This is a genomic window from Streptomyces sp. 3N207 (assembly GCF_052246355.1).
In the GTDB taxonomy this organism is placed as follows: domain Bacteria; phylum Actinomycetota; class Actinomycetes; order Streptomycetales; family Streptomycetaceae; genus Streptomyces.
Genome location: NZ_JBQQBV010000018.1, coordinates 113,940 through 169,425, shown reverse-complemented (window position 1 = coordinate 169,425; position 55,486 = coordinate 113,940). Strand labels below are relative to the sequence as shown.

Genomic DNA, 55,486 nt, shown 5'->3' with positions numbered 1-55,486 from the left:
CTGCGTACCACGGCATACCGCGAGGGCGACGACGACGCCGGCACGGCCCGCATGGCCGGTGCCGAGCGGATCGAGGCCGCGGTCAAGGCCGGGGAACTTCAGGCACTACGCGTCGCGGCCGACGACGGGCCGGCGGCCACCACCACCCGGACCTCGAAGACCGAGGCCAAGCACCACACTCTGTTCCAGCGCTTGGAGCGCCCACGGGCCGGAACCGCCTATCCCGCCCTTATAGGATGGCCCGGTGCCGCAGTTCGAGATCGTGACAGCCGTCGCCGCACCCCCGGACCAGGTGTTCGAGGCATGCCTCGACGTGGAGATGCACACGCGGTCGATGGCCGGTTCGTCGGAGCGGGCGGTCGACGGCAGGACCCGAGGCGGCCTCTCACTCGGCGACACGGTGACCTTCCAGGCTCGCCACTTCGGCCTGACCTGGCACCTCACCGCGCGTATTACGGCGCATGACCCGCCCCGGTGCTTCGTGGACGAGCAGGATGCCGGGCCCTTCAAGCGGTGGCATCACAGTCATCATTTCGAGCCGGACGGCACCGGCGGCACCGTGATGAGGGATGTCATCGACTTTGCCTCGCCGTTCGGGCTTCTCGGACGCGTCGCCGACCGCACCGTTCTGAGCTGGTACATGCCCCGCCTCATCAGAATCCGCAACGCCTACCTGGCCAGTACCTTGCGGTGAGACCATATTGACGATCATCACGCCTTCGACGGCGGCGCACCTATCCGGTTGCGTCGGAGGAATCTCGGCCCGATACGCCCGGCGACCACCCACGGTGGCCCGGGACCGACCTCACCGATGAATACGCGACACCTCAACGTGCGATCCCACCAGTCCCGAGAGGGGCGGACCGATGGTCAACGATCCGCAGAGGCGGGACCGGTTGCCTCTCGCGCGGCAGCGGCCGGCGTCGAGCCATGTCCGAGCACGGGTACGTGAGGAACGCCCCGAGCCGCAGCCCGAGGCCGGGTCTTCCTGGGTACGAAGGGCTTGAACGAGGCCGACCCGTGCGCGGGCAGGAGCCGGTAAGGGCATTCCGTTCGTGCGGGCGGCCACCGGTTCACGAGGCGGCTGTGGTCGTCGAGGCAGTCATGGCAGGAGGGGAAGCGGGCGTTCATCCCGCACCCCCTGCCCCTGCGATAGACGGAGGGTAAGGAACGCGCCGGCCCCAACCCACGAGTGCCTCCCAACCCCGCACGGCGTCTTGTCCGCGCCCGCTGCCACCATGAGGCGCATGAGCCACATCATCACGATGACCACAGCCAACCAGAGCCACGTCGTGTCCTACCTCCAAGGTGGCGAACTCGCCGCGATTCAGCAGGAAATGCTCCGCGATCACATACGCAAGGACGCCCACGCCGACCAGCTCAGCCTCGAACGCCAAGGCATCGATCTGGGCCTCACGATCCCCGAGGCACTCGACCACCTCCTCGCGGGCCACGCCAACGCGGACGGTGCATACGTGGGCCACGCGTATTACAAGGCGCTCCAGCACATCATCGACTGGAGCGGGTCCGACCCCATGGATTTCGGCGTGTACTCCAAGCCCTCCACGTTCTTCGGGCGCATGGGCGACGAGTTGCGACGCCTCGGCGTCCCCGCCGATCTGCTGCCGCTCGACTTCCTGTTCGCCGGGCCGCCCGACGAGATCCCCTTCCACGTTCCGTCGCCCATGGACGGGTACCCGGCCATCGGCCGTCTACCGCTGGCCAAGACCAAGCCACTCGCCGACGCCTACGCCGCGGTCCTGGACCGCATGGACACCGCCTTCACCCATGAGGCCAAGAGACTCATCGACATGATGCGGGTCGAGCACGACGAATGGCAGAGCGCTCTCAAGCACGGACACACCATGGACACGCTGTTCTTCTCCATTCAGGGCTGACCGGCTCCCCCACGCTGCTACGCGGCCCCAGGCCGTCATGGTGTGGTCCACAACGCCATCTCGGATCCGGACGGATGAACTGGCGCTCCCAGCGGCAAGCAGCGCAGAGTGATCTCCCAGCCTCGTCGGCGGCGCATGCGCGACACCTCAACATGCGCGCCTGCCAGTCCCGACGCCGAAACTCCAGCCGCAGCCCCAACCGCAGCCGCAGCCGCAGCCGCAGAGACCCAGCCCCATACCGCAGGCGCTCGGCGTGGATTGGGGCGGCGCCGTCGTGTGCGGCCTGCTCAGCGACGGCGCGTTCTCCTGATCCGTCGGGACGATGGTGCAATGGGCGTGTGACGGGTGAGCTGTTGCTGGAGCTGAACTGCCGGACCGGCCGGGCGGAGGACTTCGCCAGGTCGGCCGGCGCCTGGCTGACCGAGGCCAGGGCTGAGTTCTTCCCCGAGTACGAGGCGGGCCTGGCCGCGGAGCCCGCCGCCCGGGGCCCGGACGAGGAGAACCCCGACGCACCCTGGGGCCCGTCGCACGGGGTGTGCGCGCAATTGCTGCTGCAACGCTCCGCACACGGACCGAGCATGAGGCAGTCGCGGTACTCGCGGCGGACCTGGCGGCGGCTCCTGTCCGCTCTCGGGTCCTCCCCGCCGTACGCGTGCGTGCTCCTCATGCACCGGCTGGACGCACGCGGACACCCGGAGGACCACGAGCACGCGGTGTCCGTGGAGTTCGAGCGCCTGCCCGACCACCCCGAATGGACCCGCTTCGCCGCCTCGGCCCCTCCCGCGCTGGTGCCCTGGCGGGAATCCGAGGAGGTCCAGCAGCGGTGGCTGGACCTCCTCGCCACCTGGGCGGTCCGGCTGGACGCCGCATACGGGCATCTCACCGACGACGCGGACCCGGCGTTCGGCACGGCCCTGGAGCGCATGCTGAATCTCTTTCCCGAGGACACGGTGCCGGACAGCGACCGGACGCTGCGCGGTTATGCGTGGGGCACCGTGTGCTCGCCGGACGTGGCGGCCCGGGTCGGCGGACCGCAGGTGCTGCGCTCCTCGGGCGCCTTCCACGAGGTCGCCGAACTCCCCGGCCGTCGTCTACTGCTCCGGGCGACGCCCCGGTTGGAGCAGTACGCCGGTGACGCCCCGGCCCGCGTCCTGCGCGCCCTCGCGCCCGCTCTGCCGCCCGGCAGGACGTGCCTTGAGTACCTCCAACCCTGGATGCGCCTGGCCCCGGACGGCGATGCCGCCGACTACCCCTGACCGTCGGCCGTTGTCCTGACACCGCGTCAGCTTCCCGGGGCTTGAGGCGTGTTCGCCGGGGGCGAGCGCCAGGGACATCACCTGTGCCGTCCTGTGCCTGCCTTCCTGCCTTCCTGCCTTCCTGCCTTCCGCAGCGGTGCGCTGATGATCCTGCCGGTTCCCCGCGACCGGCCGACCAGCCGGCCGACGGCGACCGCCATCCGGGTATCGGCCGCGGGTGGGGACCAGGGGTGCCGTCCACCGGTCTTCCAACGGCAGGCTCCAATGGTCGTCCCGTGCGGACCGGGTCCGCGCCATCGCGCCGTAACGCACTGATCGGCTTGCCGAACTCCCGCGAGTCAGCCCGGTAAACGGGGCTATACGGTGAAGAACTGGCACGGCGCGGCTGCGCGCGGTGCCGCATGTGCGTCCCGCCCGGGTCCACGCCAGGCGGGACACTCGTCGATGCACCACAGCAACACGGCTTGATGAAACGCGGCAACCGAAGCCAGCGCCCGGACTGGGTGAAATTGAATGCTGCCCGAGTCAGCACATAGTCACTCGTCGCACTTCCTATATCACAGTGAGTGCGGAAAGTGGCCGCCCACCGGCGGCGGGGCTCGGTTCAAGAGGGAGTACGTGCTCTGACCAGGCGCGACCGCGCGAGGACTCGTCACCCGCCATCAGGCAGCACGATCACTAGTGATCACCGGACAAAGCTCTGGCCACGGGCGCCATGACCTGGGCTTTTTCGGTCTTATCTTCCCTGGACCGAACCTCTTGACTACGGCGATATATGGAGCAAACTGGGAAATAGGCCAGATAGTCGGAGAGCCACACCGCTGACGGAGACGTCTGTTAGCAGGAGACCCTTAACGTGGCTCTGGCTCAGGCCCCCGGGAGCGCGCCGACCCGGAACCTCGGTGACGGCCGAGGCGGATGGGTTGGGGTCGACTGCCGGGGACTGTTTTTTGCCTGGGGCGGGCGATCTGTCACGGGGCCTGGCCTCTGCCGGACACGGGCACGCGAGGCGCTGGTCAGCCAAATCGACAGCAGCCGAATCGGCAGCAGCCCGCAACGAGCGGCCCGAGTTGCGGTATGGCCTTGCTGGACGTGCTCCAGCCCCGCGACCGCGCCGGTTCGCTTCTCTGCTCCTGGTGGCGGCGCCCTCTTCGAGGGCTTGGGGTCAGTGCTGGTAGGGCGTATGCCGACCGCATCGGATGCGTCGGGTGGGCGTTGTGAGCTGGTGGTGGGTAGCGGGTGTGGCCGGCCCGAATTCTGTGGCCGTTCTGAGTGAATGTCCGCGGTTGTCTGGCGCGCCGTGGGCGTGGACGGGGGATCCAACGGGTGACGATTCGGGTCGTATGCGCCGTTCCGGCGGTGCGAAGCGAGCGCGCAGAGGGGTTCCGGTGTCCACCGAGGAGAACAAGAGGCTGGTTCGCCGCTTCTATCAGGAGATCGACGCGGGCAACCTCGATGCCATGGACGAGCTTGTGGCCGAGAACTACAAGGACCACTCGCCGCCGCCGTTTCCAGGCTTCGCACCTGGCCGGGAGGGACTCAAACAGGTGTTCCGCCTGTTCTGGGACGCCACGCCTGGCACCCACGAGATCGAAGACCAGATCGCGGAGGGCGACAAGGTCGTGACTCGGCTGACGGCCCGTGGAGTGCATGAGAGGGACCTTCCCGGAATTCCCGCTACCGGTGAGCCGATCACGATGACCGCGACAGTGATTCATCGTCTTGAGAATGGCAAGCTCGCCGAAAAGTGGTCGGACAAGGACCTCCTTGGCTTCCTTCAGCAGCTCGGTGTGATCCCGGCGTCCGGCGAAGCAGCGGAATAGCTCGGAGCGGCCGGTCCGGCAGGAAGATACGCGTCCTGTGAGGCAGGCTCCGCAGCCGCCGCAGGTGTGACCTGACACGACAACGAGCTCCCGGCCGCGGGATTGCGGTCGGCAGCTTTCATCAACCACCCGACTCGACTCCAGGATCTGAACGTTGGCTGCCACGTCACCGCAGCCGACAGCTTCCTCGTCTGGGCTCAACAGCGAAGTGCTCGCTCTGGGGAACCTGCACCCAGCAGTACCTGGAACCGTTGGATGGCCCGACGCCACGGTCAGCTACCGCGCCGCTGTCCCCGGGCTGTTCCAGGGCGGCCACCCAGGGCGCCCTCTCGCCGACAGCCAGATCCAAGCGCCTCACAAAAGCAGCCGGATATCGAGGTCCGCGGATGAGGCTCGACGACAGCTCACAGGGACGGCCCGAGGCCCCCTACATCCATCTGTCCGGCTCACCGTGCGGCCAGCCTCTCTGCAACGACTGGATCTCCGTCAGCTGACTCCGCAACCACAACCACGCGTCATACACCACGGCCAGGCGCGGTCCGCCGCTGCCCGACATGACCCGGTCGCGGTACACGTGTAACTCCGAATCGGGCATCCTGGCCACCCAGCCGACGTACTCGAACAACGTCATGCCCCGGTCACGAGCCTCCTCGCTGAGGATGCTCTTGATGTGGTCTTCGAGCAGGTCGACGCGCTCTGGGTGGACTTTCGTACGGATGAGGGAGCCGTCGGGCAACTCCTCTATGCTCCAACCTGCGTTGTCATCGTCGGCGGAGCTACCGCCTTTGCGTCGCCTGGCCATGCCCCCGATTGTCGCGCCGACACCCGACAGGCCACCACCCCGCCGACCCGGTTCAGCCCCCCCCGCCAGCTCCAGCTGGGACAGCTTCCTGCCGGTCGCCAAGCCGACGCCCTGCCGGCACCTTCCGCGCCGTAGAGGACGAGCCGGCCGGCCACGAACCAGGCCCGGCGGAGGTGGTCACCGACCGGCAGATCGAGCTGCTGCGGAAGCAGAAGGCGTCGGTGCTGCACTCCCAGGCCGGTAACCCGGTCGATGCGGCTCATGGAAGCGGTCCCAGGGATGTGGCCGTTATGAGGCCGTGCCGCCTTCACCGGCCAGTTGTGCCCACCAAGTCTCGATGGCTTCGCTGAACTCCGCTGGTGCGTCGGATTGCAGGAAGTGTCCGACTCCGTGGAGCACCGTCGTTGTGTGGTTGGGGAAGGTCGCTTCGCAGCGCTCACGGTACTTGTCGGTGAAGATCGGATCCCCGTCAGCCCACAGGACCAGCGTAGGCAACTTCTCGACTGCGCTGAGTTGGTCCGTGAGATCGGTGAAGAACTCGCGAGCGCCGATGAGTTCGCCTGGAAGAGCGGCACAAGCGTCGCGACGCTCTGGCGTGGACGTTGCCTCGCGATAGTGCGCAATTTCGGCTTCGGACAGCTTCCGGCGCTTGTGTGCTGAGGGGATGAAGTACTTGACGAGCAGGTTGAACCGCTTGATCAGCGCGCGTCCGACCGGTCCTCCCATGCTGCGGGAGAACACTTCGCTGGTCAGGTCGCCGTTCAACGGCCATGCCCAGGTGTTGGTCAGGATGAGGCGTTCGAACTTGTCCGGACGTTGCTGGGCGGCGTACAGGCCGAAGGGGCCGCCCCAGTTGTGGCCGATCAGGGTCAGTTGCGCGAGGTCCAGGCGGTCGAGGAAGGACACGAGCAGCGCGGCGTGGTCCTGGGCCAGGTACCGATAGCCGGGGGCGCCGGTGGACAGGCCGAACCCCGGAAAGTCCAGGGCGATGCATCGGAACCGGTCCCGCAGGGCGGCGATCACTTCGCGGTACACGAAGGACCAGACCGGATTGCCGTGCAGCATCAGCAGGATCGGCCCCGAGCCCTCGTCGACGTAGTGCACGACGTTCCCGTCCAGCTCCACGAAGCGGCTTTCGAAGGGGAACAACTCGTCGTCCACCCACGCCGGACGTTCGCCTACAGGTTGCGCAGCCACCATGTCCCGATCCTCCTCGGCCCTAGTTATACTCAAGGGTCCAATTGCTTCGCAAGTCTACAAGTAAAAATCAAGCAGCAGCCGGGAGCGGCTACATGAACGAACTGGTCGACGAAGTCCTCACCGCACACGGCGGCGCTGAACGCTGGCAGTCCGTTTCAGCGATCACAGCGCGGGGGCGCTTGGCCGGCCTGCTGCCTCGACGCTTTCCCGGCAACAAGCTGGCGAACTTCACCGTTCAGGTCCAAGTCACCGAGCAGTGCACCGTCCTCCATGACTTCCCGCAGGCCGGCAAGCGCGCCGTGTTCGACCGGGGCGACGTGCGGATCGAAACCCATGACGGCGAACAACTCGACACCCGAACCGACCCACGTTCGGCCTTCTTCGGGTTGAGCGGACTCCGCCGCAACGTCAACTGGGACCCACTCGACACCGCTTACTTCGCCGGATACGCCTTCTGGAACTACCTGACCGCACCACTACTGCTCACCCGCGGCGACGTCACCGTCATCGAAGGCGAACCCTGGCAGGAATCCGGACAGCAATGGCGTCGACTCCAGGCAGCGTTCCCCGCGCAGATCGACACCCACTCCCGGCAACAGACCTTCTACGTCGACACCGACGGCCTGATCCGCCGCCACGACTTCGTCGCCGAACCAGTAGGCAACTGGGCCAAAGCCGCCCTCTACTGCGATCAGCACCGCGAGTTCGACGGACTCATCATCCCCACCCGACGGCGCGTGTTCCCGCGGGGACCCGGCAGCCGGGTTCTCTCCCGGCCGACCTTCCTGGCGCTCGAATTCGACGAGATCGAGATCGAGCGCTGAGGCGAACGCAACCTCATGCGGCCGAATCCTTGCGATACTCAAGTCTGCAAGCAAACGCCAAGCTGGCAAACGTCAAGCGTGATGGGAGACGAGGAGGAGAGAGTGGTGGCCAAAAGGTCCTATGGCCAGTACTGCGGCTTGGCGCGGGCGCTCGATGTCGTTGGCGATCGGTGGAGCCTGCTCATCGTGCGCGAGCTGCTCGGTGGCCCGGCCCGTTACGGGCAACTCCAGGCCGGCCTGCCCGGGATCTCCACCAACCTGCTGGCCGAGCGCCTACGCGAGCTGGAAGAAGTCGGCGTGGTCGGGCGCCAACTCGACACCGAAAGCAATGGCGTCGCCTACGCGCTCACGCCTTGGGGAAGCGAACTTCGCGGTCCGATCGCTGCGTTGGTGAACTGGAGCACGCCGCTCATGGTTTCCGGCCCGCGTGGCGATAGCTTCAAAGCTCATTGGTTGGTGGTGGCGCTCGAGTCACTGTTGGACGGCAAGCGAGCCGAGGTTCCGGCGACCGTCGGCGTGGACGTCGACGGCACGACCCTCACGGTGCGCGTCGACGAAACGGGTACCCACGTCACGCTCGACGTCGATGGACAACCCGAAACCGTGCTTCGCGCAGAACCCTCGGCGGTGCTGGGCCTGGCATCAGGCATGCTGACGGTCGAGGAGGCGATCTCCGCGGGCGATCTCCGTGGCGACAAGCAGGATCTCGCCGCGGTATTCGGCCCAGGCTGAGGGGTCCCGGGGTCGGCACGGTCATGGCGTCACCTCAAAGAACGACGTCCTTGGACATCACAGCCAGCGATCCCAATGAGGGGTGCCAGATGCCCCTGAGCAGCAGAACGAGCTGACGACTTGCCCAGACCTTCGTGTCCGATGGCGCCTGTTCACATAGCTGCGCCACCCCGTTACTGAACCGCCGCCCGCGTCGGGTCGAACAGCCCGGATGCGGGCGGCGGCGAGTCAGGACCTGGCGGCGAGGGCCTCGACCTCGAACAGCACGTCAGGCGCAGCCAGGCTCGCGACACCGATGAGGGTTTGCGTGGGCGGTTTCGTACCCCAGACCTCCTGCACGGCCCCGGCGATCGGCCCGAGCTTGCTGACGTCATGGTTCACCACATACGTCCTGAGCTGGACGACGTGGCTGAGGTCGAGCCCATGGGCGGCAAGAGCGACGCCGATATTGTGGAACGTCTGCTTCACCTGCTGGGTGAAGTCGGTCGAGACAACCGCGCCGTCCGGGCCCGAACCGTACTGACCCGCGATAAGCACCAGTTCCGTACCTGCGGGGACGGTGGCGGTGTGGCTGTAGCCGAACGGGACCGGGTCGTGCAAACCGTCCGGATTGACAATGGCGTGTGCCATGTGGATCACCTGTCGTGTGCGATGGGTCGTTGTCAGGCTGGTAAGCCTCCCAACGAATCACGACATCGGGTGTCGCGTTTTCCTTTAGGGTTCTCGTATGCGTGCCGACCGGTTGGTCTCCCTGGTTCTGCTGCTGCGCCAGCGCGGTCGGCTGTCCGCGCCCGCGTTGGCCCGCGAGCTGGAGGTATCCACCCGCACCGTGCTGCGTGACATCGAGGCGCTGTCCGCAGCCGGCGTCCCGGTCTACGCCCAACGCGGTCGGCACGGCGGTTTCGCGTTGCTGCCCGGTTTCCGGACCGAGCTCACCGGACTGAACCACGACGAGGCACTTGCCCTGCTGGTCGCCGGATCGAGGCGGGGCGCGCAGGCTTTCGGCCTCGGCTCGGCGCTCGCTTCGGCCATGCTCAAGGTGGTCGACGCGCTGCCCGAAAGCCATCGGGACACCGCGGCCGGCGTGGCCGAGCGATTGCTCATCGACCCGGAGACCGACCTCCTCTCGCGTCGACTGGTCGCTGAGGAGGTACCTGCCTCGACAGCCGCCGAGGTCCGGCGCGCGGTGTTCGCCGGACACAAGCTGCGCATCCGCTACGCGGCTGTGGATCAGACCCCGAAATGGCGCACGGTGGACCCGATCGGCCTGGTCACCGTACGCGACCACGGCTACTTGCTGGCCACGAGGTCCGGCGCGGACCGCACCTACCGGCTGTCCCGCATCCTGGCCGCCGAGGAACTCGCCGAACCGGCACAGCGACCGGACCGGGTCGATCTGGACCGGGCCTGGCAGGAACGCAGCACGCGGTTCCGGACCGGCGGCGACCAAGTCACCGTGCTGGTACGGGTGGACCCCGCGCGGCGGGAGGACCTGGTGGGCACCGCACTGGCCGTCCTCGCCGAAGAAACCGACGCAGACGGCCGGCTGCGGCTGGAGGTGACCTTCCAAGATCCGAGGCACGCCGAATGGGCACTGTGGCAGCTGGCCACGAACGCGGAAGCCCTGGCCCCGCAGTGGCTGCGCACCGCCCTGCGCAACCGCGCCGCCGCGATCGCCACCTGCTACGGAGTGTCCTCCTGAGGAGCGAAGGCCGTTTTTCGGGAGCTGTGAGAACCGAGAGCTTGTGAGAACGAAGATCAACGGCAAACCGGACACGCTCCGGCGGGAGCCCATGGCTGCTCAGAGCTACTCATCTCCGCGGATATGAAGCGTCGTCTGTCGGGGCGCGACGCCGCCCTGGATGGTCTACGACCCTCAATGGGGTTGCAGTGGGTCATGCCAAAGATCAATGTCTATGTGCCTGATGATCTGGCCGGGGCGGTCAAGAAGGCCGGGATCCCGGTGTCGGCGATGTGCAAGCGGGCCCTGGAGCAGGCCGTGCGCCGGGTGACCGCCATCCGCGCTCAGCGGATTGCGGTGCGCGCGTGGCGGGGCGGGCAGCGGCGGGACCGCAGGCTCAGCCCTCGGCCTCGCCGGCGCTCTCCCACTGGGAGCGCAGACGGCCGAGGTGGGTCCGCATCCGCCGCTCGGCTCCCTCCGCGTCCCGGGCCAGCACCAGGTCGAGCAGCACCTCGTGTTCCTCGGCCGACTCCATGAGCTGGCCGCTCTTCGCGAGCCCGGCCAGCCCGTAGAGCCGGGCGTGGCCGCGCAGTTCGCCGACGACCTCCACCAGGCGGCGGTTTCCCGCGAGTTCGAGCAGCGCGAGGTGGAAGCGGCGGTCCGCCTCCAGGAAGCCGATGAGGTCGCCCGCGCGAGCGGCGGCGACTATCTCGCGGGTGACAGGGCGGAGCTCCTCCAGCCGCGCCGGGTCGCCGGACCGGGCCACCCGCCCCACCGTCGGCACCTCGATCAGCTCGCGGATCGCGACGTACTCGGCGAGGTCGCGCTCGGAGAGTTCGGTGACGCGGAAGCCCTTGTTCCGTACGGGCTCCACCATGCCCTCGCGCGTGAGGTCGAGCATCGCTTCTCGTACGGGCGTGGCCGAGACACCGAACTGCGCGGCGAGTTGGGGTGCGGAGTACACGGCTCCGGGGCGCAGTTCTCCCGCGATCAGCGCGGCGCGCAGGGCGTGCGCGACGTGGTCGCGGATGCTGAGCCGGTTCGGCACAGCGGGCAGCTTCAGCGGGCGTTCTGCGGTCATGCGCGCGCGGCTCCTCGGGTGTGATCCAGTCCGAGTGTATGCCGGTGCTCCCGCCAACTGCTCCCGGATTCCCGTGCCTTCACGACCCTTCCGCATGACATGTGATGTGTGAAATTGTACTGGGCGCATGAGCACACCCCCACACAACTGGAGAACCGGATGAGCCGGAACGATCGAAGAAGCTCGTTACGCGCACGTCTCACCCGCGCTCTGTGCGCCGGAGTCCTGGCGGTCTCGCTGGGCGTCGGCGCGGGCCAGTTCGGCGACGGCGAAGCAGCCCAGGCGGCGGCGCCGCGCGACCGCGACACGGTGTCGGGCCCTCGGGCCTCGGACGCCGCTGCGGAGGCAGAGCACATACGCGGCAAGCGCCTCAAGGTCGAGGACCGCGCGCCGACTCCCGCCTCCAAGGACGCGCTCAAGCAGGGCCACAACGATTCGGCGACCCCGCCGTCCCACAAGCGGCCCTCCATGAAGGGCGTGGCGCAGGGCACGGCGAAGGCCGCCTGCTCGCCCGGCGACTTCGCGCAGACGGGCGACGCGCTCGTCAAGCAGATCACCTCGTCCACGACCGAGTGCATCAACACGCTCTTCAGCCTCACCGGCCAGGACGCGCACGGCGCATTCCGCGAGGAGCAGATGATCACTGTCGCCAACGCGCTGCGCGAGGACTCCGCCGCCTACCCCGGCGACGGCAGCACCGGCATGCCGCAGATCGTTCTGTTCCTGCGGGCCGGTTACTACGTGCAGTTCAACCACGAGCAGGACGTGGGCGAGTACGGGCCCGAGCTGAAGTCCGCGATCCAGGGCGGCCTGGACGCGTTCTTCGACTCCGAGCACTCGCACGACGTGACCGACGCCAACGGCGAGACCCTGTCCGAGGCCATCACCCTCATCGACAGTTCCGGGGAGAACGCCCGCTACCTCGGCGTCGTCAAGCGGATGCTGGAGGGCTACGACAGCTCGTACAACGACAAGTGGTGGATGGTCAACGCGGTCAACAACGTCTATACGGTGCTGTGGCGCGGGCATCAGCTACCGGACTTCGTCGAGGCGGTGGTGGCCGATCCGAGCGTCCTTGACACCCTGCACACCTTCGCGAAGGACCACCTCGACCTGCTCGGCGGGGAGCAGTCCTACCTCACCGCCAACGCCGGCCGCGAGATGGGCCGTTTCGTGCAGCACGACAAGCTGCGCGAGAAGGTGCGCCCGCAGATGAAGGACCTGCTCGGCGTCAGCGAAATGATCGGCAAGACAGCCCCGCTGTGGGTCGGAGTCGCGGAGATGGCCGACGAGTACGACAAGGACAACTGCGACTACTACGACGTCTGCGGCCTCAAAGATCGGCTGAAGGAGGCCGTCCTCAAGGACAAGGAGTCGTGCAGCGACAGCATCTCGATGGTCGCCCAGGGCATGGACGCCGGCAACTTCGACAACGCCTGCACCAGCCTCAACGGCCAGGACGCGTTCTTCCACAAGGTCGCCGAGGACGACGGTCCGGTGAAGGACGACAAGAACACGAAGGTCGAGGTCGTGGTCTTCGACTCCGACGTCAACTACCAGACGTACGCCGGAGTGATCTACGGCATCGACACCAACAACGGCGGCATGTACCTGGAGGGCGACCCGTCGGCCGACGGCAACCTCCCCCGCTTCATCGCCTTCGAGCGGCCGGACGGCGACAAGTTCCGGATCTGGAACCTCAACCACGAGTACACCCACTACCTCGACGGCCGCTTCAACATGTACGGCGACTTCGAGGCCGGGGTGTCGACCCCGACGGTGTGGTGGATCGAGGGCTTCGCGGAGTACATCTCGTACTCGTACCGCGAGCTCCCCTACGACGAGGCGATCAAGGAGGCGGGTAAGAAGACGTATCCGCTGAGCGAGCTGTTCAACACGACGTACGAGAACACCAACACGACCCGCACCTATCAATGGGGCTACCTCGCCGCCCGGTACATGCTGGAGAAGCACCCGGACGACGTGGCCACCGTGCTCGCTTCCTACCGCACCGGCGACTGGGACGCGGCGCGCAAGCACCTGACGGAGAACATCGGCACGCGCTACGACCAGGACTGGAACGCCTGGCTCGACGCCTGCGCGAACGGCGCCTGCTGACCGTCCCCCCACCCGTGGTCCCCGGCGAGCCCGCCGGGGACCACGGCCGCTACCCCGCGCAAGCCTCGACGGCGGGCGAGGGGCGGTCGCGCTGGAGCGGCGTCAGAGCCGGCGGCCGCATTGCGCAGTACGCGGGTGGAGGTCCGGGTTTCGGAGTCCCAACCGGGGCTTTCGGCCCGCCGGGCTTCCGAGGTGAACTTCCGGGCCGGGTCACGCAGGCTGATCACGGTGGCGCCCTCGGCCTTGGTGTTGCGGATGCTCAATGATCTGCGGCATCACGGCAGTGTGCGCCGAGCTTCACAACCTCACCAGCCCCCGTCGTCGAACTGGTCCAGCAGCGCGTCGGCCGGCAGCTCCTCGGCGGAGCGGGCTGAGGCGCCGCCACGCAGGTGCTGTTCGGTCCAGATGACCTTGCCGCCCGGGGTGTAGCGGGTGCCCCAGTGCTGTGCGAACTGGGCGACGAGGAAGAGGCCGCGCCCGCCCTCGTCCATGGTGGATGCGCGGCGTAGGTGCGGTGAGGTTCCGCTGCCGTCCGCGACCTCGCAGATGAGGCTGTCGTCGTCGTGCAGGAGCCGGACGTGGATCGGCGGCCTGCCGTAGCGGATGGCGTTGGTGATCAGCTCACTGAGAATCAGTTCGGTGGTGTGGCCGATCTCCTCCAGGCCCCACTCGCGCAGCCGCGCGGCGCATTCCGCGCGTACCGGCGCCACGGCCGCGGGGTTCGGCTCCACTTGCCACTCGGCGATCTGGGCCGGGTCGAGGCGTCGGGTGCGGGCCACCAACAGCGCGACGTCGTCGGACGGGTGTTCGGGCATGACGGAGTCCGCGACCGCGCGAGCAGTTTCATCCGGGCTGCTGCCCGCGGTTTCCTCCAGCACCGCGCGGAGGATTTCCAGACCGGTGTCGATGTCGCGGTCCCGGCTCTCGACCAGGCCGTCGGTGTACAGGACGAGGTGGGCACCCTCGGGCAGCTCCACTTCCGTGGTCTCGAAGGGGTGGCCGCCCAGACCGAGCGGCGGGGACGCGGGTACGTCCGCATAGCTGACGGTGCCGTCCGGGTACACGACGGCGGGGCAGTGGTGTCCGGCGCGAGCCAGTGTGCAGGAGCCGGTGACCGGGTCGTAGATGGCGTACAAACACGTCGCCCCGGCCACCTCTTCGGACGGCCGCCCGCCCGCGAGGCCGGCACGGCTGTCCTCGTCGTCGATGCGGACGACGAGCTCGTCCAGGCGGGCGAGCACCTCGTCGGGCTGCAGGTCGAGGACGGAGAAGTTGTGTACGGCGGTGCGCAGGCGGCCCATCGTCGCAGCCGCGTGCAGTCCGTGCCCGACCACGTCGCCGACGACGAGGGCGACACGTGTACCGGAGAGGGGGATGACATCGAACCAGTCGCCGCCCACGCCCGCCTCGGCCGGCACATAGCGCCAGGCCGCCTCCAGCGCGGCCTGCTCGGGCAGCCCGCGGGGCAGCAGGCTGCGCTGCAGGGTTACCGCCATGGCGTGCTCGCGGGTGTAGCGGCGCGCGTTGTCGATGGCCACCGCGGCCCGTGCGGCCAGCTCCTCGGAGAAGGACACATCGTCCTCGTCGAAGGCCGGTGAGTCGCCGCTGCGCCAGAAGTGCGCGATGCCCAGGATCACCCCCCTCGCCCGCAGCGGAACGGTGATCAGCGAGTGCACGCCGTACTCCAGGGTCCGCCGCGCGCGGTCCGGGTCGTGGAGCACCCACTCCTCCGCGCGGTGCAGGTCCGGCTCCAGCACCGCCTGCTCCGCACCGAGGGCCTGCGCCTGCGGCGAACCGGGCCGGAACGTGATCGCCTCGCCGACCTCGTACAACGGCAGGCCCGCGGGCTTGTCGCTGACCGCCGCCCGCCGCACCCGGCGCTGGGTCTGCGGAGCCGGCTCCTGGCCGCGTACGACCTCGTCCAGCAGATCGACCGCTGCCACGTCGGCGAATCCGGGCACCGCCACGTCGGCCAGCTCTGCCGCCGTACGCGCCACGTCCAGCGTCGTGCCGATCCGCACCCCCGACTCGTACAGCAACTTCAGCCGTTCCCGCGCCACCTGCGCGCGGCCCGAGACGGCCGACAGCTCGGTGGTGTCGCGGAGCGTCACCACGCTGCCCGGCTCCTCGCCGTGCGGGGCGGTGGGGCGGATGTTCACCGCCAGCAGCCGGTCCCCGGACAGCAGCACCTCGTCGGTGGCGGCCTCCCCTCTCACCAGCAGCTGTGCCATACGCTCGTCCAGACCCAACTCGCTCACGTGCCGGCGCTCGGTGCCGACGGGCAGATCCAGCAGGCGGCGCGCCTCGTCGTTGGCCAGTACCAGACGCCCGTCGGAGCCGAGGATGAGCACGCCCTCTCGCACCGCGTGCAGGACCGCGTCGTGGTGCTCGTACATCCGCGTCATCTCCGCCGGCCCGAGGCCGTGCGTCTGACGCAGCAGCCGTCTGGAGACCAGGGCCGTCCCGCCGGTGGCGGCCACGAGCGCGGCGGCGCCGGCGCCGAGGATGATGGGAAGCTGCTGGTTGATCATGCCGGTGACGTTGCGGATGGCGAGTCCCGCCGAAGCCATGCCGATGATCGTGCCGTCGGAGTCCCGCACGGGCACCACGGCCTGGACGACATCGGTATCCCCGCCCGTGAGGGGGCCGGTGACCGTCTCCACGGTGGTGCGGCCGCGAAGCGAGGGCTCGATCGTGCCGACGAATTTCTTCCCGATCAGTGACGGGTCGGGCTGCGAGTACCGGATCCCCTTCCGGTTCATGAGCACGATGAAGTCGACGCCGGCGTCCTTACGGGCCGCCTCGGCACGCGGCTGAAGCACCTTCGCCGGATTCGGACCCTGCATCGCCTCCGCCACGCCCGGGGCATGCGCGAACGCCTGGGCCACCGCGACCGACTTCTCCCGGGCCCGGCCGGTGCCGTCCCGCTGCGCCTGCACCACCTGGGCGATCACCGCGGCCGCGACCAGCAGCAGCACCAGCACCACCTGCAGCACGAACACCTGACCGGCCGCACTGCGCAGGCGCAGCTGCCAACGCCCTTTCTCTCCGGGGTTGGCGGACGAGCGCTCCGGCTGATTCCGGGGGCGGCGGAAAGGCAGCTTCATGACTTATTACTAACACCTCGCTCCCCCACTTCCCCCAGGCCGAGCCAACATCGCTTCCCAGGCAGCGGGCAGCGGGTCGGGGGCAGCAGGCCGGGCGGGCGGTTCGGCCGGCTTCCCGCGCCGGTACAGGGAAAGCCGCACGCTCGTACGGCATTGCGTGCGGGGCTGTCGCACACATATCGGCCGTTCAGCTCCGGTGCGGTGGTGGCGGTCACTGCCGGGCGACCCAAATCTGTACATTTACCCGGCAGGACGTACCGGGCTGCCCAGCGCGCCGCATGGTCGCGCTCGTGCTCATGAACCTCGCGGGCGAGGATTAAATGTTCGATTCGAGTGTGCCGATCGTGGCCGCCTTCCTCGTGTATGCGATCGCCATGATCGGAGTAGGTGTCTGGGCATACACCCGCACTCACACCTTCGCCGACTTCGCCCTCGGGGGGCGCAGGCTCAGCCCGTTGGTCGCGGCTCTGTCGGCAGGGGCCAGCGACATGTCCGGCTGGCTGTTCCTCGCGCTTCCCGGTGCGGTGTACGCGGCCGGTATCGGCGCCGCCTGGATTGCAGTCGGTCTGGCGGTCGGCACCTACCTCAACTGGCTGTTCGTCGCGCCGAGGCTGCGCACCTACACGGAGCGCGCCGAGAACGCCGTGAGCCTGCCGGCCTACCTGGAGGAGCGGTTCGAGGACCGTACCCGGATACTCAGACTGGTCTCGGCGGCGGTCACTCTGGTGTTCTTCACCGTCTACGTCGCCAGTGGTCTGGTAGCCGGCGGGCTGCTGTTCGAGCAAGTCTTCGACATCCGGTTCGGGCTCGGGGTGACCCTGACGGCCCTGATGGTGGTCATCTACTCGTGCCTGGGCGGCTTTCTCGCCGTGAGCCTGACGCATGTGATGCAGGGGACGCTGATGTTCCTCGCCCTGCTCGTGGTCCCCCTGACCGGTATCGCGGCCCTCGGAGGCTTCCCGGCGCTGGGCGCTGCCCTCGACGACAAGGCGCCCGATCTGCTGGACATGGGGGCCGCTGTCGACTACGCGGACGGGCAGTGGTCGGCAGGCGGGTCGCTCGGCGCCGTCGCGATCGTTTCCCTTCTCGCCTGGGGCCTCGGCTACTTCGGCCAGCCGCACATCCTGGCCCGCTTCATGGGCATCCGCAGCATCCGTGCCATCCCCGCGGCCCGTCGTATCGGAACGGGTTGGGTCGTCGTCGTACTCGCCGGCGCCACACTCGTCGGCCTCGCGGGAATCGGGCGGCTCGACACGCCGCTCACCGACCCCGACACGGTGTACATCGTCCTGAGCCGGATCCTGTTCGATCCCTGGATCGCCGGGGTGATGCTGATCGCCGTACTGGCCGCGATCATGTCGACCGCGGACAGCCAGCTTCTCGTGTCGTCGGTCGCGCTCACGGAGGACTTCTACCGCGCGTTCCTCAACAGGCGGGCCCCGGACAGGGCGCTGGTGTGGGTCGGTCGCGGCGCCGTCGTCGTGGTGATCCTGGTGGCCTTCCTGATCGCGCTCAAGGCCGGCGGGCTGCTGAGCATCGTCGCCTATGCCTGGGCGGGCTTCGGGGCCGCCTTCGGGCCCGTCGTTCTGCTCTCGCTGTACTGGCCCCGTATGACCTGGGCGGGGGCCATGGCCGGGATCGTGTCGGGCGCGACCACGGTGCTTCTCTGGCAGGAGATCAACCTGCTGCTCGGGCCACTTGAGTCGGGCGTCTACGAAATGGTCCCGGGCGTACTGGTCGCCACGGTCGCCGCACTGGTCTTCGGCAGGTTCGTCGGCCGGCCGCCGAAACGGGCCTTCTGGCGGATGCCGGGAGGCGGGGTGAGCCAGCTGATGCTCACTCCGTTCCTCACCCACGCACCGGTCGGTATGGCCGTCCTGGACACGGATCTGCGCTACGTGTGGGTGAACAAATCACTGGACCGTCTGGTCCCCCTCGAGCAACGGCTGGGGCGGCAGGTGAGGGAGGTGCTGCCGAGGCCGGAGGCGGAAGCTTTCGAGGAGCAGTTGCGCACGGTTCTCGAGACCGGGGCCCCGGTGCTGGACTACGAGTTCCGCGACCCCGGCTACACCAGCCCCGACCGAACGCGCGCGTTCTCCGCCTCATTCTTCGGCATGAAGGACCGCCAGGGCCGGTACGTAGGCGTCGGGTACGTGATCATCGACGTCACCGAGCGCTGGCAGGCGCAGGAACGCCTGGCCCTGCTGAACGCTGCCAGCGCCCATATCGGCAGCACGCTGGATGTGACGCGGACCGCGCAGGAACTGGCTGACGATGCCGTGCCGTCCCTCGCCGATTTCGTCGCCGTCGACCTGCTGGACCTGGTCATCAGCGGTGAGGAACCGGCCCCCGGGCCGGTCGGCATGACGCCCGTCATCCGCCGGGCGGGGCAGCAGTCGGTGCGCGAGGGCTGTCCGGAGGCAAGCCTGGCCGTGGGTGAAACCGTGCGGCGCGCTCCCTCGTCGCCCGTGACCCGCTGCCTGCTGGAAAGCAGGACTCTCGTGGAGCGGGTCATGGACCCCTCCAGCGCCTGGGTGACCGAGGACGAGTCACTGGGCGCCTCCATCCGCGAGTTCGACTTCCGCTCGCTGCTGGTGGTCCCGCTGCGGGCGCGCGGTGTCACGCTCGGCGTGGCGACGTTCGCCCGGTCCAGCCGCCTGGGCCCCTTCGAGGAGGACGACGTGCGTCTCGCCGAGGAGATCGTCTCCCGCGCGGCGGTGTGCGTCGACAACGCGCGCCGTTTCACCCGTGAGCGCACCGCGGCCCGCTCCATGCAGCGTTTCCTGCTCCCGCAGGAACTGGCGGGAGGGTCCGCTCTGGAGGTCGCGTCGTGGTATCTCCCGGCCGATGCCCCCAGTGGTGTGGGCGGCGACTGGTTCGACGTGATTCCGCTCTCCGGAGCCCGGGTCGCACTGGTTGTGGGAGACGTGGTCGGACACGGCATCAACGCAGCGGCAACCATGGGGCGCCTGCGCACCGCCGTGCGCACGCTCGCCAACCTGGACCTGGCCCCGGACGAACTGCTGGCTCATCTGGACGACCTGGTCATCGGCCTCATGGGGGCGCACAGCAGCGAGGAGCCGGTCGCGGCCGAGGGCGAGACCGCGAGCTCCGCATTCATGGGGGCAACCTGCCTGTACGCCGTGTACGACCCGGTCAGCAGGCGGTGCACGCTGGCCCGTGCCGGTCACCTCCCGCCCGTGATCGTCGGCCCCGAGGGCACCGCCGACATCCTCGATCTGCCCGCCGGACCACCGCTCGGCCTCGGGTACCTCCCCTTCGAGTCCGTCGAACTGGTGCTGGCCGAAGGCAGCCTCATCGCCCTCTACACCGACGGCCTCATCGAGACCTTCGACCGGGATATCGACGTCGGGCTCTCCCGACTGGGCGATGCCCTCGTGGAGCCCAGGCCGACGCTGGAGGGGATCGGCCAGGGCGCGGTCGACGCCCTGCTGACAGGTCCGCCGTCCGACGATGTGGCGCTGCTCCTTGCCCGGACCCGTGTCCTTGCTCCGGACCGGGTCGTCTCGTGGGACCTGCCCAGCGATCCGGCGGCCGTGGCGGACGCCCGCACCCTCGCGGGCCGGCAGTTGGCGGACTGGGGCATGGACGACCTGACGTTCACCGCGGAGCTCATCGTCAGCGAATTGGTCACCAACGCCATCCGCCATGCGGCCGGACCGATCGGTCTGCGCCTGATCCGGGACCGGGGACTGATCTGCGAGGTCTCCGACGCCAGCAGCACCTCGCCGCGCCTGCGCCATGCCCGGACCACTGACGAGGAAGGACGGGGCCTGCTGATCGTGGCCCAGCTCGCCCGCAGATGGGGCACCCGGTACACGGCGACCGGCAAGATCATCTGGACGGAACAGGAAATTCCCGCCGAGCTGGCCGCCCAGTGGTGAGCGTCGCCCACGGAGCAGGACGAGACGGCAACCCGGACCCCGCGGGCCCGCGTCGCGCAGGATCCGCGCTGTGGCATCCAGGCCGGGGTGCGGGCCTGGCCGTCACGGAGAGTCCGGCCCGGTGCGCGGCGCCGCGGCATCGGTACGGACCTGTTGTCCGCGCTGCCAGCCGAGGCAACCGCCCAGGGCCGTAGCAAGTCTGATCGCCGGAGTGCCCGCGGCCACTCCCGCCGACGCGTTCTGCCTGCGTAACGGCTTCAGCCGCGTCCTGACACCGCAGCATCTGCTGCTATCACCCAGCGAAGTGCAGAACGGTTGTCTCGCCGTACTGACCGCCGCCCCGCTACCCCGCCACCCCGGCTACCGCGCCGTTGAGCGGCAGCACACCGTGCCGGACGGGCTCGTCGGATCAAGCCCGCCCACCGCGGCCACGGCCTCGGCGTCCGACTCAAGGCACAGATGCTGCGCCGCTGCACGACGAACATCCGCAGGTCACCGAGGGGGTGATGGACAATGCCGCCGACAACACCCGCGTACTGGCGTTCGACAAGGAGCTCGGCTTCCGCCACGAACGCACCACCTACCAGTACCAACTCGCCCTTACCGCCAGAAACTTACGACACAGACGAGAGGAACCCGTATGGCCGCACCCTCCCACCCCGCGCCTTCCCATTCCGCCGCCTCCATGCCCGACCCCTTCGATCCCGCGGCGGAGTTCGACCGGCAGGTCCACACCCTCGTCGAACGCGGATACCCGGAGGCGTCCGGCCTCGGCGACAAGAAGTTCGCCGCCCTGCTCGCCCCACTGCGGGACACCGCCGTGACGATGAAGGACACCGCGCACGCTCCCGACACCGGCCGTGTGGGGTTCGTCCTTGTCGTGACCCGCGAAGTCCTCCCCGTCCAGGAGACGATGCCCCGCACCACCCTGGACGGCGGGAGACTGCCCGGATTCGTCGACCGCTCCTTCGAGCCGGGAGCCCTGGAACGCTTCGTCGCCACCGAGGAGACCGAACTCCCCGACCCCAAGGCGTATCTGCTCGTCGGTGCCGAACGCGGTGAGGAGTTCTGCGGCGCCGTGCCGAGTGACGCCATGGCCACCGTCACGGAGCGCGGCCGTACCCTGCTCACCATCGAGGAGGGGATCGCACTGATAACCCACTTCCCCCAGGTCCTCGTGAAGAACAAGTGCTTCTCGCTCGGCGGTTCCCGGAGCGGAGACCGCCGTGTGCCCGCCCTCTGGATCAGCCAGAAGGCGCCGAAGCTCGGATGGTGCTGGCAGGGCAACCCCCACACCTGGCTCGGCATGGCCTCCGCCTCCGGACGACGCGCGGCGCCTGCCCGCTCCTGAAGTCCGGAGCGTCCGCACCGAGGCGCTCGACCAACCCCGGCACCACCGTCACGACCGATCGACGAAGGAAACCACCACATGCGCAAGCTCGTGTACTACATCGCCTCCACGCTCGACGGCTTCATCGCCGGGCCGGACGGCGGCGACCCCACGGGCCCGGAGGGCTTCTGGGCCCCCGCCGAGGACTATGTCCAGCACCTCGTCACCGAGTACCCCGAAACCCTTCAGGGGCCGGCCCGGGAAGCGCTCGGTGTCACGGCCCAGGGCACCTGCTTCGACACCGTCGTCGAGGGTCGTAAGAGCTACGAAGTCGGTCTCGCGGCCGGCGTCTCCAACGCCTACCCGCACCTACGCCACCTGGTCTTCTCCCGGACCCTCACCCAGAGCCCGGACCCCGACGTCGAGATCGTCGCCGACGATCCCGCGTCCACCGCGCGGAAGCTCAAGCAGGACGGCAGCGGAAAGGACATCTGGCTCGTCGGCGGCGCCGAACTGGCCGGCGCCCTCTACTCCGAGATCGACCGCCTGATCGTCAAGCTCAGCCCGCTCACCATCGGCACCGGTATCCCCCTCTTCGGCCACAACGCCGCCTTCTCCCCGAGCGCCTGGAACCTCACCGACCACACCGTCCTCCCCAGCGGAGCGGCCTTCCTCACCTACGACCGCCAACCCCGGTGACGCGAGCACGCCTGCGATACGCGCACCCGCGTTACGTGCTCCCGCGGTACGCGGCTGCCCGAACAGAGCGCAAGGACCCGGACGAGCCGCCGCCCAGCCGATACGGGACCCCCGCATCGCGCCCGCAAGGTCACCGCAGGCGTCCTCAATCACCCCTCAGACCCGCGTCATCCCTTCGCACAGCAGCCGACTGAACGGTCCGAGGGAGCACGCGGGATCTGCACGCGCCCGGCGCCCGCGTGCTAGGAAGAACCCATGCCCGTACACGAGCGATACGACGCCGTCATCGTCGGCGGCGGCCACAACGGTCTGGTCGCCGCCGCCTACCTCGCCCGGGCGGGCCGCACCGTGCTGGTGCTGGAACGGCTGGGCACCACGGGCGGCGCCGCCGTCTCCACGCGTCCCTTCGCCGGGGTGGACGCCCGCCTGTCCCGCTACTCGTACCTCGTGAGCCTGCTCCCGCAGAAGATCGTCCGGGAGCTGGGGCTGAACTTCACCCTCCGCAAGCGCACGGTGTCCTCGTACACCCCGGCCCACCGCGATGGCCGCCCGACGGGCCTGCTCGTAGGCGGCGGCCCCGACCGTACGAGGGAGTCGTTCGAACGGCTCACCGGCGGCACCGCCGAGTACACCGCGTGGGAGGACTTCTACGGCATGACCCGGCGCGTGGCCGAGCGGGTGTTCCCGACCCTGACGGAGCCGCTGCCCAGCCGGGACGAACTGCGCCGCCGCGTCGGCGACGACGCGGCCTGGCGCATGCTCTTCGAAGAACCCGTCGGCGCCGCGATCGAGGCGCACTTCAGCGACGACCTGGTCCGCGGCGTCGCCCTCACGGACGCCCTCATCGGCACCTTTGCGGATGCCCACGACCCGTCCCTCAGACAGAACCGGTGCTTCCTCTACCACGTGATCGGCAACGGCACGGGCGACTGGGACGTGCCCGTCGGCGGCATGGGGGCGTTCACGGACGCGCTGGCCGCCGCCGCCCGCTCGGCGGGTGCAGAGATCGTCACGGGCCACCAGGTGACCCGCGTCGAGACAGACGGACGGCAGCACGCCGACGTGACATACCGGACGCCGGAAGCCGAAGGCACAGTCGCCGCCCGCCACGTTCTCGTGGGCGCCTCGCCCCGGGAGCTCGCCGCGCTGCTGGGCGAGGAGCCGCCGGCTCCCGTCGAGGGAGCCCAGCTCAAGGTCAACATGCTGTTGAAGCGGCTGCCAAGGCTCCGCGACCCTGCCGTCGACCCGGAACTGGCGTTCGGGGGCACCTTCCACATCGCCGAGGGCTACGGCCAGTTGGCCGCCGCGTACGCCGATGCCGCCGCCGGCCGGCTGCCCGCCGCCCCACCCGCCGAGATCTACTGCCACTCGCTCACGGACCCCAGCATCCTCGGACCGGAACTCGCCGAACGGGGCTGCCACACCCTCACCCTCTTCGGCCTTCACACCCCGGCCCATCTGTTCACCCGCGACAACGACGCCGTACGCGACGCGTTGCTGAAGTCGACCGTGGCCCAGCTCGACGCCCACCTCGCCGAGCCGCTGGCGGACTGTCTGGCCATCGACGCCGACGGCAGGCCCTGCATCGAGGCGAAGACCCCACTCGACCTGGACCGCGACCTCGGACTCCCCGGCGGCAACATCTTCCACCGCGACCTCGCCTTCCCCCACGCCCAGGACGGCACAGGACGCTGGGGCGTGGAAACCCGGCACGCCAACGTCCTGCTCTGCGGGGCAGGCGCCGTGCGCGGCGGCGGCGTCAGCGGCATTCCCGGCCACAACGCAGCGATGGCCGTGCTGGGACGCTGACCGCCACGGAGGAGCGGATCCATGCGGAGAGCGCAAACAAGTACTGACACACCGACGCACGTTCTGCCGCGTCCTGGTCTTCTCTGGTGCGGCGGAATTCGTGGTCGTGGGGCTCGGGTCGTACTGCGACCCAGAAGGCGTCCCCGTTCACTCACTCAGAAGGCGCGGAATTCCTCGAAGGGCGGCTCGAACGAGGGGTCGGGCAAGCGGATGGCCTTGAACCGAGTCACTGGTTCGGTCCGAGGACCGGAAGCAACCGTGCTCGGAGATCCGTTGGGAAAGGCGTCGGAAACGACTGTCCATCCCAGGTTCCGCTCGTAGTAGCGCACGGCGGTTTGCACTGACGACGCCCAGGCGTCGTCGATGACGATCAGTCCGCCAGGGCGGACGAGCTTGCGCAGAAAATAGCAGTCGACGAAGATCTCGTGGAACCGATGACTGCCATCGACAAATGCCGCGTCGGCGACGAAACCTTCTGTGAGGAGTTGCGGAAGCGCGATCGACGAAGGAGCGAGCGTGAGCGAGGCGATCGAGTCCAGACCCGCAGAGCGCAGAAGGTCCCAGCCGACGTTCGACCAGTCACCTTCTTGAAACGGGTCGATGATGACGTGCCGAGGCCGCGGAGCGTCGATGGTGACCAGCGCCTCACCGATCGCGAGCGCGGAACTGGCGTAGGCGAGACCGATCTCGACAACCGTCTGTGCGCCCTCGCTGATCAGCAAGTCGCGGAGATGGTCACAATCGCGTTCGGGGACCGTGATCCTCTCGAAGTCGCCCTCAGGGCCTCGTGTTCGCGGAGGCCCCTCCCGCGCGAGCCGACGGCGTACCTCGCGGACCCGCGCCTTACGTTCATCCGCATTCATCACCCGGGACCACTCCTACTCGCCGAGAGAGCAATCTGCCCAACGAGGAGGGACGGAAACAAGTCGGTCGGCGGCGGGGGGTTGGAAAAGCTGATTGTGCAGAATCGACAAGGGCTGCTGAGCACACTTCACTGAAGCGGGGAGGCACTTCGGGAGAGAGAGGTACCTGATCTGCCTTCCCATCTGAACTCTCGTGGGCGCATTACGAGCGCACCCTTGGAGGCCGCGAGGTACAGCGGTGGACTCTCCCACCGTGGGAGAGTCCACCATGATGGCGTGCAAGACGAACTTCTCACCATCGGGCGCTTCGCCCGCCTATGCCGGGTCAGCTTCCGGCGGCTGCGGCACTGCGGCGAAATGGGGCTGTTGACTCCAGCCAGCGTGGACGAGCGCCCATGCTCGGCAAAGCGGGAATCGCATGGGAGCCGCAAGCGTCTACAACGCCCTCTTCGCCGCCACCTACGAGCAGGGGTTGCGCCCGCAAGCGTCCGTACGCGAGAGCTGCCTTGCCTCATCCGGCCGACAGAGGCACCGCCGAAAGAACTGATGACCCAGCTGATCAGTCCCGTTCAGGAGAGCATGGCATGACGACGGTGAAAGACATCGATGCCCGCGGTACGCAGCACTGCGAGACGACAGCTGTGGGGGTGCTGCTGCGGCACCAAGGACTCGATCTGTCCGAGCCCATGCTCTTCGGCCTCGGCTCCGGTCTGTCCTTCATCTACTGGGACAGCAAGAACATGGGGTTCCCCTTCCTCGGGGGACGGATCAAACCGTTCGATCTCTCCAGAAACCTGGCCAACAGGCTTGGGCTGGAGCTCCTGGTCCAGGAGACCACCTCCCCCCGCAGGGCATGGGACAACGTGGCAGCCCTCATCGACGCCGGCCACCCCGTCGGGCTGCAGCTGGACAGCTACTACCTGGACTACTTCACCTCGAAGGTGCACTTCGGCGGCCATGTCGTCGCCATGTACGGCTACGACGACCACCATGCCTACCTCGTGGACACCGACCAGCAAGGCGGAGCGGTATCCACCAGCCTGGCCGGCCTCGCTCAGGCGAGGGCCGCGCGCGGGCCGATGACCGCCAAGCACCGGTCCTTCACTCTCACCGCTCCGAGGAACCTGCCCTCCCCACAGGGCCAGATCGTTCCCGCCATCACCGCCTGCGCCCACGCCTTCCTCAACCCGCCCATCGCCAATCTGGGTCACCGTGGCATCGAGAAGGCCGGCAAGCTGGTACGCACATGGCTCCAGAGGACCGACAACCCACAGCGGGACCTGCCACAGGCAGCGCGCTTGATGGAGAAAGCCGGCACCGGCGGCGCCCTGTTCCGTAATCTCTACCGTGACTTCCTCGCCGAATGCGCCCAACTGCTCGACAGCAGCCACCTGCGCACCGGCCTCGGGCTGTACGCCGAGGCAGCCACCCTGTGGACGGAAGCCGCGGCACTGATCGCTGAAGCCGGTGAATCAGGCGATGCACAGTACCTGGAACAGGCAGGCACCGTCCTCCGCGATCTTTCACGCATGGAGCGCGAGGCCATGCAGGCGCTGAGCTGCCTGCAGGAGTGAGGCACGTCCTCGTCGCCCTCGCCGAGTTCATCCGCGCGCTCATCGCCCGCACCAACGAGGGCCTGGCCCCTTCCTCCCGCTGGAAATGTCACGGTGCCGTCACACGGAGATCCAGTCGTGAACTTACCTAGCTGCGCGGCCATCTGACGTCGCGACAACAACAGAAGGGAAGCTCTCCGATGCTTCGCACACGCTCACGTTGGATCGCCGTGCCGCTCGCGGCAGCCGCCCTGACCCTGACCTACGCCGGCTACGCCGGGGCGGCCGGATCTTCGGCCCCGGGCGGCACGACCTCCGGCCACGCCGCCGACGCGCAGGCGGCGTGCCTCGTCGACGCGGCCACACTGGTCGGTGACCTGGACGGCGACGGCACCCCGGACAAGATCACCAACCCTGGGCACTCCGGCACCAAGATGACGATCCAGTGGGGCACCCAGGACGGCTCGTTCGGCGAGAAGGTCTCCGTCAGGGACCTTCTCGGCGCGAAGAAGGGAGAGATAGCGACCGCGGCGGTCGCCGATTTCCAGAACGACGGCACCCTGGACATGGTCGTCAACATCGTCGAACCGTCCGGCGGAGACGACCCCTCCACAGCACGCCTCGCGGAATACCGCCCTGGCCCCCTCGACCGCACAAACCTGCACTCCGCCGACTCGGTGCACTCCGACATCGGAGACCACGGCGAGGCCCAGCAGCTGAGCATCGCCCGCTACAACGACGACGCATACCCCGACCTGGCCATCCTCAACAACGCCGGTGACGGGCAGCTGGACCGGGACGTGCGCCTCTCCGAGCAGGGCGGTGGCCTGGGGAACTACGACTACGAGGCGAAGCAGAAGTACGGCGAGTTCGGGACGTGGCCCGAACCGCCGGCCATGCCCAGCGACGGCTGGCAGCAGTTCTACAAGCCCTGCTCCTGACCACAACCGGGCGCCGTCGGCCCGTCCTCCAGGACACCCACGGCGCCCGGCGCCCCCGTATGCCGTGCCGAAAATCGACCCGGCGCTGCGGTGCGGGCGTGTGCAGCCACCTCCGGGTGAGCTGCACCGACCAGGTCGACTACGTGGGGGAAGCCACAGGTCCAACGCCCACCTCAGCTCAAGTGAGGCGGGACGACCTCGTCGCCGCAGAACGCCAACGCGCTGGTGCGCACCTTGATACGGACGAACGGGGACAGGGCGGCGTGCGTGTTCGTCGTTCTCCGCAGTATTCCGGCTGCGTCAGCAATGTCAGTGGTCTGGTGCACGATCAAGGTGCCACATCGTTCGCCGAGCAAGGGCGGGGAGCCACATGCCCATCAGCAATCAGCAAGTGACCGCACACTCCTTTCTGCGGGGGCTGTACGAGGACGACTTCTACCCCCATCACGTGGTCGACCAGGGAAAGGTGATCCTGGTCCGGCTGTGCGAGCGCATCGAGGCGGACCCGCCCGCCGACCTGGCCGCGCTCTACGCTCTGACTCAGGCCGCCACCGAGGAGTTCAACGCCCTGGAGGCCGAGTTCGAGGCCGCCGGCAGCGAGATCGAGACCGTGGCCCGCGAGGAGATAGCCGAAGACTTCTGGTTCGTCGCCCACGCCTACGGCTTCCCGGACGCGGACGCGGAAGAGCTGATCGCTACGCGGGAGTGGTGAGTCAGCCCGGTCCTCGCCACCGACAGCGACCTCGATGGAAGACGAGAGCCGACCTGGCGCGTTGGGACCGCTGCCGCTGGCGCAGCGTGGTGCGGGGCCGATCCCTGACCCGTACCCGTGCGTATGTGTCTTCCTCCCCCAAGAAAGCGGCCCGCTCCTGCTGGGGAACGGGCCGCTCGGACACCCACCGTTGGAGCTTCCCGAATTGCCCGCGTGCGGGCTCGGCGTGGCCGCTCGCGCAGTTCCCCGCGCCCCTACGGGGCGCCTTCCCGTGTACGAGGACTCGCCGCTCAGGGTCAGCCGCAGTCGTTGTGGTTGATGCGCAGGGAGCGGGTCTGGTCGTTGAGGTTGTAGCCGCGCAGGTCGTGGATGGAGCCGCCGCTCTTGGTCACGCACACCCAGCGTCCGGCGAAGTCGCGCTTCTCGTAGACGCGGACGGTGCGGTCACTGTTGTTGCGGATCGAGCTGCCGCGGTTGCGGATGGCGGTCGGCAGGTCTTTCACACTGCCGTCGACAGCGCGCTTGATCCACGGCTGGCCGCCGAAGTTGATCTCAGGGAAGATGCACACGTAGCCGTTGGGGCAGTCGATCACTGCCGCCTTGGCGGAAGCCGGTGCGGCAGCAGGTGCCGCGGCGGTCACGAGGGGCACGGCGAGGGCAGCGGCCATCAGGCCGCGGGAGAGGGTGTTCACGCCGGAATTCAAGCGGCAGGACATTCCCGGCACGGCGACCGGAAGGTCAAACCACACGATCAGGGGCACGAGCGGGCTGCCCGGGACCGGTCCAGCTGGCATCGCGGAAGCCTTGGGCGCCCATCAGGGAGAGGGACGTGTCGACGGGGGCATTACGGGACGCGGAACGCCCGCCGGTAGGCGCCGGGCGTCGTGCCCACCTGGTCGCGGAAGCGGCGGCGCAGATTGACCGCCGAAGTGAGACCGACACGGGTCGCGATCGCCTCGACCGGCAAGTCCGTCTCCTCCAGCAGGGTGCGTGCCGCGGCCACCCGGCGGGAGAGCAACCACGCGCCCGGGCTCGTGCCGAGCCGGTCGGCGAAGCGCCGGGCCAGTGTGCGGGGCGAGACGCCGAGGTGCGCGGCCAAGTCGTCCACCGACAACGGCGTCCCGAGGCGCTCGCCGGCCCATTCGAGCAGGCCGTCGAGCGCGTCGCCGGGCGGTTGGGTCGGCGCGTACTGCACCTGGCCGCCCTCCCGGTGCGGCGGCAGGACCATGTGGCGCGCGATGAGGGCGGCGTGCGCGGCGCCATGGTCCTGTCGGACCAGGTGCAGACACAGGTCGATCCCCGCGCCCGCGCCACCGCTGGTGGCGACGTCGCCGTGATCGACGTAGAGCCGGTCCGACTCCACGCGCACCTGAGGGAACTCCCGCCTCAGCTGCTCGGCGCGCGCCCAGTGCGTGGTGGCCGAGCGGCCGTCCAACAGCCCCGTTCGGGCCAGCGCGAACACCCCGGAGCAGATCGTGACCAGCCGCGCCCCACGCGTGTGTGCCGTCAGCAACGCGCGGCGCACGCGATCGGAGAGTGGCACCTCAACCGGCAACCAGCCCGGGATGATCACGGTGTCCGCGGACTCGAGCGCCGACAGGCCCTGCGACACGTACATCGCGTACCCGCCCGAGGTGGGCACCTGGCCGGGCGTCTCCGTGCACACCTCGAACTCGTAGTGATGCGGCACTCCGGCCCGCTGTGTGCCGAAGACCTCGACGGCGCAGCCGAGCTCGAACGTCGACTGCACCGGCCGCACCAGGGCCACCACGCGATGCATGGCAGGAAAGTACCCCATGGTGTCTGCGCAGACTCTGCCCGCCCCGGCCCGCGCACGGCACCGTAAGAGGCATGCACCCTGAGATCCTCGCCCAGGAGGGCTACACCTCCGTCTGCGTCGACGAATCCCCGGTCCGCGAGCTGTTCCCCGGGATCCGGCTACGCCCGTTGTGGAAGGGACCGACCGGCGCGCACGCCAACGTCCTGGAGATGGACCCGGGCACCTCCTGGCCGCGCCGCGACGTCCACGAGCCCGGGCCGGAGGAGGTCTACGTCGTCGCGGGCACCTTCAACGACGGAGCACGCGACTACCCGGCAGGGACCTTCCTGCACGCCCCGGCCGGATCGTGGCACGTACCCGCGACCACCACCGGCTGCACGCTGTTTCTCTTCTACCCAGCGGGTTAGGACGGTCTTCGGTTCACGCGACGAGGAACCGGGCCCGATGCGCCGGTTCCCCGCCCAGTTGTTGAGCATGCACGTGCCTGCGTAGTCGGCAGGGCCGGTAGGGTGCGCGGGGTGAATGATGCTGCCTCCCTTCGCCGTCCCTTCCGCCTGCTTGTCACGGGGGGAGGCACTGGCGGCCACACCTATCCCGCCCTGACGGCCGTGCGCACGTTGCAGGCCCGGCTGGTGGAAGCTGGCAGCATGCTCGACGTCCTGTGGATCGGCACCCCTGACGGGCTGGAAGCCCGCGTCGCGCCCGCAGAGGGCATCCCCTTCACGACAGTCGCAACCGGCAAGATCCGGCGTTCCTCGAATCCGCTCAAGATGCTCAGCCCGGCGAACATACGGGACATGGCGCGGGTGCCGCTGGGCGTCGTACAGGCCCGTAAAGCTGTGTCGCGCTTCGGGCCGGACGTCGTTCTCGCCACGGGCGGGTATGTCGCGGTGCCTGCCGGACTCGCTGCGCGAATGTGCAAGCGCCCGCTGGTGCTGCACGAGCAGACCGTGCGGCTCGGGCTGGCGAATCGCAAGCTTGCCGGGTCCGCGACCCGGATCGCGGTCTCCTCGGAGTCGACACTGCCGCTCCTCCCGCACGCTGTACGGGGCTCTGCGGTCGTCACGGGGAACCCGGTCCGGCCCGAGGTGCTGACGGGGCAGGCGGACAGGGCGGTTGCCTCGTTGGGGCTGCACAGCTTCGACCGGCGGCTGCCGACCCTCTACGTCACCGGCGGCGCGCAGGGCGCTCAGCAGATCAACGAAGTGATTCGCGAGGCCCTGCCATGGCTGCTGGAGCGCGCGAACATCGTGCACCAGTGCGGCCCGGCGAACGTCGAGGTCCTGCAGCAGCACGCGGCGGGCCTGCCTGCGGAGCTCGCGGGCCGCTACCACCTCGCGGGGTTCGTCGGGCCGGAGCTGCCCGATGTTCTGGCGCTCGCCGATGTCGTGGTCTCCCGCAGTGGTGCCGGCACCCTTGCCGAGCTGACCGCTCTCGGCAAGCCTGCGGTGTTCGTACCGCTCGCCTCCTCGGCGGGGAACGAGCAGGCCCACAACGCCCGGCACTTGGAGGAGGCGGGCGCGGCCGTCGCTCTCCTCGGTGACGTGACCGAGGGCCGGCTGCGGGACGCGGTGGGGCCGCTGCTGACGGATCCGGCGCGGCGTGCGGGGATGGCGGACGCGGCCCGGGCACACGGCCGGCCGGACGCGGCGGACAGGCTGGTGGACGTGCTCTTGTCCGCCGCCTCCGGCTGACCGGCCCAGCAGGGGCTTGCTACGGGAGGTGCCGGCGGCGCCGGTCCTCGAAGGGTGCGGTGCAGCGGTCCCCGTAACGGTGCCGACCACGCCGTTCTGCGTCATGCCGCGCACGTCGGTTCGACCCGGTGTCCTTGAGGAGTAGTCCAGCTGGCACTACCTCTTCGCCCAGGTCCGCCGCGTGTTCACGTGGCAGGAACGGTGCGCGGCCCACCGGGCTATCGCGCGCTGGACATCGGCCCCGGCCTCGTCGATCGCGTGCACGAGGGCGACGTCGAGATCCCACCCTTCGCCGCCCCATTCGATCAGTTGCGTGACGTCCGATGCCGTACGGAACGACGTCTCCACGATGTCTTCCCAGCCGTCGACGTCCGAAGAAGGCTCCGCCTCGTGCAGTTCGACCGTGAAGGGGACGGAGCCGGTGTGCAAGCCCGTCAGCAGGAACAGGTGTCCGGGAAAGGCCGCCCCGCACAGTCCCGCTTGCTGAGCCATGAAGCACTCATGGAGACCGGCTTCCGGTCCCTCGTCGGGATCAGTGCGGCTATCGATGTACATCTGGCCGTAGGCCACGCTGAATTCGCCGCTGAAGAGTGTTCGCATGACCACCAGCCTGCCGTCGAGATCTGACAACACCGATGGCAAGGGATCGTTCGTCAGCGGCAGCCTGTGAGGACATCCGTCGTGCAGAGGCGGAATTGGTGGCGAGGTTGGCGCCCGGAGGAGTTGTGGGTGCTCCGACGTCGAGGTCGGCCAGCAGCTCGTAACGGGTGGGGCCGAGCTTGCCTGCCGGCGACCGGTCCGCTCTGCCGGTCGGGGCCGAGGCAGTGCTGGGGGTTGTGGGGTATACGAGAAAGCCACCGGCGTCACCATGTACCTCACCGAAGAAGCCACCGCGGCCCACCCTGCGCCAGATCGCCGGACTCGCCCGGCTCGACGCTCGCCATGACCTTCCTGCTGACGACCGACCTTGTCGACGAGGCCGATCGACCTGTCGGGTGCATCGCTCGCCCAGCGCTACTTCGCCGATCGTACCGACGGCCTCCGCCCGTCGAGCGGAGAAGACCTGCTGCTGGCCACCACCTGACCCCTCGTCAACGCCCTCTACGACAAGAAGTCGAAGTCAGCAACAGGATTCCGGGCTTCAAGCCAGGCGGCCGCGGCGGACTCCCATGCCATAGGGTCACGCGCATGCTGGACGGAATCGACGAGGTCGAGTGGGCGGCGCTGGAGCACGCGTACGGTTCGGCGGACGATGTGCCGGACCTGCTGCGGGCGGCCGGCTCGGTGGACGCACAGGTGCGCGAGGAGGCGCTGGACGGGCTGGTCTCGTCGCTCTGCCACCAGGGGTCGATCTATTCGGCAACGGCGGCGGCCGTGCCGTTCGTCGCGCGGCTTGTTCTGGAGGGGCCTGGCGACCGGCTGGCGCTGCTGTGGCTGCTGCATGGGGCGGCCGACGGTACGGGCCCCGAGTACCGGAAGGTACGCCGAGCGGTGGCCGCCGCGTTGCCCGCCCTGCTGCACCTGGCGGTGGACGAGGAGCCGTCCGTCCGGCGCACGATGGTGTGGATCGTCGCCGCCTGTGAGGAGGCTTCGCTGCCGCTGCTCCCGCTGTTGCGGGCCCGGCTGGACGAGGAGGAGGACGCAGAGATACGGGCCAATCTCGTCACGGCGCTCGGCCTGCTCGACGTCTCACCGGACAACAGCAGCACACGCAACCGTGCGCTGCTGTCCGCGCCGGAACCGCTGGTACGCAAGGCGGCGGCGACGGACCTGTTGCGGACGGCGCCGCTGCCACTGCCGACCGCACTGGTGGAATCCGCCCTCGCCGCACACAACGCAGCACCTGCCGCCGAGGAGACGGACCATCCGTGGCCCGGCTCCTACCGGCCGCTCACCGACCGCCTGATGGACGACCCTGACGCGGCGCTCCTGGCGGTGGAGCACGGGCTGCCGCTGGCCTGGGAGCTCACCGAGGTGTGGCGCGACCGCGAGCAGGACGTCCTGCCGTGGCTCGCGGCGTCAGCCGAGGACGCGTGGGATCTGTGCGGCGTGGCGCGGGTGGGCGCCGCGCTGGAGGGTCGCGAGCCGGCGCCGTGGCTGGAGCCTCATCTCCGGTCCGAAGACCCTGCCGTACGGGTGGCGGCGACACTCGCCGCGGTGCGGCTGCGCGTGCCCGGGGCGATCAGCCTCGTCCTGCGTCTGATGGACGAACTGCCGGAGGAATCCGCGACGTTGCAGGTGACTCCCCTCACCGCGCCCGGCGCGGTTGTGCCCGCGGCGGTCGAGGCATTCGGCACGGCGGCGGAACCGGTGGCGCGGCGCATCGCCTCCCAGCCGCGTGCCGAGTGGCTGGACGCGCTGCTGCGCTTCCCCTCGCTTGCCGTCACCTGCGTCGACGACCTGGTACGTCTGCTGCCCGCCTCGGCCGGAGTGCTGGCCGCGCTCGGCCGTGAGGCGGGCCCCGCAGCGGCGGAGGCTCTGCGCGCACGGTCCGAGGACGGCGACCTGCCGGCAGCAATAGCGCTGGCCAGGATCACGGGCGATACGGGCCCGGCGACAGACACGGTGCGGTCGCTGCCGGACGCCGTCGAGCGACGGAGGGCAGCCGTCACGGTTGCTGGCGAACTCGGCCCTCCCGTAGCGGCGTTGCTGCCGCTGGTGGAGGAACGTCTGAAGGCGCCGGCCCGGGAGAGCCGCGCGGACGCGGCCGCCGCGATCTGGCGCGTCACGGGCCGTACGCACGACACGGCACCGGTGATCGCGGACCAGCTCGCCCGCCACGGCGCGCTGCACGAGCCGCACCTCGGCGCCCTGCGCGCACTGCTCGCGATGCGCGAGCTCCCCGCGGCGGCCCGCCCCGCGGTGGAGCACATCGCCGCCTCCCCACGCCGCGTCGTCTCCGGCTTCCCCTGCGACGGAACGCCTCACCCGGACCTGACGGCGAGAAAGCTGGCACGCCGCCTGCTGGCGCCGGCCGACTGACACTGCCGGTCGTCCTGACCGGCTGCGCCTGCCCATGGCCGTCGGCAGCCGGCTGGGTCCACGCCGCCCTGTCCTTGGGAACCGCCGTACCCGGCAAACCACACGGCCCATTCCTTCTCGGTGCGACGTGCGCTTTCCCAACGGACCGCAGCGACTTGCCGCCACAGCGGTGAAGGCGAGGGTGCAGGGGCTCGTCGGACGCGAGCCACCCCGCGACGCCGGATCTTCGCATATCACCCCGAAACCAGCGTTCGGCTGGAGTCCCTCTTGGCGTGGTGACCGCACGGTAGTTTGTCAGCCATGCTGACTGACGATCTTCCCGACGAGGTCCGCCGGACAGTGGAGATGTTCCTCGCCACTGTCGATGAGCTGGCACCGGGGTTGGTCACCGGCTTCTACCTGGTCGGCTCGGTGGCGTTGAACGACTTCCACACTGGTGGCCGTGGTCGAGGTCGGCTCAGTACGGCGAGCGACATCGACTTCGTCGCGGTGACCGACCGGCGACTCCACCGGGAGTCCCAGGAGGTGGCGGCACTTGCGGAGGCACACGTCCGCACCGTCGCCCGGTTTGCCCGGCCGCACCTCGACGGCGCGTTCCTCACCTGGAGCGACCTGACGGCCGGGCCGGACGGCTGCCCGGACGTTCCCTGCGCGCAGGAGAGCCGGTTCGTGCCCGCTGCTCGATTCGGCATCAACCCGGTGACCTTTTGCGAACTGGCCTGGCACGGCATCGCGGTGCGCGGGCCACAGCCGGCCGAAGCGGACGTATGGGCCGAGCAGGCTGCCCTGCGGGCCTTCACCGCCGACAATCTCACTTCCTACTGGCGGCCGTGGTGGCAGCGGAAACGACAGCCGCGCCCCTTGCCGCTCGCCATCGGTCTCAGCGGGTGGTTCCCGGTGTGGGCGGTGCTCGGCGTGAGCCGGCTCCATTACACGCTCGCCACCGGAGGCATGACCTCCAAGTGCGGCGCCGGCCGGTACGCACACAAAGCGTTCGACCCCCGCTGGCACCCCATCATCGAGGAGAGCCTGTACCTGCGCACCGGCGGCGCAGAGGGCCGCCGCCACTACCGCAACCCCTTGGCCCGCCGCCGCGACGCCCTCGCTTTTCTGGACGCCGCCATCGACTCCGCGCCGGCTGCTGGACGCTGAACCCTGCCGGGAGGTTCTGTCAGCCATCCGCCGTCTCTCCCGGGGAATCGACCGAGTGGAGCGGGTAGCGGCGGTCACGGGCTCCGGCGTAGAGCACGGTGACCGTGTATCGGCTGGGCACCTGCCCGGCGTTGCGGTAGGCGTGCGGCCGGTCGGCGCGAAAGTCCAGGGCGTCCGGAGCCGCGACGGCGAAGGTGGCGGAGCCGACCTCCAGGGTGAGGACACCTTCGGTGACATGGATCAGCTCCCTGGTTCCGGCAGGGTGGCCGGTGTCACGGATTTCGTCACCCGGCTGTAGCCGGTGGTCCCACAGCTCATGACGTCCATCGCTGATCAGCAGCACGGTTTCACTCAGCCCGTGCCGGGTGACAAGGCCGTCGGACCGGCGATGGATCCTGCCCAGCTGGCCTGGCAGCTCGATGAGTTCGTTGACGGGCACGTCGAGAGCGGAGCAAAGGCGAGCGAGAGTCGCCACGCTGGGATTGGTGCGCCGGGTCTCGATCTGGTGGATCATGCCGCGGCTGACGCCGCTGTGGGCGGCGAGGTCCTCCAACCGCCATCCCCATGCTGCGCGGGCAGCACGCAGATTGACGGCCAATGTGCGTCCCACCTCGGCAATCGTCTCTTCGCCCCGGGATCCGCCGAACTTCTGCGTCATGTCTGCGCCGCCGTCCTCTGCCAAAATCTTTTTATTGACCTCCATGATCCTGTCATCGCAGAGTGAGGCGTGCACCACCCCGGAGGAAGGGACGCAGCGCCGATGCACCAGCCCGCCATGAAGTGTCATGTGATCTTGTTCGACCTCGATGGCGTCCTGGTCGACTCGATGGGCCTGATCGAACGCATCCTGCGGGAGTGGGCAGCCGGACACGGGCTGGACGGCGACAAGGCCGTCGCTCTCTCTCACGGCCGACGAGACATCGACGTCGTCCGTCTCATCGCTCCTCACCTGGACGCCGACGCAGAGACCCGCCGCATTGTCGAGAGAGAGGAACGCGACTTCACCGGGCTGACAGCGACCCCTGGAGCTGCTCGACTGCTGGAAGCCCTCCCGCCCGGCGCTTGGGGCATCGTCACCTCAGGCACTCGCGCGGTCGCCCAGGGGCGACTCGCCGCTGCCGGGCTGCCGCAGCCCACGCATCTGGTGGCGGCCGATGACATCCAGCACGGCAAGCCCCACCCCGAGGGCTACTTGGCTGCGGCCGAGTTGTTGGGCGCTGCACCCGCCCGATGCGTCGTCGTGGAGGACGCTCCGGCCGGCGTGCGTGCCGCCCATGCGGCGGGGATGCGGTGCATCGGCGTCGGCCGGGCGCTGGACGATGTTGACGCCTTGCTCTCCACCCGTGTCGAGGACCTGCGTAGCGTTCACGCAGAATGCGATCTCGACGGCTTGCTTCTGCGCTTCTCGGCACGCACCAGGCAGCGCTCGCTCGGGTGATCAGCGAGGCGTCGGCGTCTCCGCTTCGAGCGGTACGCCGATGGCCGGCAATCCGGGCTGGTCCACGGGTGGCGAGAGCGGGCTTGAGTCTCCCGTCGGGGGAGACACGAAGGTGGGGTCATGGACGGCAGCACTCTCTACTCGATCGGTGAGCTGGCCCGGCGCACTGGGCTGACGGTCAAGACCATCCGTTTCTACTCCGATCGCGGCATCGTGGTGCCGGCCGACCGCACCCCCGCCGGCTATCGCCGCTACGGTCCCGACGCCGTCGCCCGACTGACCCTGGTACGGACGCTGCGCGCACTCGGACTCGGCCTCGACATGATCCGGCAGGTGGTGAACCGAGAACTGACGCTCGGTGACGTCGCCGAGCAGCACGCGGCCGCGCTGGAAGTACAGATCGCCACCCTGCGGCTGCAGCGGGCGGTGCTGGCGACCGTGGCCAGGAGCAGACCCACACCTGAGGAGATCGAACGCATGCACCAGTTGGCTCAACTCTCCCGCACGGAGCGTCGACGTCTGATCGATGGCTTTCTCGACACTGTCTTCGCAGAGCTGGACAGCAGTCCTGGCCACGCCGCGCCTCGACGCTCCATGACGCCCGAGCTTCCCGACAACGCCACAGACGAACAGGTCGAGGCATGGGTGGAGCTGGCGGAACTGTCGTTGGACCCGGACTTCCGCGACCATGTGCGGAGCGCAGTCGCAACTCACGCGGCCGACCTCTCCGAGAGCGGATCCGCACCGCCGCGCCCAGACGTCGTCGCCATCGTCCGTGACCTCGCCACAGCGGCCGTCCAGTCGGGGATCACCCCGGAATCGCCCCAGGCCGATCCTGTCGTCAAGGCGCTGACCGCAGGCTGTGCGCGCACCCTCGGCCGCCTCGACGACACCGAGCCGCACCGGTGGCTCCTGCCGCGGTTGGAGGCCGCGAACGATCCGCGCCGAGACCGGTACGTCCACCTCCTCGCAGTCATCAACGGCTGGCCGGCCCCGGACCGTCTGACACCGGCGCTCGACTGGTCCGTAACGGCGTTGCGCATACGGGCAGCACGATGACACGACACCTTCACCACGCCGGAGTCCGGCACAGACCTGCCTCGGGTGCCGCCGCAGCCGCCACATACGCTCCGTCCATGGACCAGACCGCCATCCGGCTGGAGGCAGCTGCCACACCAGCGGCTCCCGCTCTTCTCCTGCGTCGGTGGAGCCTGTCGGACGCTGCCGACCTGGTTGAGCTGTACCGGGACGGTGCCTTGCGCCGCTGGACGCACACGGCCGTGGACGACGAGGCGCACGCCACGCGGTGGGTGCGGGATCAGCAGCACGGATGGCAGGCAGGCAATCGCTTCGGATTCGCTGTCGTGGAGACCGGAAATCCGGGCCGCGATGAGGAGTTGGTGGGCCACGTGGCACTCAAGCGTTCCACTGCCGGCGCTCCGTCGGCCGAGGTCGGCTACTGGACCGCGGCACACGCCCGCGGCCGGGGAGTGGCCCCAAGAGCACTGCAGGCGTTGACGGAATGGGCGATCACCGCCTTTGCAGGAGAGGGGCTGGAGCGCCTTGAACTCCTGCACCAGGTGGACAACACCTCGTCCTGCCGCGTCGCACAGAAGTGCCGGTACGCACTGACCGCGCTCCTGCCCGCCGCACCGCCTGCGTTCCCCCTCGAAGGCCACCTCCACACATGGGTGCCCGGTTTCCCTGACGCACATTGACGGGTTCGCGTTCCGCAAGTGCCGGGACCCACGGCACCGTTGTGCTCACTGTTCCTACGCGGGCCGGAGCCGCTTCACCACACGGAAGCGTTCGGTCACGACCAGAGTTCCGTCGCCCACGGTGAAGTCCGGGTCGCCGAGGGAGGAGCGCATCCGGGAACTGTGCCAGAACCGCTCGTGCCGCTCCCTCCAGTCGGCCACGGACACATAGCCCTCACCCTCGTCGCGCACATGCTCCCAACCGACGTCGGCCAGCGGCAGCACCTGGACGTCCGTCGTCTCGATGACAGCGACGGGCCGACCGCTGGAGTCGATGACAGCATGCCGCTCCCCAGGTTGGGGCAAGGGCTCGTTCTCGTGCTCGTACGAAGCCAGGACATCGGTTGTGCTGGTCTTCTCACCGGCCAGGATGGCGGCGACGAGTTGGTCACGCAGCGCACCGGGGAAGGCGAACTCGGCCCTGGGCAAACCGGAGACATCATTCACGGGCCGACCCTACGCCCGAGAACGGCGACCCGCCGCACCGAGCTGTACGCGGCAATCCCCAACTGCCGTACCCGGCTGGCGAAGCGAGCCTTGTCGCCTGGCTGCTCGTCGTCCACGGCAGCGGCCTGGTGATCGGCAACGTCGCCGGGGGCCGGGCACCAGCGCTGCGCTCGCCGGCATCCGCCCTCAGATCGCGGCGCCCCGCCACCCGCGACTGACGGTCGCCGATGTCCTCATAACGAGAGGGGGAGGAAACTGGTGGCCGACTACGCACGAGGCTCTCCCTACACTGCGGGCATGCTCAGTCCTCTCCCCCACCTGCCCGCACCGCACGCCCCCGCGTACGCGTGGGTGGCGTACGACCTGGCCGTCCGCCGGGAGTGGTACTGGATACCGGACCCGCACAGCCGCCCCGAGCGCCCCTCGGACCCCGCGGTGGCGCTCTGCCACGGTGACGGACGCGTACGTGAAGCGGCGCTGCGCACCGGGGTTCCTGGTGGGCTGCTGCCGCTGGTGGCGCTGCGCTGCGCCGACTGGGCCGGGCCGGTGCGGGAGGCGGCACGGCGAGTGCTCGCGGACGCCGGCCCGGAGGCACTGGTGCGGGCAGCGCATGTCGTGCTCCACGCCGCCGCCCGCAAGCACGGCGGTGCCGCACTGCGCCTGCTGGAGACGCGGCTGGCCGAAGGCGGCCCGGAGCTGCGGGAGTCCGCCTTCGCGCACCCGCTGCACGAGGTGCGGCGCTGGGCGTACAGACAGGCTGTGGACAACGGCTGGCTGACGCCCGAACAGTTCGCGCACCGCGCTGTGCGCGACCCCGATGTTGTCGTCCAGGCGCGCTGCGCGGAAGCGGCACTCGCCGCCTGCCCCTCCCCCGTACCGCCCGGGGTGCTCGACGTGCTGCTGGGCGCGCGCAGCGCACGCGTCCGGGCCATCGCCGTCACCGCACTGCGGCGACTGGAGCAGCCGTTGCGGGGTGTCGACTGGCTGGCCGACCGGTCGCCGAGCGTACGAGCCTGCGCGCAGTGGGCCGTACGCCAGGGAGGCGGCGACCCCCTCGCGCACTACCGCCGGGCCGCCGCCGCAGCTCCCGGCCGCGCGCGGCACTCCGTTGTCGCGGGCCTCGGCGAGTGCGGGGGACCCGGGGAGATCGCGCTGGTGCTGCCGTATCTGTCCGACGTACGGCCCGGCGTGCGCGCGGCGGCGGTCGGCGCGCTACGGGCGCTGGGGGCCGCATCCCCCGAGCGCGTCGCGCCGCTGCTGGACGACCCGTCGCCCGCCGTCGTACGACGTGTCTGCGGCGCACTCCTCGCCGACGCGGACGCGCTGCCACCGGACGCGCTGCGGGCCCGGTCGGCGTCGGACCGCCCCCGGCACATCCGGCTGGCGGCCCTGCGCCTGCTCGCGGTCCGCCGTGGCTTGGCCCCGCTCCGAACCGGGCTCGCGCTGGTGGACGACTCGGACCCTGACGTACGCGTCCGGGCCCGCACCCTGGTCACCCGCTGGGCGACGCCCGACTCCGCGGCCCTCGCCGCCGCGCTCCCCGCCCCCGAACGCGCCCGCCTCACCGCCGAGATCGACCACGCGGCCCCCACCCTCGGCCCCTCCACGGTGCGCTTCCTCCACTGGATCCTGCAGTAGCCCCGCCGACCCCGCAATCGAGGAAGAGCGGCGCGGTCCCGTTCTCTCTGTCCACCGAGGGTTGTCGGTGGCTGGCCGAGGGCGGGATGCACGCCACCCTGGCGCGATCCGCGGTCCGGCCTTTCCTCAGGCCCGCTCCTGGAGCCGTGACGGCCGGGCCGCGATCTGCCGACGGGCAGGGCCCCACACCGCCTCGAACTCCTCGGAGGTCAGCTGCTCGGGGTCGTGGCCTTCCCACTCTGAGACAGGCGGTTCGGCTGTGATGCCGAACCTGCTGTCGTACTCGTCGACGCGGCCCGCGCCGCGGGCCTGCTGCCATTCGTCGAGCGAGGCGGCTGCGATCGGGATCAGCTCAGGCCCCTGGAGTTCGACCTGTCGGGTCACCCAACCTTCGGCATCCACCTCGAAGTAGAACCAGACGTCTTCCTCGTCCCAGTAGCAGCGCATCCATGTCGTCACCGGTCCATGATGACGGGCCTTCTCGGCGCCTCAAGTCGTACGGCGCTGGCCACCTGCCGGCGATGGTCAACTCCTGCGCGGTCGCCGCTGAAAGCACGATGACTGAGTTTCGGCAGCTGAGGTGGGAGGACCTGGGGCAGCTGACACGCGGGGGAGCTGTCCGGCCGCATCGAGCAGGAGAGCGCCTACTGGGAGGCCCTTCCCGCGGACGGGATGACTGAGCAGCACGTACTGGCCTTCGCCGAGTTCACGAAGATCGCGCGGATGGCTCTCGATCCCGCGGACCTGGTCGCCCACGTCGACAGCCTTCTTCGTGGACAGGACGACGGGTACATGGACCAGAAACCCGTATGCGGCCTCCCGGAGGAACAGTGACCGGCGCGGACCCGTTCACCTCGGACGGCACTCCTGGTCATCCGAACTGGCCGGGCCGGTAGTCACCGGCGGGCATTCGGAGCATGACGTTCCCGCGGTTGAAGGCATTGATGACGGTGACGACACCCACCAGAGCGCCGAGTTGGTCCTCGTCGTAGTGCTTGGCGACCCTCACCCAGACCTCGTCCGGGACGCGTCCGGCCGCATCGGCGATGCAGGTGGCCTCCTCCGTCAGCTCCAGCGCCGCGCACTCGGCCTCGGTGAACACCGTGGCCTCCCACCAGGCCGCAACCAGGTTGAGGCGCTCCGCGGACTCTCCGGCGTGCACGGCGTCCTTGAAGTGGGCGCACCGCGAGTGTCGGCAGTGACGCCGTCCGTATCGCACGCCACCTGGCAATACACCTCGTGAGCCGCTGCCGCTGGCCCATCTGGTTCGATGTGTGTCAACATAGATGTATGTCGAACACCAGGGTGCTTCCGTCGGCCGGGGCCTCCGACCAGGGCATGGCGCCGTGCTGCCCGCCGCTGACCGAGCGGCCTTTCACGGCGCAGGAGGCGGAGATCGCCGCGCCGATGTTCAAGGCGCTCGGCGATCCGGTGCGGCTGCGGCTGTTCTCCGCTGTCGCTTCCCATGAGGGTGGCGAGGCGTGTGTGTGCGACATCGCCGACGTCGGCGTCTCCCAGCCGACCGTCTCCCACCACCTGAAGAAGCTCAAGGAAGCCGGCCTGCTCACCTCCGAGCGGCGCGGGACCTGGGTCTACTATCGCGTCGAGCCCTCCGTGTTCGCGGCAATGGGAAAGCTGCTGACCGCCCCGCCGCACGCGGCCTGAAGCAACGCAGGAGGAGTCGTGTCGAGCGGATCGGGTACAGCGAGTGGATCGGGTACAGCGAACGGATCGGGTACGGCGAGCGCGGTGATCGCGCCCATGGGGGCCGAGCACGCCGACCAGGTCCTGGTGATCTACCAGGCGGGCATCGACGAAGGGAACGCGACCTTCGAGACCCGCGCACCAGGGTGGGAATCGTTCGATACGGCGAAACTGCCCGCGCACCGCTTCGTCGCTCTCGACGAGGACGGAGCGGTGCTGGGCTGGATTGCGGCCACCCGAGTCTCAGACCGGTGCGCGTACGCCGGAGTGGTCGAGCACTCCGTCTACGTCCACCCCCACGCGCGGGGACGCGGTATCGCCTCGGCCCTGCTCAAAGCGCTCATCGACTCCACCGAAGCGGCCGACATCTGGACCATCCAGTCCGGGATCTTCCCCGAGAACACCGCCAGCCTCGCCCTGCACCAGCGTGCGGGATTCCGGTCCATCGGAATCCGCGAGCGCATCGGCCGCCACCACGGCCGCTGGCGCGACGTCGTACTCATCGAGCGCCGCAGCCCCCTCATCTCCTGACCGCTGGTGCGAGCAGCGCCGAGTTGATTGCAAACAGGGGGACGGATGACACGCCCCGGCTCAGCGCGGCCACCCTGCGCCCTGCGCCCTGCACCTTGTGCCGACGGCGAAGGTGCGTTCACCGAGAAGTGTCTGCTCGTACGCAGGAAAGCGCCTGCGACCGGACCCCTCCCCCGGCTCGCCGGATAGGTTTCCGCAGGGCGGCTCGGGCACCGGAGTCCGGGCGTGGAGGCGGGGAGGTCTCGTGGCGGGGACGCGGATGTCGCGGCACATACCGAGCCGGGGGCTGGTCGCTCGGGGACTTCTGGGAGCAGTCGGCGGCCTGGCGCTGGCCGCGCTGTGGATCGGCTCCAGCGCGTTGGTGACAGACCGCTCGTCCGGCGCGGAAGGCCCGGCCGTCCTCGGCGTCGTGATCTTCATGACGGGCCTCGCCGGCATGATCGCCGTGGGGCTCCTGGGCCTCCGCTGGCCCTACTCGATCGCGGTGGGGGTGTTGACCGTCCTGATGGTGATGCCGTTCGGGTTCTACGGCGACGCCGTTCTCGACCGGCGCGGGGAGCAGGTGACGGCCGTGGTTTCAGACCTCCGCGTCTCCGTATCGCAGCCAAGTGGTACCACCAGCCGGATCTGCCGGGCCCGCCTGCCGGACGGAACCGAGGCGGACGTCACCGGTTCGGGATGCGACGAGGACACCCGGACCGGCGACCGGCTGACCGTCCACCAGGACCCGGAGGGCCGGGTGGCCGCCAAACTCGAAGTCCAGATGACGGCCGGGCCGCTGATGTGGCTTGTCGGAGCGTGTGTGGCCGGGCTCATCACGCTGGGGGCCCGGATCGGTGTCCACGTGGGTCGCCGGCAGCACCGCACCGTACGCGAAGATCCGCCGCAGTCAGTGCCTGTAGCCCATGGCTGAGTACGGCTGGTCGGCATGGTGTATGCCCAGGAGCTCCGCTGCCTGGTGCTGCATGTGCGCGGCGGCCGTCTGGGCCTCCGCCACAACGTCGCCTCTTTCTCGCACCAGTTCCTCATAGATCGGTAGGAGATCTGTTTCGTTGGGAGTGCGTATCACCGCACCAGCCCTTTCGCTGTCGTGCTCTTCCCGCAGCGGCGGCCTGAGCAAGATGTCGGCTGCCTTACGGCAAACCTGAGCAGCCACGCCCTGAGGATTCCGCGCGCTCGCTGTTCATGCCGGAGAGGACGAGTGTCCGTAATGCGTCAGGCCCGATTGATCCGGGCAGCGATCCCGTGGCCGATCAGCAAATAGATGACGGCCGGCAGACCGTAATTGAGAACAACACGCAGACCCTCTGTGTCCATCGTGAAAATGTCCTGTGCCCATCCGGACAGCCAGTCCGCCGTTCCGTGCACGAACTCGACGAAGGGGTTTGCTTGATTCGCGTCGAGCAGGTAGAGCACGATCCACAGGCCCAGCACACCGGCCGCCACGTCTGCGACCGTGCAGATCGTAATGGCTGTCCTCCGCGCAGTTGCCTGGTTACGCGCGGAGCGGTCGGGGCCCGAGGGCTGGCCGTACGTCTGGTATCCGGAAGCCGGGCCGGTGCTGTTCACAAGGAATCCCATCTGACGCGCTTGTCGGGCGGGTCGCCCAGGTTATGAGATGCAGTCTCGGACGACCCCGCTTCTGCCTGCTTCAGCGTCTTGCAATCGTCCCCGTGTTACACCCGCCTTCTGCCGCAGCACAAATATGGCGGCCTATTCGGTCACATCCCCACATGTTCCCCCTGTGGGGTTCGAATGGTTCGGAAGAAGGCGTCTTTTCAGTACACCGAACATTGATCGTGCTCTTGCTGATCAAGGGCGGGCGGCGCGGACCTGCCAGGTTGCTGGGCGGCCAGGAACGTGGCAGGCACCCGACGTGGCACAACCTCGCCATCGGAACCGCGTGAGGTGTCTGCGGACCCTCTCGGCGGAACCACCATTCCCGATCCATTCTGAAATCGTGGATCCTGCAGCCCCGAAGCACGTCGGCGCACGCTGATCGTCCTCCGGTTTCGAGACGCAGGAGAGCCTTTGTCCATCCATCCTTCTACGACGTGCGAGTGCTCGCCCTGGCCCCCGACCGGCGGCGTGTGAGATTTCGGATCTTCGTTGTCGACTACGACGTCGAGCGCCGGTGGCATGCCGAACTGCCGGAAGACCCCGGCTTCTTCCTGTCGCTGCTGTGGGAGAGCGCGGCCGACGGCGGCGGTCCACTCGGCGATTTCTTCACCTGGCGAGAGCCCGAGAACGACGGCTGGCTCGCCGTGAACACCCGGTGGTTCGTCGAAAGCGTCGAACGTGTCGCCGTGCGCAACTATCCGCTGTCCGACCAGGACTGGGCGCACATCGATACCCTCCAAGAAGAGGGGATTCACCAACGAGACGACGGCTGGCCGGATGAGGGCCTTCTCGTGCAGGCCGACTACGAGGTGCAGGTCACCGACCCACGCTGGCTGGAGCATCTGTGGCCCGGCCTGAGCTGGGAGACCGGGTATTACCCGGACCCAACCCGCCGGCTGCGCGCCGAGGATGCCCCGCACGTACCGGATCTCACAGAACCGGAGGCCGTCCTCACTCCGTTCGCCGGGTCCGACTGTTCCGACTCCATCGTGGTGCTGGCCTTCTCCGACGACGGCCGCTTTCTCGCTGTCACCAGCGAGGACGGCGAACTGGCCGTTTACGACGCGGACAACCGGTCCGAGCGGCTCCGCGTGTCACCTGTCTCGGCCGGCCGGGACATCATGTGGGTGCCGGGGCGGCATGTGGTCACACTCAAGGAGGACGAGGACGACGAGGTTCGCCCGTGGGCCTACGACCTCGACGCCGATACCGAGACCGACATTCCGGTGGAGCCGGGCCGCGTACGCTCGCGCACCGGCTGCTTCCGGGTCGAGTACGGCGACGGCGGCCAAGTGCACTTCGTCTCTGGGCAGTCCTCGCCCGATCGCACGGTACGGCTCGGTGACGAATCCGCCGGCCGGATCAGGGACGTGACCTTCAGCGCGGACGAGACCCGGATGTTCGTGGCCCACGACTCGAAGGTGCACGTGATCGAGCCCGCCACCGGCAGGGTCCTGGACACCATCACTGTGCCGGGCGACTGGCTGAACTCGCTGGCGGCGAGCCCGGACGGCGCGTATCTGGCCGTGCGACGGAGGACTGGACCGATGAGCGGAAGTGCACACCTGACCTCTACCGGGTCGCCGACCGTGAGCTCATCATGCGACGCCCTACGAGGGACCGCGCACAGGCCGGGATCAGTGCCCAGTCCCTCGCGTGGTCACCCGACGGCGCCCGGCTGGCGGCCATCGTCGAGAACGAAATTCATCTCTTCCGCGTCGGCCTGCCAGCCGAGCCACCAGCCCGTCTCAAGCTCGCCCAGCACTACAGAGATCAGGGATGACGCGTCGGCAGGCACGGTCTTCCACTCGGATCACGGGGCGTCGAGAACTCCATGATCTTGGAAGCTCGGCAACCTGAAGAAGGGCACCGCGACGGCCGGCCGGTCCGTCCGGGCTCTCCCGGGCGGACCGGCGGATGGGCGCGGTTGAGTCAGCGTGCAGGGGCGGTGACGTCCACGGCGACGTGGTCGACGAGCAGGGAGCCGCCGGGCGCGGTGGCGTCGGTGGGAGTCGCGTGGCCGGCGGCCTTGTCCGGGAACGCGCCTCCCATTGCCAGGTTGAGCAGGATGAAGTGACCGTGATCGGTGGCGTTCTTCCAGGTGGCGGCGTCCACGTCGGATTCCCGCACGGTGTGGAACAGCTGCCCGTCCTGGTACCAGCGCAGTTCTTCTGCCGAGCCGGTGCGATCGAGTTCCAGCGCGTAGTCGTGGAAGCCGCCCTGGCATGTGCCGCCGCAGTTGGCGCTGTCGCCGATGCCCGTGGTCTCGTTGCAGGGGCCACCGGGGTTGACGCCGCAGTGGAGGACGCCGTGCGCCTCGCTCTGGCCGTTGACGTTCTCCATGATGTCGAACTCACCGACGCCGGGCCAGTTCTGGTAGTTGCCCCGGTAGTCGGCGCCCAGCGTCCAGAAGGCCGGCCAGTAGCCCTTTGCCGCGTCCCCGGAGACCTCAGGGAGCTTGAGCCGCGCCGAGATGCGCATCTTGCCGCCCTCGGGCGCCGCGAAGTCCGTACGCCGGGTCTCGATGCGGGCCGACGTCCAGGAGTTGCCCTCCTTGCGGGCGGTGATCTTCAGGTGTCCGTCACCGTCGAGCTGGAGATTCTCCGGCTTGTCGGTGTACGTCTGCACCTCTCCGGTGCCCCAGTTGGGCGGGCCGCCGGGATAGCTGGTGCCCTTGTCGATGATCCAGTCGTCCCCGGACGGCAGGGAGCCGGCGGCACCGTCGAAGTCGGTCCGCCACACCTCCTGCGTGATCCCTGCTCCCTTGGCCTGCTTTGCGTTGGTGTCCTGTGCTGCGCGCTGCGCTGACGACGTCTCTTCGGCCTGCGCCGTGGGGAGTGCCAGCGCACCGAGAGCCGTCAGCGCCGCGGCCAAGGCGGCCAGCCGGGACCGGCGGTAGCTGCTGTGACCGTTACCGCTGTCGCTGCTACTACTCCTGTAAGGCGTGAACATGACAATGCGCTCCTTGGTTGTGTGGGGGGTGAGCGCTCTCTCAGCGAGCAATGTGTCGAAGACTTGAACGAGCGTCAAGACTCCCGGTCAAGTGCTCGTCAAAACAGGCCAAGTTCCCGTCACAAGCTGAACGGTCGCGGCCCACTCCCGGCGATGGGCCTGCCGACGGACAAAGGCAGCCAGGGCCCGCTGTGGGTTCATTCGCTTACCTTGATCGTCTTCATGGTGAGGTGGGAGCACCGCTACAAGCCCATCTCCCATGCGAGCGGCGCATGGGGCCCCCACGAACAGCACTTCAGCCCGCTCGCCGGCCTCCTCGTCCACCACCGAGCTCACGGCACCGCGCCTGAGCAGCCAGATGCGGGTGTGCCATCCTGCCCGTTGTGACTACCGCTGAGTATGCCGAGCTCGAGCCGCTGGCCGAGGTCCACAGCTCCGACGGGGAGCGCTTCCCGCTGCACGGGCTGCGCTTCGGCGGGGAGCCGAAGCGGCCCGTCGTGCTGATCGCCTCGGCCATGGGCACGCCGGGTGGGTTCTACCGTCGGCTCATACGGGAGTTGCACGGCGCCGGGGTGACCGCTGCCGTGTATGACTTCCGATGGCAGGGGGAACGGGCGCCGGACGGGCGGGCGTGCGGGTACCGGGAGCTGGTGGACGACCTGCGGGCCGCGCTCACCGCCGTACGGAAGGAGTTCCCCACCTCGCCTGTCGTCGTGCTCGGGCACAGCCTGGGCGGGCAACTCGCGCTGCTCCAGGCCGCGGAGGCGGCAGCGGCCGGGGAGCGGGGGCCGGACGCTGTCGCGCTGGTCGCGTCCGCGTCCGTGTATCACCGCGCGTTCGGGCTCCGCTCGCCCGGCATGCTGGCGTTCGGGGCGTTCATGGTGGCGTACGCGACGGCACGGGGGCGCTGGCCCGGATTCGTGTTCGGCGGGCTCCAGCCGCCGGGCGTCATCCGGGACTGGGCCTTCCAGTCCCGGACCGGCCGCTACCGCCTGCCCCCGCACGGGGAACGCGTCGAGGAGCGGCTGCGCGAGCTGCGGCTGCCGGTGCTCTCGGTGAGCGTGGAGGGCGACTCCTTCGCCCCGCCCCGCGCCCAGGCACACCTGTGCGCCAAGGTGCCGGGGGCCGAGCTGGAGCACTGGCACTACGCCGCCGAGCTCGCGGGCACCGACCGGCTCGACCACTTCCGCTGGGCCCGGCACGGCGGGGCGCTGGCCGGGCGGGTGACGGAGTGGGCGGGACGGGTGACGGCCGCTTGACGCAATGGCACGCGGTCGTACCTCGGGCATGAACTTGCCGCGGGGCATGAACTTGCCGCGCCGAACGCGCATTTGAGCCGGATTCGTTGTGTTGCGTGGCGCAGTACCGCGCCCTGGGCATCACCCCCGGCTCGGGAGCCTTGGACGGGTGCGCACGGCCGGGGGTGGCCGGATGAGTTGGCGGAGATGCTGCGGCGCACCGGGCGGGCTCAGGGCAGCTCCGGGCTGCGGTACTCGCTCATCGCGTCGATGAGCCAGCGCGCCAGGTAGTCGGCGAACGAGGACCGCGGGAACAGCCGGTACGTCGGTACGTCATCGACCTGCCAGAGCAGCACCGCAACGGGTCCCACCGTGGTCGACACCGCCTGGCCGGGGCCGAAGGCCCGGGGATGGAGGTCCAGCGGGCAGCCCTTCTCCAGCACCTGCCGAGCGGCCTGGCCGCTCAGCTCCAGCGTGGTGCGGTTCGCCGAGACGTCCACCACCGAGCCCGGGTCTCCTTCGAGTGCCTCCCGCAACTCTGCGGCGACAGCGGGCCCGTCGGCATGGGAGAGCACGAGCCACTCGTCGGGTCCGAGCCAGAGGACCGTGTGGGAGCCGGATGCGGTGGTGTGGCCGCACTGCCGCGGGAGCGGCGCCGCCAGGGTCTTCTCGATACGGTCGGCCGCCTCGGAGGCGGGGGCGACGCGCAGGTTCACCATGGTGAGGAACGGCCGCTCGGTCAGCGCGACGCCGCGGGTGCCGGTTACCGTGGCGGCACGCATCCGCTCCTCCAGATGTCCCAGGGGGCTGCTGCGCAGTGCCATCGGGCCTGCGCCTGCGCCTGCGTCGATCGTCGGCTCAGCCATCTCGCTTGGTCCCTTCGGGGTCGTAGAGGACGGAGTCGGCCACCAGTACGGGCACCAGGTCCTCCCCCACCGGGGCGAGCAGGGTCTCGCCGATCCTTGCCCTCCCGTCGGCGACGAGGGCGAGGGCGAAGGGGCGGCCGAGCGCCGGGCTGTGGTAGCTGGAGGTGACATGGCCCAGCATCGGCACCGGCCCGGCCTCGGGCGTGAGGGGCACGTTCGGCGCGACGAGTTGGGTGCCCTCGGGCAGCCGGGTCCTGCGATCGCTCGGCAGCAGGCCGACCAGCTGCTTGCGGTCGGCGCGGGAGGTGTCGGCGCGGGAGTAGGACCGGTTTCCGACGAAGTCCTTCCGCTTGGAGACCGCCCAGGACATGCCCGCGTCCTGCGGGGTGACGGTGCCGTCGGTGTCCTGGCCGACGATGATGTAGCCCTTCTCGGCCCGCAGGACGTGCATGGTCTCGGTGCCGTACGGGGTGATGTCGTACGGCCGGCCGATCGCATACACCTCGTCCCAGACAGCCGGGCCGTACCACGCGGAGACGTTGATCTCGTAGGCGAGTTCGCCGGAGAAGGAGATCCGGCAGATGCGGGCGGGGATGCCGGAGGCCAGGGTGGTCTCGCGGAACGCCATGAACGGGAAGGACTCGTTCGACAGATCGACCTCGGGCGCGAGATGGGCGACGACCTCGCGCGACTGGGGGCCGACGACGGCGATCGTCGCCCACTGTTCGGTCACCGAGGTGCAGTGGACGTCGAGTTCGGGCCACTCGGTCTGCAGCCACTCCTCCAGCCAGTCCAGGACCGCGGCGGCGTTGCCGGTCGTGGTGGTCATGAAGTAGCGGTTGTCGTCGAGGCGCAGCGTCACGCCGTCGTCGAAGATCATCCCGTCGGGCTTGCACATGACGCCGTAGCGGGCCATGCCGGGCTTGAGCTTCTTGAAGGCGTTCGTGTAGAGGCGGTTGAGGAACTCGCCCGCGTCCGCACCCAAGATCTCGATCTTGCCGAGGGTGGAGGCGTCCATGAACGCCACCCCCTCGCGGGCCGCGCGGCACTCGCGGGCCACGGCGGTGTCCATGTCCTCACCAGGCAGGGGGTAGTACCAGGGGCGCTTCCACTGCCCGACGTCCTCGAACAGCGCCCCGTGCGCGACGTGCCAACTATGGATGGAGGTCGTGCGCTCCGGGTCGAACAACGCGCCGCGCTCGCGCCCGGCCAGCGCTGCGAAGGCCACCGGTGTGTACGGCGCCCGGTAGGCCGTGGTGCCGATCTCTCCGGGCGATGCGCCCGTGCCGAGGGCCTCGGCGATCACACCGATCGCGTTGACGCCGGACGTCTTGCCCTGGTCGTTCGCGGTGCCGAGCGAGGTGTAGCGCTTGACGTGCTCGACCCCGCGCATCCCGGCTCGGGTGGACCGCCAGACGTCGGCGACGGTGACATCGCGCTGCAGATCGACGAAGTGAGTGTCCCAGCTGCCGGGTTCGCCGTCGGGGCCGGGTACCAGCCACAGTGCGCGCACCGGGCCGGCTCCGGGACGCGCATCGCCGGACGAGGGCACGGGAACCGGGAACCCGGCCTCCGTCGCGGCCCACGCACCGGCCCGCGCCCCGTCGGCGAGACAGCCGTCGAGGCCGTACGTCCCGCGGGCCGCACCGGCGATCTGCTGGTCCCGTACGGTGCCGTCGGGGACGAAGGCGACCAGGTCCTCGTCCCAGCGCAGTCGGCCCTGGCGCTGGCTGTGCAGGTGCACCACCGGGCTCCACCCGCCCGAGACGGCGAGCAGATCGCAGTCGAACGACTCCGGGCCACCGGTGAGTTGACCGCTCTCGTCGAGGGCCTGGACGGTGACGCCGGTGAGCCGTCCGCCGCCCGCGGTGTCCACCACCGCGCTGCCCGTCAGCACCCGCACCCCGGTCGCCACGGCGACCTCGGCGGCCCGGTGGGACAGCTCCGAGCGCGCATCCACGACGGCGGCGATGTCGATCCCGGCGGCGTGGAGATCGGCGACCGTGTCGTAGGCGCTGTCGTTGGTCGTGCTCACGACGGTCCGCGAGGTCGGCACCACGGCGTATCGGTTGAGGTACGAGCGCACGGCCGCGGCGAGCATCACCCCGGGGCGGTCGTTGCCGGCGAAGACCAGCGGACGCTCGTGAGCGCCGGTCGCCAGGACCACCTGGCGGGCCCGTATGTGCCACAGCCGCTGGCGCGAGACACCTGTGGACGGTTCGGGCGCTGCGGCTCCGAGGTGGTCGGTGCGCCGCTGGAGGGCCAGCACGTAGTTGTCGTCGTAACTGCCGAACGCCGTGGTGCGCTGGAGGACAACGGCCTCGGGGGCGGCGTCGAGCGCTGCGCGGACCTCAGTGACCCACTCCAGCGCTGTCTGCGCGCCGACCGTCTCGGTACGCCCGGAGAGCAGCGAACCGCCGGGCTCGGACTGGTCGTCGACGAGGATCACGCGGGCGCCGGAGCCTGCGGCAGCGGCGGCGGCTGCGAGCCCGGCCGGTCCGGCGCCGACGACGAGGACGTCGGTGTGCACGTACTTCTTGTCGTAGACGGCGGGGTCGGTGGCCGGGTCGAGCCGCCCCATCCCGGACAGCGTCGTGGCGGCCAGCCCTTCGTACAGTTCGACGGTTGTGGCCGGGAGCATGCCCTCCGAGCACGGGCCGTCGAGCTGCAACAGGGCGTTGGGCTCCTCGACACCTGCGGCGACGATGCCGCGCGGGCGGCCGCGGTAGATCGACGGAGCGACCTCGCCGAGCCCGTTCGCCAGCATCGCCGAGGCGACGGTGTCTCCGGGGTGCCCTGTCAGTTCCCGCCCGTCGACGGTGAACCGCAGCACGGCGTCGCGGTCGATGCGGCCCCCTTGCCGGAGCCGGCAGTGCTGATCGGGCTGGTGGGACTGGTCGGTCATCGGTTCCCTCCGGCCTGGGGCAGATCGGCGCGTGGCTCGTCGAGCCGGTAGGCGGCGAGCACCTCATAGGTGACGGTGTCCCGCAGAGTGTTGAACCAGCGGCGGCAGCCGGCGCTGTGCATCCACCGCTCGGCGAAGGGGCCCTTGGGGTTGTCCCGGTAGAAGACGTACTCGGCCCACTGCTCATCGGTGAGGTCCGCGGGGGTCTCGGGGTAGGGGACATGGGCCTGTCCCCCGTAGTGGTACTCGGTCTCGTTCCGTGGACCGCACCATGGACAGGTGATCAGCAGCACGGCATCCTCCTCAGTGGGCCACGGCCGCGGCGCCGTGTTCGTCGATCAGTGCGCCCGTCGTGAAACGTTCGAGGGCGAACGGGGCGTTCAGCGGATGCGGCTCGCCGGTGGCGATGGTGTGTGCGAAGGTCCAGCCGGCGGCCGGGGTGGCCTTGAATCCGCCGGTGCCCCAGCCGCAGTTGACATAGAGGTTCTCGACGGGGGTGCTACCGATGACCGGGGAGGCGTCGGGGGTGACGTCGACGATGCCGCCCCAGGTCCGCAGCACGTGCGCACGGGCGAAGACGGGGAACAGTTCGACGGCGGCGGCCATCTGGTGCTCGATCACATGGAAGGAGCCGCGCTGCCCGTAGCCGTTGTACGCATCGACGCCGGCGCCCAGCACCAGCTCGCCCTTGTGTGCCTGGGAGACGTAGACGTGCACATGGTTGGACATCACCACGGTGGGGTGCACCGGCTCGTGCAGCTCGGAGACCAGCGCCTGGAGTGGATGGGACTGCACCGGCAGCCGGAATCCCGCCCGCTCGGCCAGCTCGCTGCTGTGCCCTGCCGCCGCGAGGCCGACCCGGCCGGCGCGGATGCGGCCGCGGTTGGTTTCGACGCCCACGACCCGGTCGCCGTCCTTGAGGAAGCCGGTGACCTCGCACCCCTGGATCAGATCCACGCCCATCTCGTCGGCCCGGCGGGCCAGCGCCCAGGCGACGTGGTCGTGCTTGGCGATGCCGGCGCGGGGCTGGAAGGTGGCGCCGAGGACCGGATACCGGGTGTCGGGTGAGACGTTGAGGATGGGACAGACTTTGGCGACCTCGTCCGGTTCGAGCCACTGGGCGTCGACTCCGTTGAGGCGGTTGGCGTTGACACGGCGCACGCCCTCACGGACGTCCTGCAGGGTGTGCGCGAGGTTGAGGACGCCGCGCTGGCTGAACAGGAAGTCGTAGTCCAGCTCCTCCGGGAGCCGCTCCCACAGCTTGAGAGCGTGCTCGTACATCGCCGCGCTCTCGTCCCACAGGTAGTTGGAGCGGATGATCGTGGTGTTGCGTGCCATGTTGCCGCCGGCCAGCCAGCCCTTTTCGAGGACGGCGACGTTGGTGATGCCGTGGTTCTTGGCGAGGTAGTACGCGGTGGCCAGCCCATGGCCTCCCGCGCCGACGATGACCACGTCGTACGAGGAACGCGGCTCGGGGTTGCGCCAGAGGAAGTCCGGATGCTCCGGCAGCGGCTCGGTCGTCATGCCGCGTCTCCGTTCAGCTGGGGATGTGCAGGTGCGGATAGAGGGGGAACGCGTCGGCGAGCTTTTCGACCCGGTCACGCAGCAGGCCGGCGCGCTCGTCGCTGAGCTCCTCTTCCGTCAGAACCTGGGCGATGATGTCGGCGACCTCCCGGAACTCCGGCTCGCCGAAGCCTCGGGTGGCCAGTGCCGGGGTTCCGATCCGCAGCCCCGAGGAGACCATCGGCGGGCGGGGATCGAACGGCACCGCGTTGCGGTTGACGGTGATCCCGATGCGGTGCAGCCGGTCCTCGGCCTGCTGCCCGTCGAGCGCGGAGTTCCGCAGGTCGACGAGGACCAGATGGACTTCGGTGCCGCCGGTCAGCACCGTGATCCCGGCCTCCGCCACATCGTCGGCCAGCAGCCGTCCGGCGAGGATGCGGGCGCCGTCCAGGGTGCGCTGCTGGCGCTCCTTGAACTCCTCGCTCGCAGCCACCTTGAAGGCCACCGCCTTCGCCGCGATGACGTGCTCCAAAGGGCCGCCCTGCTGGCCCGGGAAGACCGCGGAGTTGATCTTCTTGGCGTGCTCCTTCCTGGACAGGATCACCCCACCGCGCGGGCCGCCCAGGGTCTTGTGCGTGGTGGTCGTCACGACGTCGGCGTACGGCACCGGGCTCGGGTGGAGGCCCGCAGCCACCAGCCCGGCGAAGTGCGCCATGTCGACCATCAGATACGCGCCCACCTCGTCGGCGATCCGCCGGAAGGCGGCGAAGTCCAGTCGGCGGGGATAGGCCGACCAGCCGGCGACGATCATCTTCGGCCGGTGCGCGAGAGCGAGCTGCTCGACCTCGTCCATGTCGATGCGCAGATCGGACTCGCTCACGTGGTACGGCACGACGTTGTACAGCTTGCCGGAGAAGTTGATGCGCATGCCGTGGGTCAGATGCC

48 protein-coding genes and 2 pseudogenes (1 of these 50 running past the window's edge) are annotated in these 55,486 nt (G+C 69.3%); 30 read left to right on the top strand and 20 right to left on the bottom strand.

Annotation, left to right across the window (positions count from 1 at the left end; genetic code table 11):
* Positions 1-244 precede the first annotated feature (244 nt).
* From ACTWP9_RS26070 to ACTWP9_RS26055, 4 genes are all read left to right on the top strand, one after another.
* Positions 245-694 (top strand): SRPBCC family protein, encoded by a 450-nt coding sequence (locus ACTWP9_RS26070; RefSeq protein WP_443248706.1) that lies wholly within the window; start codon positions 245-247, stop codon positions 692-694.
* A 553-nt stretch (positions 695-1,247) separates the two neighbouring features.
* Entirely contained in the window at positions 1,248-1,898 is a 651-nt protein-coding gene (locus ACTWP9_RS26065) for a DUF7691 family protein (protein WP_443248705.1), read from the top strand.
* 338 nt (positions 1,899-2,236) lie between these two features.
* Entirely contained in the window at positions 2,237-3,154 is a 918-nt protein-coding gene (locus ACTWP9_RS26060; RefSeq protein ID WP_443248704.1) for a hypothetical protein, read from the top strand.
* 1,388 nt (positions 3,155-4,542) lie between these two features.
* Positions 4,543-4,977, top strand: a complete 435-nt coding sequence (locus ACTWP9_RS26055) for an ester cyclase (protein ID WP_443248703.1) — start codon at positions 4,543-4,545, stop codon at positions 4,975-4,977.
* Between the two features lie 427 nt (positions 4,978-5,404).
* Here the strand turns inward: ACTWP9_RS26055 and ACTWP9_RS26050 are convergent, their stop codons facing one another.
* Together ACTWP9_RS26050 and ACTWP9_RS26045 are read right to left on the bottom strand one after the other, a co-directional pair.
* A complete protein-coding gene (locus ACTWP9_RS26050) occupies positions 5,405-5,779 on the bottom strand; it encodes a hypothetical protein (RefSeq protein ID WP_443248702.1) in 375 nt (124 codons plus the stop codon).
* Positions 5,780-6,067: 288 nt separating this feature from the next.
* Positions 6,068-6,979: an alpha/beta fold hydrolase gene (locus ACTWP9_RS26045; RefSeq protein ID WP_443248701.1), complete on the bottom strand. Its 912-nt coding sequence runs from the start codon at positions 6,977-6,979 to the stop codon at positions 6,068-6,070.
* A 92-nt stretch (positions 6,980-7,071) separates the two neighbouring features.
* On the opposite strand from ACTWP9_RS26045, the gene ACTWP9_RS26040 reads away from it, so the two are divergent.
* Together ACTWP9_RS26040 and ACTWP9_RS26035 are read left to right on the top strand one after the other, a co-directional pair.
* On the top strand, positions 7,072-7,803 hold the full coding sequence (locus tag ACTWP9_RS26040) for a hypothetical protein (RefSeq protein ID WP_443248700.1): 732 nt from the start codon (positions 7,072-7,074) through the stop codon (positions 7,801-7,803).
* Between the two features lie 105 nt (positions 7,804-7,908).
* Positions 7,909-8,535, top strand: a complete 627-nt coding sequence (locus ACTWP9_RS26035; RefSeq protein ID WP_443248699.1) for a winged helix-turn-helix transcriptional regulator — start codon at positions 7,909-7,911, stop codon at positions 8,533-8,535.
* A 228-nt stretch (positions 8,536-8,763) separates the two neighbouring features.
* Here the strand turns inward: ACTWP9_RS26035 and ACTWP9_RS26030 are convergent, their stop codons facing one another.
* Positions 8,764-9,165, bottom strand: a complete 402-nt coding sequence (locus ACTWP9_RS26030; protein ID WP_443248698.1) for a RidA family protein — start codon at positions 9,163-9,165, stop codon at positions 8,764-8,766.
* Positions 9,166-9,262: 97 nt separating this feature from the next.
* Here ACTWP9_RS26030 and ACTWP9_RS26025 point away from each other — a divergent pair, with 97 nt between their 5' ends.
* Positions 9,263-10,237 (top strand): helix-turn-helix transcriptional regulator, encoded by a 975-nt coding sequence (locus ACTWP9_RS26025; RefSeq protein WP_443248697.1) that lies wholly within the window; start codon positions 9,263-9,265, stop codon positions 10,235-10,237.
* Between the two features lie 376 nt (positions 10,238-10,613).
* Here the strand turns inward: ACTWP9_RS26025 and ACTWP9_RS26020 are convergent, their stop codons facing one another.
* Positions 10,614-11,297 (bottom strand): GntR family transcriptional regulator, encoded by a 684-nt coding sequence (locus ACTWP9_RS26020; protein ID WP_443248696.1) that lies wholly within the window; start codon positions 11,295-11,297, stop codon positions 10,614-10,616.
* 159 nt (positions 11,298-11,456) lie between these two features.
* On the opposite strand from ACTWP9_RS26020, the gene ACTWP9_RS26015 reads away from it, so the two are divergent.
* Positions 11,457-13,415 (top strand): collagenase, encoded by a 1,959-nt coding sequence (locus ACTWP9_RS26015; protein ID WP_443248695.1) that lies wholly within the window; start codon positions 11,457-11,459, stop codon positions 13,413-13,415.
* A gap of 305 nt (positions 13,416-13,720) precedes the next feature.
* On the opposite strand, the gene ACTWP9_RS26010 is transcribed toward ACTWP9_RS26015, so the two are convergent.
* Entirely contained in the window at positions 13,721-16,522 is a 2,802-nt protein-coding gene (locus tag ACTWP9_RS26010; protein ID WP_443248694.1) for a SpoIIE family protein phosphatase, read from the bottom strand.
* Positions 16,523-16,842: 320 nt separating this feature from the next.
* Here ACTWP9_RS26010 and putP point away from each other — a divergent pair, with 320 nt between their 5' ends.
* The 4 genes from putP (at position 16,843) to ACTWP9_RS25990 (ending at position 24,265) form a co-directional block, all read left to right on the top strand.
* Positions 16,843-20,427: a sodium/proline symporter PutP gene (putP, locus tag ACTWP9_RS26005; protein WP_443248693.1), complete on the top strand. Its 3,585-nt coding sequence runs from the start codon at positions 16,843-16,845 to the stop codon at positions 20,425-20,427.
* A 640-nt stretch (positions 20,428-21,067) separates the two neighbouring features.
* Entirely contained in the window at positions 21,068-21,778 is a 711-nt protein-coding gene (locus ACTWP9_RS26000) for a DUF5701 family protein (RefSeq protein ID WP_443248692.1), read from the top strand.
* 78 nt (positions 21,779-21,856) lie between these two features.
* The gene (locus tag ACTWP9_RS25995; protein ID WP_443248691.1) at positions 21,857-22,456 is read left to right on the top strand and encodes a dihydrofolate reductase family protein; all 600 of its coding nucleotides are present in this window, start codon (positions 21,857-21,859) and stop codon (positions 22,454-22,456) included.
* 255 nt (positions 22,457-22,711) lie between these two features.
* Positions 22,712-24,265 carry a phytoene desaturase family protein gene (locus tag ACTWP9_RS25990; protein WP_443248690.1) on the top strand — a complete coding sequence of 518 codons (1,554 nt, stop codon included), beginning with the start codon at positions 22,712-22,714 and terminating at the stop codon, positions 24,263-24,265.
* 155 nt (positions 24,266-24,420) lie between these two features.
* Here the strand turns inward: ACTWP9_RS25990 and ACTWP9_RS25985 are convergent, their stop codons facing one another.
* On the bottom strand, positions 24,421-25,128 hold the full coding sequence (locus ACTWP9_RS25985) for a class I SAM-dependent methyltransferase (RefSeq protein WP_443248689.1): 708 nt from the start codon (positions 25,126-25,128) through the stop codon (positions 24,421-24,423).
* 584 nt (positions 25,129-25,712) lie between these two features.
* On the opposite strand from ACTWP9_RS25985, the gene ACTWP9_RS25980 reads away from it, so the two are divergent.
* The 3 genes from ACTWP9_RS25980 to ACTWP9_RS25970 all read left to right on the top strand — a co-directional run bounded on the left by ACTWP9_RS25980 (position 25,713) and on the right by ACTWP9_RS25970 (position 28,334).
* A complete protein-coding gene (locus ACTWP9_RS25980) occupies positions 25,713-26,702 on the top strand; it encodes a BtrH N-terminal domain-containing protein (protein ID WP_443248688.1) in 990 nt (329 codons plus the stop codon).
* Between the two features lie 179 nt (positions 26,703-26,881).
* The gene (locus tag ACTWP9_RS25975; RefSeq protein WP_443248687.1) at positions 26,882-27,622 is read left to right on the top strand and encodes an FG-GAP repeat domain-containing protein; all 741 of its coding nucleotides are present in this window, start codon (positions 26,882-26,884) and stop codon (positions 27,620-27,622) included.
* A 370-nt stretch (positions 27,623-27,992) separates the two neighbouring features.
* A complete protein-coding gene (locus ACTWP9_RS25970) occupies positions 27,993-28,334 on the top strand; it encodes a DUF5713 family protein (protein ID WP_443248686.1) in 342 nt (113 codons plus the stop codon).
* A gap of 296 nt (positions 28,335-28,630) precedes the next feature.
* Here the strand turns inward: ACTWP9_RS25970 and ACTWP9_RS25965 are convergent, their stop codons facing one another.
* Both ACTWP9_RS25965 and ACTWP9_RS25960 read right to left on the bottom strand, forming a co-directional pair.
* Entirely contained in the window at positions 28,631-29,026 is a 396-nt protein-coding gene (locus ACTWP9_RS25965; RefSeq protein ID WP_443248685.1) for a peptidase inhibitor family I36 protein, read from the bottom strand.
* A 152-nt stretch (positions 29,027-29,178) separates the two neighbouring features.
* Positions 29,179-30,114, bottom strand: a complete 936-nt coding sequence (locus tag ACTWP9_RS25960; RefSeq protein ID WP_443248684.1) for a GlxA family transcriptional regulator — start codon at positions 30,112-30,114, stop codon at positions 29,179-29,181.
* 71 nt (positions 30,115-30,185) lie between these two features.
* On the opposite strand from ACTWP9_RS25960, the gene ACTWP9_RS25955 reads away from it, so the two are divergent.
* On the top strand, positions 30,186-30,521 hold the full coding sequence (locus tag ACTWP9_RS25955) for a cupin domain-containing protein (RefSeq protein ID WP_443248683.1): 336 nt from the start codon (positions 30,186-30,188) through the stop codon (positions 30,519-30,521).
* Positions 30,522-30,632: 111 nt separating this feature from the next.
* Positions 30,633-31,808 (top strand): UDP-N-acetylglucosamine--N-acetylmuramyl-(pentapeptide) pyrophosphoryl-undecaprenol N-acetylglucosamine transferase, encoded by a 1,176-nt coding sequence (locus ACTWP9_RS25950; protein WP_443248682.1) that lies wholly within the window; start codon positions 30,633-30,635, stop codon positions 31,806-31,808.
* A gap of 156 nt (positions 31,809-31,964) precedes the next feature.
* Here ACTWP9_RS25950 and ACTWP9_RS25945 read toward each other — a convergent pair whose 3' ends face one another.
* Positions 31,965-32,450: a hypothetical protein gene (locus tag ACTWP9_RS25945; RefSeq protein WP_443248681.1), complete on the bottom strand. Its 486-nt coding sequence runs from the start codon at positions 32,448-32,450 to the stop codon at positions 31,965-31,967.
* Between the two features lie 211 nt (positions 32,451-32,661).
* Between ACTWP9_RS25945 and ACTWP9_RS25940 the strand changes: the two are divergent.
* The 3 genes and pseudogenes from ACTWP9_RS25940 to ACTWP9_RS25930 form a co-directional block, all read left to right on the top strand.
* Positions 32,662-32,892, top strand: a pseudogene (locus ACTWP9_RS25940) (SAM-dependent methyltransferase); the annotation flags it as partial.
* Positions 32,893-32,996: 104 nt separating this feature from the next.
* The gene (locus ACTWP9_RS25935) at positions 32,997-34,790 is read left to right on the top strand and encodes a hypothetical protein (protein WP_443248680.1); all 1,794 of its coding nucleotides are present in this window, start codon (positions 32,997-32,999) and stop codon (positions 34,788-34,790) included.
* A 300-nt stretch (positions 34,791-35,090) separates the two neighbouring features.
* Positions 35,091-35,942, top strand: a complete 852-nt coding sequence (locus ACTWP9_RS25930; protein ID WP_443248679.1) for an aminoglycoside adenylyltransferase domain-containing protein — start codon at positions 35,091-35,093, stop codon at positions 35,940-35,942.
* A 19-nt stretch (positions 35,943-35,961) separates the two neighbouring features.
* Here the strand turns inward: ACTWP9_RS25930 and ACTWP9_RS25925 are convergent, their stop codons facing one another.
* Positions 35,962-36,600 carry a helix-turn-helix domain-containing protein gene (locus ACTWP9_RS25925; protein ID WP_443248678.1) on the bottom strand — a complete coding sequence of 213 codons (639 nt, stop codon included), beginning with the start codon at positions 36,598-36,600 and terminating at the stop codon, positions 35,962-35,964.
* Between the two features lie 129 nt (positions 36,601-36,729).
* Here ACTWP9_RS25925 and ACTWP9_RS25920 point away from each other — a divergent pair, with 129 nt between their 5' ends.
* From ACTWP9_RS25920 to ACTWP9_RS25910, 3 genes are all read left to right on the top strand, one after another.
* Positions 36,730-37,380, top strand: a complete 651-nt coding sequence (locus ACTWP9_RS25920) for an HAD-IA family hydrolase (protein ID WP_443248677.1) — start codon at positions 36,730-36,732, stop codon at positions 37,378-37,380.
* Positions 37,381-37,500: 120 nt separating this feature from the next.
* Complete coding sequence (locus tag ACTWP9_RS25915; RefSeq protein WP_443248676.1) at positions 37,501-38,439, top strand: MerR family transcriptional regulator; 939 nt, start codon at positions 37,501-37,503, stop codon at positions 38,437-38,439.
* Positions 38,440-38,516: 77 nt separating this feature from the next.
* On the top strand, positions 38,517-39,098 hold the full coding sequence (locus tag ACTWP9_RS25910) for a GNAT family N-acetyltransferase (RefSeq protein WP_443248675.1): 582 nt from the start codon (positions 38,517-38,519) through the stop codon (positions 39,096-39,098).
* 54 nt (positions 39,099-39,152) lie between these two features.
* On the opposite strand, the gene ACTWP9_RS25905 is transcribed toward ACTWP9_RS25910, so the two are convergent.
* Positions 39,153-39,584 (bottom strand): ASCH domain-containing protein, encoded by a 432-nt coding sequence (locus ACTWP9_RS25905; protein WP_443248674.1) that lies wholly within the window; start codon positions 39,582-39,584, stop codon positions 39,153-39,155.
* A 297-nt stretch (positions 39,585-39,881) separates the two neighbouring features.
* Here ACTWP9_RS25905 and ACTWP9_RS25900 point away from each other — a divergent pair, with 297 nt between their 5' ends.
* A complete protein-coding gene (locus ACTWP9_RS25900; RefSeq protein WP_443248673.1) occupies positions 39,882-41,222 on the top strand; it encodes a HEAT repeat domain-containing protein in 1,341 nt (446 codons plus the stop codon).
* A gap of 126 nt (positions 41,223-41,348) precedes the next feature.
* Here the strand turns inward: ACTWP9_RS25900 and ACTWP9_RS25895 are convergent, their stop codons facing one another.
* On the bottom strand, positions 41,349-41,669 hold the full coding sequence (locus tag ACTWP9_RS25895) for a hypothetical protein (RefSeq protein ID WP_443248716.1): 321 nt from the start codon (positions 41,667-41,669) through the stop codon (positions 41,349-41,351).
* Between the two features lie 225 nt (positions 41,670-41,894).
* Between ACTWP9_RS25895 and ACTWP9_RS25890 the strand changes: the two genes are divergently transcribed.
* Entirely contained in the window at positions 41,895-42,056 is a 162-nt protein-coding gene (locus ACTWP9_RS25890; protein WP_443248672.1) for a hypothetical protein, read from the top strand.
* Between the two features lie 37 nt (positions 42,057-42,093).
* On the opposite strand, the pseudogene ACTWP9_RS25885 reads toward ACTWP9_RS25890, so the two are convergent.
* A pseudogene (locus ACTWP9_RS25885) lies at positions 42,094-42,399 on the bottom strand (carboxymuconolactone decarboxylase family protein); the annotation flags it as partial.
* A gap of 113 nt (positions 42,400-42,512) precedes the next feature.
* Between ACTWP9_RS25885 and ACTWP9_RS25880 the strand changes: the two are divergent.
* From ACTWP9_RS25880 to ACTWP9_RS25870, 3 genes are all read left to right on the top strand, one after another.
* Positions 42,513-42,887, top strand: coding sequence for an ArsR/SmtB family transcription factor (locus ACTWP9_RS25880; protein WP_443248671.1), 375 nt, complete (start codon positions 42,513-42,515; stop codon positions 42,885-42,887).
* A 96-nt stretch (positions 42,888-42,983) separates the two neighbouring features.
* Complete coding sequence (locus tag ACTWP9_RS25875) at positions 42,984-43,457, top strand: GNAT family N-acetyltransferase (protein WP_443248715.1); 474 nt, start codon at positions 42,984-42,986, stop codon at positions 43,455-43,457.
* 244 nt (positions 43,458-43,701) lie between these two features.
* Positions 43,702-44,370: a hypothetical protein gene (locus ACTWP9_RS25870; protein ID WP_443248670.1), complete on the top strand. Its 669-nt coding sequence runs from the start codon at positions 43,702-43,704 to the stop codon at positions 44,368-44,370.
* 302 nt (positions 44,371-44,672) lie between these two features.
* On the opposite strand, the gene ACTWP9_RS25865 is transcribed toward ACTWP9_RS25870, so the two are convergent.
* Positions 44,673-45,026 (bottom strand): hypothetical protein, encoded by a 354-nt coding sequence (locus tag ACTWP9_RS25865; protein WP_443248669.1) that lies wholly within the window; start codon positions 45,024-45,026, stop codon positions 44,673-44,675.
* A 521-nt stretch (positions 45,027-45,547) separates the two neighbouring features.
* Between ACTWP9_RS25865 and ACTWP9_RS25860 the strand changes: the two genes are divergently transcribed.
* Entirely contained in the window at positions 45,548-46,915 is a 1,368-nt protein-coding gene (locus tag ACTWP9_RS25860) for a WD40 repeat domain-containing protein (RefSeq protein ID WP_443248668.1), read from the top strand.
* 94 nt (positions 46,916-47,009) lie between these two features.
* Here the strand turns inward: ACTWP9_RS25860 and ACTWP9_RS25855 are convergent, their stop codons facing one another.
* A complete protein-coding gene (locus tag ACTWP9_RS25855; RefSeq protein WP_443248667.1) occupies positions 47,010-48,029 on the bottom strand; it encodes a glycoside hydrolase family 16 protein in 1,020 nt (339 codons plus the stop codon).
* Between the two features lie 383 nt (positions 48,030-48,412).
* Between ACTWP9_RS25855 and ACTWP9_RS25850 the strand changes: the two genes are divergently transcribed.
* Positions 48,413-49,288 (top strand): alpha/beta fold hydrolase, encoded by an 876-nt coding sequence (locus tag ACTWP9_RS25850; protein ID WP_443248666.1) that lies wholly within the window; start codon positions 48,413-48,415, stop codon positions 49,286-49,288.
* Between the two features lie 209 nt (positions 49,289-49,497).
* Here ACTWP9_RS25850 and ACTWP9_RS25845 read toward each other — a convergent pair whose 3' ends face one another.
* The 5 genes in view from ACTWP9_RS25845 to glyA are tightly spaced (at most 13 nt apart) and all read right to left on the bottom strand, a layout consistent with a single transcriptional unit that may run on beyond the window.
* On the bottom strand, positions 49,498-50,133 hold the full coding sequence (locus tag ACTWP9_RS25845; RefSeq protein ID WP_443248665.1) for a sarcosine oxidase subunit gamma: 636 nt from the start codon (positions 50,131-50,133) through the stop codon (positions 49,498-49,500).
* A complete protein-coding gene (locus tag ACTWP9_RS25840; protein WP_443248664.1) occupies positions 50,126-53,038 on the bottom strand; it encodes a sarcosine oxidase subunit alpha family protein in 2,913 nt (970 codons plus the stop codon). The genes ACTWP9_RS25845 and ACTWP9_RS25840 overlap by 8 nt, the downstream gene beginning before the upstream one ends.
* A complete protein-coding gene (locus ACTWP9_RS25835) occupies positions 53,035-53,331 on the bottom strand; it encodes a sarcosine oxidase subunit delta (protein ID WP_443248663.1) in 297 nt (98 codons plus the stop codon). Before ACTWP9_RS25835 ends, ACTWP9_RS25840 begins: the two co-directional genes overlap by 4 nt.
* A gap of 10 nt (positions 53,332-53,341) precedes the next feature.
* Complete coding sequence (locus tag ACTWP9_RS25830; RefSeq protein WP_443248662.1) at positions 53,342-54,562, bottom strand: sarcosine oxidase subunit beta family protein; 1,221 nt, start codon at positions 54,560-54,562, stop codon at positions 53,342-53,344.
* 13 nt (positions 54,563-54,575) lie between these two features.
* Positions 54,576-55,486, bottom strand: partial view of a serine hydroxymethyltransferase gene (gene glyA / locus ACTWP9_RS25825; protein WP_443248661.1) — the 3' portion only. 403 nt of this gene lie beyond the right edge of the window; 911 of the gene's 1,314 nt are visible here — the last part of the coding sequence; its start codon lies beyond the right edge, outside the window; its stop codon occupies positions 54,576-54,578.

Bases quoted from the DNA above. Each gene is read 5' to 3' on its own strand.
- ACTWP9_RS26065 (WP_443248705.1), top strand. From the start codon at position 1,248: ATGAGCCACATCATCACGATGACCACAGCCAACCAGAGCCACGTCGTG.
- ACTWP9_RS26050 (WP_443248702.1), bottom strand. From the start codon at position 5,779: ATGGCCAGGCGACGCAAAGGCGGTAGCTCCGCCGACGATGACAACGCA.
- ACTWP9_RS26045 (WP_443248701.1), bottom strand. From the start codon at position 6,979: ATGGTGGCTGCGCAACCTGTAGGCGAACGTCCGGCGTGGGTGGACGAC.
- ACTWP9_RS26040 (WP_443248700.1), top strand. From the start codon at position 7,072: ATGAACGAACTGGTCGACGAAGTCCTCACCGCACACGGCGGCGCTGAA.
- ACTWP9_RS26030 (WP_443248698.1), bottom strand. From the start codon at position 9,165: ATGGCACACGCCATTGTCAATCCGGACGGTTTGCACGACCCGGTCCCG.
- ACTWP9_RS26025 (WP_443248697.1), top strand. From the start codon at position 9,263: ATGCGTGCCGACCGGTTGGTCTCCCTGGTTCTGCTGCTGCGCCAGCGC.
- ACTWP9_RS26020 (WP_443248696.1), bottom strand. From the start codon at position 11,297: ATGACCGCAGAACGCCCGCTGAAGCTGCCCGCTGTGCCGAACCGGCTC.
- ACTWP9_RS26015 (WP_443248695.1), top strand. From the start codon at position 11,457: ATGAGCCGGAACGATCGAAGAAGCTCGTTACGCGCACGTCTCACCCGC.
- ACTWP9_RS26010 (WP_443248694.1), bottom strand. From the start codon at position 16,522: ATGAAGCTGCCTTTCCGCCGCCCCCGGAATCAGCCGGAGCGCTCGTCC.
- putP (WP_443248693.1), top strand. From the start codon at position 16,843: ATGTTCGATTCGAGTGTGCCGATCGTGGCCGCCTTCCTCGTGTATGCG.
- ACTWP9_RS26000 (WP_443248692.1), top strand. From the start codon at position 21,068: ATGGCCGCACCCTCCCACCCCGCGCCTTCCCATTCCGCCGCCTCCATG.
- ACTWP9_RS25995 (WP_443248691.1), top strand. From the start codon at position 21,857: ATGCGCAAGCTCGTGTACTACATCGCCTCCACGCTCGACGGCTTCATC.
- ACTWP9_RS25990 (WP_443248690.1), top strand. From the start codon at position 22,712: ATGCCCGTACACGAGCGATACGACGCCGTCATCGTCGGCGGCGGCCAC.
- ACTWP9_RS25985 (WP_443248689.1), bottom strand. From the start codon at position 25,128: ATGAATGCGGATGAACGTAAGGCGCGGGTCCGCGAGGTACGCCGTCGG.
- ACTWP9_RS25980 (WP_443248688.1), top strand. From the start codon at position 25,713: ATGACGACGGTGAAAGACATCGATGCCCGCGGTACGCAGCACTGCGAG.
- ACTWP9_RS25975 (WP_443248687.1), top strand. From the start codon at position 26,882: ATGCTTCGCACACGCTCACGTTGGATCGCCGTGCCGCTCGCGGCAGCC.
- ACTWP9_RS25970 (WP_443248686.1), top strand. From the start codon at position 27,993: ATGCCCATCAGCAATCAGCAAGTGACCGCACACTCCTTTCTGCGGGGG.
- ACTWP9_RS25960 (WP_443248684.1), bottom strand. From the start codon at position 30,114: ATGCATCGCGTGGTGGCCCTGGTGCGGCCGGTGCAGTCGACGTTCGAG.
- ACTWP9_RS25955 (WP_443248683.1), top strand. From the start codon at position 30,186: ATGCACCCTGAGATCCTCGCCCAGGAGGGCTACACCTCCGTCTGCGTC.
- ACTWP9_RS25935 (WP_443248680.1), top strand. From the start codon at position 32,997: ATGCTGGACGGAATCGACGAGGTCGAGTGGGCGGCGCTGGAGCACGCG.
- ACTWP9_RS25930 (WP_443248679.1), top strand. From the start codon at position 35,091: ATGCTGACTGACGATCTTCCCGACGAGGTCCGCCGGACAGTGGAGATG.
- ACTWP9_RS25925 (WP_443248678.1), bottom strand. From the start codon at position 36,600: ATGACGCAGAAGTTCGGCGGATCCCGGGGCGAAGAGACGATTGCCGAG.
- ACTWP9_RS25915 (WP_443248676.1), top strand. From the start codon at position 37,501: ATGGACGGCAGCACTCTCTACTCGATCGGTGAGCTGGCCCGGCGCACT.
- ACTWP9_RS25910 (WP_443248675.1), top strand. From the start codon at position 38,517: ATGGACCAGACCGCCATCCGGCTGGAGGCAGCTGCCACACCAGCGGCT.
- ACTWP9_RS25900 (WP_443248673.1), top strand. From the start codon at position 39,882: ATGCTCAGTCCTCTCCCCCACCTGCCCGCACCGCACGCCCCCGCGTAC.
- ACTWP9_RS25895 (WP_443248716.1), bottom strand. From the start codon at position 41,669: ATGCGCTGCTACTGGGACGAGGAAGACGTCTGGTTCTACTTCGAGGTG.
- ACTWP9_RS25890 (WP_443248672.1), top strand. From the start codon at position 41,895: ATGACTGAGCAGCACGTACTGGCCTTCGCCGAGTTCACGAAGATCGCG.
- ACTWP9_RS25880 (WP_443248671.1), top strand. From the start codon at position 42,513: ATGTCGAACACCAGGGTGCTTCCGTCGGCCGGGGCCTCCGACCAGGGC.
- ACTWP9_RS25875 (WP_443248715.1), top strand. From the start codon at position 42,984: ATGGGGGCCGAGCACGCCGACCAGGTCCTGGTGATCTACCAGGCGGGC.
- ACTWP9_RS25855 (WP_443248667.1), bottom strand. From the start codon at position 48,029: ATGTTCACGCCTTACAGGAGTAGTAGCAGCGACAGCGGTAACGGTCAC.
- ACTWP9_RS25845 (WP_443248665.1), bottom strand. From the start codon at position 50,133: ATGGCTGAGCCGACGATCGACGCAGGCGCAGGCGCAGGCCCGATGGCA.
- ACTWP9_RS25840 (WP_443248664.1), bottom strand. From the start codon at position 53,038: ATGACCGACCAGTCCCACCAGCCCGATCAGCACTGCCGGCTCCGGCAA.
- ACTWP9_RS25830 (WP_443248662.1), bottom strand. From the start codon at position 54,562: ATGACGACCGAGCCGCTGCCGGAGCATCCGGACTTCCTCTGGCGCAAC.